Source organism: Methanoculleus formosensis (assembly GCF_025384765.1).
Lineage (GTDB): Archaea > Halobacteriota > Methanomicrobia > Methanomicrobiales > Methanoculleaceae > Methanoculleus > Methanoculleus formosensis.
The window spans coordinates 110,081-165,106 of sequence record NZ_VHLL01000004.1 but is presented as its reverse complement, the minus strand read 5'-3'; the positions used below and the strand labels follow the sequence as shown (position 1 = coordinate 165,106).

At 56.1% G+C, this 55,026-nt stretch carries 63 protein-coding genes, 1 tRNA gene and 1 pseudogene (2 of these 65 only partly in view); 29 read left to right on the top strand and 36 right to left on the bottom strand.

Going from position 1 to position 55,026, the window contains the following annotated elements:
* From FKB36_RS08975 to FKB36_RS08965, 3 genes are all read left to right on the top strand, one after another.
* Positions 1 to 126, top strand: partial view of an AAA family ATPase gene (locus FKB36_RS08975; RefSeq protein WP_261597721.1) — the 3' end only. It extends 1,530 nt beyond the left edge of the window; the window shows 126 of its 1,656 coding nt (coding positions 1,531-1,656); its start codon lies off the left edge, out of view; the stop codon is at positions 124 to 126.
* Between the two features lie 428 nt (positions 127 to 554).
* Positions 555 to 1,718 (top strand): DNA cytosine methyltransferase, encoded by a 1,164-nt coding sequence (locus tag FKB36_RS08970; protein ID WP_261597720.1) that lies wholly within the window; start codon positions 555 to 557, stop codon positions 1,716 to 1,718.
* A 184-nt stretch (positions 1,719 to 1,902) separates the two neighbouring features.
* Entirely contained in the window at positions 1,903 to 6,084 is a 4,182-nt protein-coding gene (locus FKB36_RS08965; RefSeq protein WP_261597719.1) for an AAA domain-containing protein, read from the top strand.
* Between the two features lie 56 nt (positions 6,085 to 6,140).
* On the opposite strand, the gene FKB36_RS08960 is transcribed toward FKB36_RS08965, so the two are convergent.
* The 7 genes from FKB36_RS08960 to FKB36_RS08930 form a co-directional block, all read right to left on the bottom strand.
* Positions 6,141 to 7,994, bottom strand: coding sequence for a DUF2075 domain-containing protein (locus tag FKB36_RS08960; RefSeq protein WP_261597718.1), 1,854 nt, complete (start codon positions 7,992 to 7,994; stop codon positions 6,141 to 6,143).
* Positions 7,995 to 8,067: 73 nt separating this feature from the next.
* A complete protein-coding gene (locus tag FKB36_RS08955) occupies positions 8,068 to 8,952 on the bottom strand; it encodes a phospholipase D-like domain-containing protein (RefSeq protein ID WP_261597717.1) in 885 nt (294 codons plus the stop codon).
* Positions 8,952 to 10,214 (bottom strand): RecX family transcriptional regulator, encoded by a 1,263-nt coding sequence (locus FKB36_RS08950; RefSeq protein WP_261597716.1) that lies wholly within the window; start codon positions 10,212 to 10,214, stop codon positions 8,952 to 8,954. The genes FKB36_RS08955 and FKB36_RS08950 overlap by 1 nt, the downstream gene beginning before the upstream one ends.
* 566 nt (positions 10,215 to 10,780) lie before the next feature.
* Positions 10,781 to 14,209, bottom strand: coding sequence for a helicase C-terminal domain-containing protein (locus FKB36_RS08945; protein ID WP_261597715.1), 3,429 nt, complete (start codon positions 14,207 to 14,209; stop codon positions 10,781 to 10,783).
* 9 nt (positions 14,210 to 14,218) lie between these two features.
* Positions 14,219 to 16,498: a DrmE family protein gene (locus FKB36_RS08940; RefSeq protein ID WP_261597714.1), complete on the bottom strand. Its 2,280-nt coding sequence runs from the start codon at positions 16,496 to 16,498 to the stop codon at positions 14,219 to 14,221.
* A 339-nt stretch (positions 16,499 to 16,837) separates the two neighbouring features.
* A complete protein-coding gene (locus tag FKB36_RS08935) occupies positions 16,838 to 17,254 on the bottom strand; it encodes a very short patch repair endonuclease (RefSeq protein ID WP_261597713.1) in 417 nt (138 codons plus the stop codon).
* A 201-nt stretch (positions 17,255 to 17,455) separates the two neighbouring features.
* Positions 17,456 to 17,578, bottom strand: a complete 123-nt coding sequence (locus FKB36_RS08930) for a hypothetical protein (RefSeq protein ID WP_261597712.1) — start codon at positions 17,576 to 17,578, stop codon at positions 17,456 to 17,458.
* A 34-nt stretch (positions 17,579 to 17,612) separates the two neighbouring features.
* Here FKB36_RS08930 and FKB36_RS08925 point away from each other — a divergent pair, with 34 nt between their 5' ends.
* On the top strand, positions 17,613 to 17,756 hold the full coding sequence (locus FKB36_RS08925) for a type II toxin-antitoxin system HicB family antitoxin (protein WP_390895704.1): 144 nt from the start codon (positions 17,613 to 17,615) through the stop codon (positions 17,754 to 17,756).
* A 71-nt stretch (positions 17,757 to 17,827) separates the two neighbouring features.
* Here the strand turns inward: FKB36_RS08925 and FKB36_RS08920 are convergent, their stop codons facing one another.
* Together FKB36_RS08920 and FKB36_RS08915 are read right to left on the bottom strand one after the other, a co-directional pair.
* Complete coding sequence (locus tag FKB36_RS08920; protein WP_261597711.1) at positions 17,828 to 18,061, bottom strand: type II toxin-antitoxin system HicB family antitoxin; 234 nt, start codon at positions 18,059 to 18,061, stop codon at positions 17,828 to 17,830.
* A 65-nt stretch (positions 18,062 to 18,126) separates the two neighbouring features.
* Complete coding sequence (locus tag FKB36_RS08915) at positions 18,127 to 18,264, bottom strand: hypothetical protein (protein ID WP_261597710.1); 138 nt, start codon at positions 18,262 to 18,264, stop codon at positions 18,127 to 18,129.
* 409 nt (positions 18,265 to 18,673) lie between these two features.
* Here FKB36_RS08915 and FKB36_RS08910 point away from each other — a divergent pair, with 409 nt between their 5' ends.
* Complete coding sequence (locus FKB36_RS08910) at positions 18,674 to 20,032, top strand: ATP-binding protein (protein WP_261597709.1); 1,359 nt, start codon at positions 18,674 to 18,676, stop codon at positions 20,030 to 20,032.
* A gap of 55 nt (positions 20,033 to 20,087) precedes the next feature.
* Here the strand turns inward: FKB36_RS08910 and FKB36_RS08905 are convergent, their stop codons facing one another.
* On the bottom strand, positions 20,088 to 20,318 hold the full coding sequence (locus FKB36_RS08905; RefSeq protein ID WP_261597708.1) for a hypothetical protein: 231 nt from the start codon (positions 20,316 to 20,318) through the stop codon (positions 20,088 to 20,090).
* Positions 20,319 to 20,992: 674 nt separating this feature from the next.
* Positions 20,993 to 21,229, bottom strand: coding sequence for a type II toxin-antitoxin system HicB family antitoxin (locus tag FKB36_RS08900; protein ID WP_261597707.1), 237 nt, complete (start codon positions 21,227 to 21,229; stop codon positions 20,993 to 20,995).
* 404 nt (positions 21,230 to 21,633) lie between these two features.
* On the opposite strand from FKB36_RS08900, the gene FKB36_RS08895 reads away from it, so the two are divergent.
* The 4 genes from FKB36_RS08895 (at position 21,634) to FKB36_RS08880 (ending at position 23,125) form a co-directional block, all read left to right on the top strand.
* Positions 21,634 to 21,975 carry a transcriptional regulator gene (locus FKB36_RS08895; protein WP_261597706.1) on the top strand — a complete coding sequence of 114 codons (342 nt, stop codon included), beginning with the start codon at positions 21,634 to 21,636 and terminating at the stop codon, positions 21,973 to 21,975.
* Positions 21,976 to 22,015: 40 nt separating this feature from the next.
* A complete protein-coding gene (locus FKB36_RS08890) occupies positions 22,016 to 22,495 on the top strand; it encodes a hypothetical protein (RefSeq protein WP_261597705.1) in 480 nt (159 codons plus the stop codon).
* A gap of 1 nt (position 22,496) precedes the next feature.
* Positions 22,497 to 22,832, top strand: a complete 336-nt coding sequence (locus tag FKB36_RS08885; protein WP_261597704.1) for a type II toxin-antitoxin system PemK/MazF family toxin — start codon at positions 22,497 to 22,499, stop codon at positions 22,830 to 22,832.
* Positions 22,833 to 22,906: 74 nt separating this feature from the next.
* Positions 22,907 to 23,125: a type II toxin-antitoxin system HicB family antitoxin gene (locus tag FKB36_RS08880; RefSeq protein ID WP_261597703.1), complete on the top strand. Its 219-nt coding sequence runs from the start codon at positions 22,907 to 22,909 to the stop codon at positions 23,123 to 23,125.
* On the opposite strand, the pseudogene FKB36_RS08875 reads toward FKB36_RS08880, so the two are convergent.
* A pseudogene (locus FKB36_RS08875) lies at positions 23,097 to 23,306 on the bottom strand (ATP-binding protein); the annotation flags it as partial. The gene FKB36_RS08880 and the pseudogene FKB36_RS08875 overlap by 29 nt on opposite strands.
* A 157-nt stretch (positions 23,307 to 23,463) precedes the next feature.
* On the opposite strand from FKB36_RS08875, the gene FKB36_RS08870 reads away from it, so the two are divergent.
* Both FKB36_RS08870 and FKB36_RS08865 read left to right on the top strand, forming a co-directional pair.
* Positions 23,464 to 23,664: a type II toxin-antitoxin system HicB family antitoxin gene (locus tag FKB36_RS08870; RefSeq protein ID WP_449288786.1), complete on the top strand. Its 201-nt coding sequence runs from the start codon at positions 23,464 to 23,466 to the stop codon at positions 23,662 to 23,664.
* Positions 23,661 to 23,885: a type II toxin-antitoxin system HicA family toxin gene (locus tag FKB36_RS08865; protein WP_261597701.1), complete on the top strand. Its 225-nt coding sequence runs from the start codon at positions 23,661 to 23,663 to the stop codon at positions 23,883 to 23,885. Before FKB36_RS08870 ends, FKB36_RS08865 begins: the two co-directional genes overlap by 4 nt.
* A 284-nt stretch (positions 23,886 to 24,169) precedes the next feature.
* Here FKB36_RS08865 and FKB36_RS08860 read toward each other — a convergent pair whose 3' ends face one another.
* The 4 genes from FKB36_RS08860 to FKB36_RS08845 form a co-directional block, all read right to left on the bottom strand.
* Complete coding sequence (locus FKB36_RS08860; RefSeq protein WP_261597700.1) at positions 24,170 to 24,334, bottom strand: hypothetical protein; 165 nt, start codon at positions 24,332 to 24,334, stop codon at positions 24,170 to 24,172.
* 4 nt (positions 24,335 to 24,338) lie between these two features.
* Entirely contained in the window at positions 24,339 to 24,596 is a 258-nt protein-coding gene (locus tag FKB36_RS08855) for a type II toxin-antitoxin system HicB family antitoxin (RefSeq protein WP_261597699.1), read from the bottom strand.
* A 122-nt stretch (positions 24,597 to 24,718) separates the two neighbouring features.
* On the bottom strand, positions 24,719 to 25,147 hold the full coding sequence (locus FKB36_RS08850; RefSeq protein WP_261597698.1) for a type II toxin-antitoxin system VapC family toxin: 429 nt from the start codon (positions 25,145 to 25,147) through the stop codon (positions 24,719 to 24,721).
* Positions 25,137 to 25,379: an antitoxin family protein gene (locus FKB36_RS08845; RefSeq protein ID WP_261597697.1), complete on the bottom strand. Its 243-nt coding sequence runs from the start codon at positions 25,377 to 25,379 to the stop codon at positions 25,137 to 25,139. The genes FKB36_RS08850 and FKB36_RS08845 overlap by 11 nt, the downstream gene beginning before the upstream one ends.
* Positions 25,380 to 25,427: 48 nt before the next feature.
* Here FKB36_RS08845 and FKB36_RS13435 point away from each other — a divergent pair, with 48 nt between their 5' ends.
* Entirely contained in the window at positions 25,428 to 25,649 is a 222-nt protein-coding gene (locus tag FKB36_RS13435) for an ATP-binding protein (RefSeq protein ID WP_390895706.1), read from the top strand.
* 298 nt (positions 25,650 to 25,947) lie between these two features.
* Here FKB36_RS13435 and FKB36_RS08840 read toward each other — a convergent pair whose 3' ends face one another.
* The 5 genes from FKB36_RS08840 to FKB36_RS08820 form a co-directional block, all read right to left on the bottom strand.
* The gene (locus FKB36_RS08840; protein WP_261597696.1) at positions 25,948 to 26,319 is read right to left on the bottom strand and encodes a HepT-like ribonuclease domain-containing protein; all 372 of its coding nucleotides are present in this window, start codon (positions 26,317 to 26,319) and stop codon (positions 25,948 to 25,950) included.
* Positions 26,316 to 26,633, bottom strand: coding sequence for a nucleotidyltransferase family protein (locus tag FKB36_RS08835; RefSeq protein ID WP_261597695.1), 318 nt, complete (start codon positions 26,631 to 26,633; stop codon positions 26,316 to 26,318). The genes FKB36_RS08840 and FKB36_RS08835 overlap by 4 nt, the downstream gene beginning before the upstream one ends.
* 78 nt (positions 26,634 to 26,711) lie before the next feature.
* Positions 26,712 to 26,948, bottom strand: a complete 237-nt coding sequence (locus FKB36_RS08830) for a type II toxin-antitoxin system HicB family antitoxin (RefSeq protein WP_261597694.1) — start codon at positions 26,946 to 26,948, stop codon at positions 26,712 to 26,714.
* Positions 26,949 to 27,046: 98 nt separating this feature from the next.
* Complete coding sequence (locus FKB36_RS08825) at positions 27,047 to 27,436, bottom strand: type II toxin-antitoxin system VapC family toxin (RefSeq protein WP_261597693.1); 390 nt, start codon at positions 27,434 to 27,436, stop codon at positions 27,047 to 27,049.
* On the bottom strand, positions 27,433 to 27,642 hold the full coding sequence (locus tag FKB36_RS08820; protein WP_261597692.1) for a hypothetical protein: 210 nt from the start codon (positions 27,640 to 27,642) through the stop codon (positions 27,433 to 27,435). Before FKB36_RS08820 ends, FKB36_RS08825 begins: the two co-directional genes overlap by 4 nt.
* Before the next feature lie 360 nt (positions 27,643 to 28,002).
* Between FKB36_RS08820 and FKB36_RS08815 the strand changes: the two genes are divergently transcribed.
* The 7 genes from FKB36_RS08815 to FKB36_RS08785 all read left to right on the top strand — a co-directional run bounded on the left by FKB36_RS08815 (position 28,003) and on the right by FKB36_RS08785 (position 33,411).
* Complete coding sequence (locus tag FKB36_RS08815) at positions 28,003 to 28,653, top strand: B3/B4 domain-containing protein (RefSeq protein ID WP_261597691.1); 651 nt, start codon at positions 28,003 to 28,005, stop codon at positions 28,651 to 28,653.
* Between the two features lie 33 nt (positions 28,654 to 28,686).
* On the top strand, positions 28,687 to 29,277 hold the full coding sequence (locus tag FKB36_RS08810) for a hypothetical protein (RefSeq protein ID WP_261597690.1): 591 nt from the start codon (positions 28,687 to 28,689) through the stop codon (positions 29,275 to 29,277).
* 306 nt (positions 29,278 to 29,583) lie between these two features.
* Positions 29,584 to 29,976 carry a VOC family protein gene (locus tag FKB36_RS08805; RefSeq protein ID WP_261597689.1) on the top strand — a complete coding sequence of 131 codons (393 nt, stop codon included), beginning with the start codon at positions 29,584 to 29,586 and terminating at the stop codon, positions 29,974 to 29,976.
* 171 nt (positions 29,977 to 30,147) lie between these two features.
* On the top strand, positions 30,148 to 30,936 hold the full coding sequence (locus tag FKB36_RS08800) for a 4Fe-4S binding protein (protein ID WP_261597688.1): 789 nt from the start codon (positions 30,148 to 30,150) through the stop codon (positions 30,934 to 30,936).
* Positions 30,933 to 31,529, top strand: coding sequence for a class I SAM-dependent methyltransferase (locus tag FKB36_RS08795; protein ID WP_261597687.1), 597 nt, complete (start codon positions 30,933 to 30,935; stop codon positions 31,527 to 31,529). The genes FKB36_RS08800 and FKB36_RS08795 overlap by 4 nt, the downstream gene beginning before the upstream one ends.
* Before the next feature lie 97 nt (positions 31,530 to 31,626).
* Entirely contained in the window at positions 31,627 to 32,997 is a 1,371-nt protein-coding gene (locus tag FKB36_RS08790) for a hypothetical protein (protein ID WP_261597686.1), read from the top strand.
* A gap of 105 nt (positions 32,998 to 33,102) precedes the next feature.
* Entirely contained in the window at positions 33,103 to 33,411 is a 309-nt protein-coding gene (locus tag FKB36_RS08785) for a hypothetical protein (RefSeq protein WP_261597685.1), read from the top strand.
* 378 nt (positions 33,412 to 33,789) lie between these two features.
* On the opposite strand, the gene FKB36_RS08780 is transcribed toward FKB36_RS08785, so the two are convergent.
* Together FKB36_RS08780 and FKB36_RS08775 are read right to left on the bottom strand one after the other, a co-directional pair.
* A complete protein-coding gene (locus tag FKB36_RS08780; protein ID WP_261597684.1) occupies positions 33,790 to 34,395 on the bottom strand; it encodes a hypothetical protein in 606 nt (201 codons plus the stop codon).
* The gene (locus FKB36_RS08775; RefSeq protein WP_261597683.1) at positions 34,392 to 35,024 is read right to left on the bottom strand and encodes a hypothetical protein; all 633 of its coding nucleotides are present in this window, start codon (positions 35,022 to 35,024) and stop codon (positions 34,392 to 34,394) included. The genes FKB36_RS08780 and FKB36_RS08775 overlap by 4 nt, the downstream gene beginning before the upstream one ends.
* A gap of 319 nt (positions 35,025 to 35,343) precedes the next feature.
* Between FKB36_RS08775 and FKB36_RS08770 the strand changes: the two genes are divergently transcribed.
* Both FKB36_RS08770 and FKB36_RS08765 read left to right on the top strand, forming a co-directional pair.
* Positions 35,344 to 36,138: an acetoacetate decarboxylase family protein gene (locus tag FKB36_RS08770; protein ID WP_261597682.1), complete on the top strand. Its 795-nt coding sequence runs from the start codon at positions 35,344 to 35,346 to the stop codon at positions 36,136 to 36,138.
* Positions 36,139 to 36,152: 14 nt separating this feature from the next.
* On the top strand, positions 36,153 to 36,986 hold the full coding sequence (locus FKB36_RS08765; RefSeq protein WP_261597681.1) for an SDR family oxidoreductase: 834 nt from the start codon (positions 36,153 to 36,155) through the stop codon (positions 36,984 to 36,986).
* A 54-nt stretch (positions 36,987 to 37,040) separates the two neighbouring features.
* Here the strand turns inward: FKB36_RS08765 and FKB36_RS08760 are convergent, their stop codons facing one another.
* The 6 genes from FKB36_RS08760 to FKB36_RS08735 form a co-directional block, all read right to left on the bottom strand.
* Entirely contained in the window at positions 37,041 to 37,883 is an 843-nt protein-coding gene (locus FKB36_RS08760) for a CPBP family intramembrane glutamic endopeptidase (RefSeq protein WP_261597680.1), read from the bottom strand.
* 19 nt (positions 37,884 to 37,902) lie between these two features.
* Positions 37,903 to 38,748 (bottom strand): alpha/beta fold hydrolase, encoded by an 846-nt coding sequence (locus FKB36_RS08755; RefSeq protein WP_261597679.1) that lies wholly within the window; start codon positions 38,746 to 38,748, stop codon positions 37,903 to 37,905.
* On the bottom strand, positions 38,739 to 38,873 hold the full coding sequence (locus FKB36_RS08750; RefSeq protein WP_261597678.1) for a hypothetical protein: 135 nt from the start codon (positions 38,871 to 38,873) through the stop codon (positions 38,739 to 38,741). The genes FKB36_RS08755 and FKB36_RS08750 overlap by 10 nt, the downstream gene beginning before the upstream one ends.
* Positions 38,874 to 38,894: 21 nt before the next feature.
* On the bottom strand, positions 38,895 to 39,395 hold the full coding sequence (locus tag FKB36_RS08745) for an SRPBCC family protein (protein WP_261597677.1): 501 nt from the start codon (positions 39,393 to 39,395) through the stop codon (positions 38,895 to 38,897).
* A 165-nt stretch (positions 39,396 to 39,560) separates the two neighbouring features.
* Complete coding sequence (locus FKB36_RS08740) at positions 39,561 to 40,052, bottom strand: SRPBCC family protein (protein ID WP_261597676.1); 492 nt, start codon at positions 40,050 to 40,052, stop codon at positions 39,561 to 39,563.
* Positions 40,053 to 40,207: 155 nt separating this feature from the next.
* Positions 40,208 to 41,167, bottom strand: coding sequence for a nucleoside recognition protein (locus FKB36_RS08735; RefSeq protein ID WP_261597675.1), 960 nt, complete (start codon positions 41,165 to 41,167; stop codon positions 40,208 to 40,210).
* A 404-nt stretch (positions 41,168 to 41,571) separates the two neighbouring features.
* Between FKB36_RS08735 and FKB36_RS13430 the strand changes: the two genes are divergently transcribed.
* The 5 genes from FKB36_RS13430 (at position 41,572) to FKB36_RS08715 (ending at position 45,803) form a co-directional block, all read left to right on the top strand.
* The gene (locus FKB36_RS13430) at positions 41,572 to 41,700 is read left to right on the top strand and encodes a symporter small accessory protein (RefSeq protein ID WP_390895703.1); all 129 of its coding nucleotides are present in this window, start codon (positions 41,572 to 41,574) and stop codon (positions 41,698 to 41,700) included.
* Complete coding sequence (locus FKB36_RS08730) at positions 41,690 to 43,264, top strand: sodium:solute symporter family protein (protein ID WP_261597674.1); 1,575 nt, start codon at positions 41,690 to 41,692, stop codon at positions 43,262 to 43,264. Before FKB36_RS13430 ends, FKB36_RS08730 begins: the two co-directional genes overlap by 11 nt.
* Before the next feature lie 22 nt (positions 43,265 to 43,286).
* Complete coding sequence (locus FKB36_RS08725; RefSeq protein ID WP_315901831.1) at positions 43,287 to 43,835, top strand: PhzF family phenazine biosynthesis protein; 549 nt, start codon at positions 43,287 to 43,289, stop codon at positions 43,833 to 43,835.
* A 134-nt stretch (positions 43,836 to 43,969) separates the two neighbouring features.
* Complete coding sequence (locus FKB36_RS08720) at positions 43,970 to 45,394, top strand: RNA-guided endonuclease InsQ/TnpB family protein (RefSeq protein ID WP_261597673.1); 1,425 nt, start codon at positions 43,970 to 43,972, stop codon at positions 45,392 to 45,394.
* 10 nt (positions 45,395 to 45,404) lie between these two features.
* Complete coding sequence (locus FKB36_RS08715) at positions 45,405 to 45,803, top strand: PhzF family phenazine biosynthesis protein (protein WP_261597672.1); 399 nt, start codon at positions 45,405 to 45,407, stop codon at positions 45,801 to 45,803.
* Here FKB36_RS08715 and FKB36_RS08710 read toward each other — a convergent pair.
* The gene (locus FKB36_RS08710) at positions 45,769 to 46,686 is read right to left on the bottom strand and encodes a PhzF family phenazine biosynthesis protein (protein ID WP_261597671.1); all 918 of its coding nucleotides are present in this window, start codon (positions 46,684 to 46,686) and stop codon (positions 45,769 to 45,771) included. The genes FKB36_RS08715 and FKB36_RS08710 overlap by 35 nt on opposite strands.
* Before the next feature lie 149 nt (positions 46,687 to 46,835).
* Entirely contained in the window at positions 46,836 to 47,513 is a 678-nt protein-coding gene (locus FKB36_RS08705) for a hypothetical protein (protein ID WP_261597670.1), read from the bottom strand.
* Positions 47,514 to 47,530: 17 nt separating this feature from the next.
* Here FKB36_RS08705 and FKB36_RS08700 point away from each other — a divergent pair, with 17 nt between their 5' ends.
* The 3 genes from FKB36_RS08700 to FKB36_RS08690 all read left to right on the top strand — a co-directional run bounded on the left by FKB36_RS08700 (position 47,531) and on the right by FKB36_RS08690 (position 50,795).
* The gene (locus FKB36_RS08700; RefSeq protein WP_315901830.1) at positions 47,531 to 48,307 is read left to right on the top strand and encodes a transglutaminase-like domain-containing protein; all 777 of its coding nucleotides are present in this window, start codon (positions 47,531 to 47,533) and stop codon (positions 48,305 to 48,307) included.
* A gap of 258 nt (positions 48,308 to 48,565) precedes the next feature.
* On the top strand, positions 48,566 to 49,669 hold the full coding sequence (gene ercA, locus FKB36_RS08695) for an alcohol dehydrogenase-like regulatory protein ErcA (protein ID WP_261597668.1): 1,104 nt from the start codon (positions 48,566 to 48,568) through the stop codon (positions 49,667 to 49,669).
* Entirely contained in the window at positions 49,653 to 50,795 is a 1,143-nt protein-coding gene (locus FKB36_RS08690) for a PAS domain S-box protein (RefSeq protein WP_261597667.1), read from the top strand. Before ercA ends, FKB36_RS08690 begins: the two co-directional genes overlap by 17 nt.
* Positions 50,796 to 51,108: 313 nt before the next feature.
* On the opposite strand, the gene FKB36_RS08685 is transcribed toward FKB36_RS08690, so the two are convergent.
* The 5 genes from FKB36_RS08685 to FKB36_RS08665 form a co-directional block, all read right to left on the bottom strand.
* A complete protein-coding gene (locus tag FKB36_RS08685; RefSeq protein ID WP_261597666.1) occupies positions 51,109 to 51,975 on the bottom strand; it encodes a TdeIII family type II restriction endonuclease in 867 nt (288 codons plus the stop codon).
* Between the two features lie 18 nt (positions 51,976 to 51,993).
* The gene (locus FKB36_RS08680; RefSeq protein WP_261597665.1) at positions 51,994 to 53,220 is read right to left on the bottom strand and encodes a DNA methyltransferase; all 1,227 of its coding nucleotides are present in this window, start codon (positions 53,218 to 53,220) and stop codon (positions 51,994 to 51,996) included.
* 344 nt (positions 53,221 to 53,564) lie between these two features.
* Positions 53,565 to 53,636: transfer RNA gene (locus FKB36_RS08675), tRNA-Arg, on the bottom strand.
* A 53-nt stretch (positions 53,637 to 53,689) separates the two neighbouring features.
* Positions 53,690 to 54,721, bottom strand: coding sequence for a hydrogenase formation protein HypD (gene hypD / locus FKB36_RS08670; protein ID WP_261597664.1), 1,032 nt, complete (start codon positions 54,719 to 54,721; stop codon positions 53,690 to 53,692).
* Positions 54,722 to 54,787: 66 nt separating this feature from the next.
* Positions 54,788 to 55,026 carry the 3' portion of a radical SAM protein gene (locus FKB36_RS08665; protein ID WP_261597663.1) on the bottom strand. Its footprint extends 688 nt past the window's final position, so 239 of the gene's 927 nt are visible here — the last part of the coding sequence; its start codon lies off the right edge, out of view; its stop codon occupies positions 54,788 to 54,790.

Genomic DNA, 55,026 nt, shown 5'->3' with positions numbered 1-55,026 from the left:
GTGGCAATCGTCGAGGCGAAGGATACGCGACTGTATTACACGAGGCTGCAGCCGGAAGAGCGGGCGGTCGTTGCCGGCATTGTCCGGGCGATTACGGGGTCGGAGGAGCTGGGGGTGGGGGGTTAGGGGTTGTTTGGGGGCGGAGTTTTCAGTTCCCGCCCGGTCCCTGTTGTTTTTCTGAGTGTTTTGTTGGCTTGGGTTTTTCATTCTGAGTTTAGGGCATAACTCATAGCAGTGGTTACTCCAAATCTGCCGGACATGGTGATATCGGGGACTAAGTCTAACGTTATCTTTGCGACTTAACCTTCCCCTTCACATAAGAAACGACGTTGGCAGCTCAGGAGGAACGCGGAGCTGCCACAGGAGCAGACCGGTCCGGCCTGGCGGGAGCAGGTGTGGCCATACTATGTTGCGAACTGGATATTGCGGTGGCAGTGTGCGGGTGGCTGATAATCATCTTGAGTTGAGCAATCGGCAGAATGTCTACGCAACACAAAGCAAGGCTGATATCTTTTAAATAGTAAATACTAAACTGTACACACTAGTGAACTAGCATGCAAAAAAATGGAGTACTGGATATCTTTTGCGGACCCGGCGGACTTAGCTTGGGCTTTGCACTGGCGGGATTTGATATCGCCTACTCCATGGATGTCAATCCAGATGCTCTAAATACGATAAGATTGAATCACGCGAAAATACACGAGGCCAAGGGCGAAGACAACTATCATTGCGCGGAAGCAAAGGACATTAGAACTGTAGAATCGGATAAGATTTTACAGACTTTTGAAGCGAAAAATTTCCGCATTCAGGGAATTATCGGCGGTCCGCCTTGCCGAGGCTTTTCGTCAGCAAATACCAAAACACGGAATCCTGAAAATCCATATAATAGCCTATATAAGGATTATATTAGGTTAGTTGAAACTCTCCAGCCAGATTTCTTCATGTTTGAGAATGTAGTTGGGCTCCTGTCAATGGGAAAAGGGGGGATCATCGAAGATATTGAGAAGAAACTCCATGATGAGCTCGGATACGTTATGGATAAAGCGATCCTGGATGCCTCTGAGTATGGCGTCCCGCAGACAAGAAAACGAGTCATTATCATTGGAATAAAACCAGAGAAGTTGAAGCCCGAATACGGTGGCAGAATCAAATTTCCAGTGAGGACCGTTGACAAGGCAGTTGCCGTGCAGGATGCCCTGTTCGATCTGCCTGAGGCAGAGCCAGGCTGCCTGCAGGATGTGTATGAGTATCCTGAAGCAGAGCATTTGAGCAGTTACGCGAGGCAGATGCGGGAAACGCCACTTTGGAGTATTTTGTCATCGCAGGTGCTGAATCACAATACGACAAAGAGCAGCGATATCGTCCTAGAGCGCTACAAGCACATCAAGCAAGGGGAAAACTGGGAGAGTATTCCCGATCATCTGCTTAAGAACTACGAGGACAAAAGTAGATGTCACTCTGGAATATACCGGCGTCTAAAAGAGGATGAGCCGAGTCCTACTATTAACAACGTCAGGAAAAGCATGTTCATTCACCCACGCCAGAATCGAGGGCTTTCGGTGAGGGAAGCTGCCCGCCTGCAGTCATTCCCCGACTGGTACGAGTTCAAAGGCATCCGTGACTCACAGTATCAGCAGGTTGCTGATGCTGTGCCTCCACTGATGGCAAAGGCCATTGCGGAGCAGATTAAAAGGATGCTCATAGATCGTAGCGAATAATTCATTAGGGTACATTTAGCTTAGCAACTAATGCAGGATTTCTGAGACGCAAAACTCTGTGTAAGGACCAAGCCGAACCTATTTACAAGTTCTCGCGTAATATCACTTGCTCAAACATAGAGGGTATTTTAACCAGCAGAGATGCATCTATGATTAGTATCCAACTGTCACCGAGGGTCTAGGGATGGGTGAAAACGACAGCGAATATACAACAGATATTAAAGTAACTGATGTTGGAGAATTTATTCGGTGTGATTCCTGCGAACGTCGTTTCTTTCTAGTAACTCACGATGCAGAAATAAGGAAAGATGTACCGTTCTTTACTCGAAGGCTGAATCCTCTTGATTTAATTTTACAGAAAAGAGGAAGAATGTTTGAGGATGAGTGGGAAAAAACACTCAAAAAAAGCGGCTATAACGACGTAACAAATATCCAGGGCAAAATAGAAACTGAAAGAGCAACCCATTGGGATGATTTTTACCACGAAATCCAAAATTTAACTCCTGATAAGAAAGCATATGGACGCGAAATCCATGTCGACACATCCCTCGGAGCATTCCATCTGAAAGGTAATATCGACTTCGTTCTTGTCAGGTGGGAAAACGGGAGCCCGATTGTGTTGCTGGTTGAATGCAAAGCCAGCAGGAGCGACCAGACTTATCATCGGATGCAGGTCTCCCTCTATCGGCTCATACTCCTCAAGATGATTCAGGATGAGGGCGTGTGGATCAACGGAACTCGTGTGCGCGATGAGAATATAAAATGCATTGTGGCGAGAATAGACGAGACAACTAACAGCATACAGGGCATTCAGGATCTTGAACCAATTCCCAATCTTGAACGGGAAGAAGAGGATCTTCGGCGGATGCTCGCATCCGATGGAAAACTCGATCGAATTGTCCGTTCAAATCTGCAGGATTTGAGTTACCAACTGGAGAAGAAGTGTGATGGGTGCATCTATAACATCCAGTGCTTCCCAGAAAGCGCACGCTTCCGAAGAATTGAGTTGATCTCAGCAAATGCTTCAATCGTCCGAGTTCTGCGCAGAAATGGCATAAACAGTATTGATGATTTAGCTCAACTCGACGCTGACAGCCCAGTCGCACAGTGCATTAGAGCGGATCCTGGGTTTAATGAGAATCTTGATCATCTTATCAACAAAGCAAGGGTCCGGAGAAAGACTCTGCCTGGAGGGGAGGAAGATCCAGAAACATTTCCTGTATGGTCTTATGGCTATCATATTCAAAGTCAACTCCCTGAGCACGACCAAAATGGAACTCGTCTAATCCGAGTCTACTTGGCGGTTGAGTATGATTATGCCGAAAACCGGCTCCTTGCCCTTGCTGCACATGTAACCAGAAGTGATGGCCAAGTCCATACCCCAATTATATTTGACGAACAGAAGAAACCCCTGTTCATACCCCACTTGCAGGAACGAAGATATCAAGGCAAATGGCCAGATGGCAAACGTCAGTACGAATATTCTGAATTTAATGAGAACTTCAGCAAGGTTGTTCTTAAGACAATCCGACGCGAGTGGACTGGAGAGATGTTGCATGATAACGGCGTTGAAGAATCCCTGATTCATGACTTCTTTTACGAGCTGGTAAGGGCAATTTCATCCCTTGTCGCATCAAAACCAAAAATGGCGCCGATTCATTTCTATGTTTGGTCACCCATCGAAATGAAGAGGCTTGTTGATGCATGCGCCAGAGTCAATACAAATCTTCTAAGCCATCTAAATGAATTGCTCGGTTGCCGAGCAGGATTAGAACAACTGATATACTCCTGTGTTCAGCAAGAGGTTGATAGGAGATTTGCCCTTGGCTGGACAGGGCGCGGCCTTTCTGTCGTTGCATCGCTCCCTTGGTTTGGAAGGCACTATCATTGGCGCAGGGAAGTGGATGGTGAAACTGTTTTTCTAGACCGTTTATTCACTCAGGATATATTTGACTTTAAAACGAAGTTGAACTACTGGCCAGAAACCAGTGAATGGGCTAAGAAGAAAGATGAGGGATGCAAGCATTTATTCGAAATGCGTAGCCGATTTGAAGATAATTTAACGCTCCCATATTGGCATGCCTATTGGCAATCCCCAATGCTTCCAGACCTTGATGACCCGGACCTGGACGAATTTGGAAGAGAGCATCTTTCGAGATACCTAAGAGCAGGCAGTGCAACAGGTATGATAGAGGCTTACTTAGAGGCCAGGGCAACAGCACTCCGCTGGATCGAGGAGAACATCGAGAATAAAAATCCTGATCTCGAAAAGCCTCACTTAAATATTGACAAACTGAAAGTATTCAATCTGGACGTGTCGCATGCTATCGATTCTGCAATCGATTTTCTGCAGTTGGATCATTACATTAAGTGTGCCAACTGGATCTCAGAGAATCTATTGCCGTCTATTAATAGGGTTCCTTCAGGAAAAACCATTCCATTAAGAAATGTGTTTTCCACTAGTTCAACTGATCTTGAGGCAGAAATAATACTGGATGGTTACGATATCGATCTCGCGTCATTGCGAAAGCGTTGCGCATTTGGGGAGGGTTCCTTCGTCAGACTGAGTCCATGCTTAGGGGATCCAAACCGGGGGCAAACGATAGGTCAGCTCCGTCGTGGAGGAAGCACCTGCACCATTACATCGATAGACTGGAGCACCGGGGAAGTTGTTCTCCATGTTATATACTCTGGAGAGTCAAGGTATCTGTTATCTAGCCGAGGATACCCGTCAAATGAGGTTGTTTTTCCTTTTGCCACTATCGATGAAAATGTGTCGGACTATGTAGCAGGCAGAGTTGAGGAGAAACTTCTCTCGCCTCGGTCAAACCATGTGGGAGAATGGTTTGACCCCAAAAGCCCAAATATCGCTGAAAAGGAGCCGATTGAAGCCCACGTGATGGAAACATACTCTTCCTTAGTTAATGGATTTAGCTTCCATAATAGATATCCGCTTTCAGATGACCAGAAGAAGGGAATATTAGACGGCCTCAACACACGAATTCAATTGCTGCAAGGCCCCCCCGGCACGGGTAAATCTGCAACCACCTCCGTAGCAGTTCTCATGCGGATACTAAATCGTTGCGATGTTGGAGACGTAGTTCTGGTTGCGGCGCATACACATACCGCGGTTAATAATCTACTAAATAAAATGGCACAAAACAGAGAAGAATTTCTTCAATGTTCTTCCAAGGACGGCTTGAAATGCCCCTATATTACCATAGCCAAAGTGCACTCAAACCGGGAAAAGATGGGGGAGCATCCAGCTCCCGCTCCAATTGAAAATATCAATGCAGATTCTTGCAAGAGAAAAGTTGATAATCTGACTAAAAATTCAGTGGTAATAATTGGAGGAACAACGAGCACTATCCTGAAAATGGCTAATAAACTCGATGGAGGCAAACAATACAAAAACCTAGGCGGCTTCAGTGTATCAATCCTCATTGTGGATGAAGCCAGTATGATGGTGTTTCCCCATTTCCTTGCGCTTGCTAAACTTGTGAGGCAGAACGGTGAGATTATGCTCGTTGGAGATCACCGTCAGCTTGCTCCAATTGTTGCACACGATTGGGAGGACGAAGACCGACCTCCCGTTGTGTACTATCAGCCGCATTTAAGCGCGTTCCAGTCAATATTAAATCTCAGTGAAGCAAGTGAAGCGCCTTCGCAGAGTTCACTTTGTGTATCAAGATTAAACCGCACGTTCAGACTCCCCCCTCAGATTGTCGAGTTAATTTCTCGCATATATAAAATGGATGGCATTGCTCTAGAAGGGGTTAAAAAGTCTGTTTCAAACGTCCAAGCGGACGATTTGGGTTCATGGGAATGTATTTGGCGTGGCGGTAGCGGCATTTATCTTGTGCTTCACTCAGAACAGGAATCCCGGCGATACAACACCGTTGAAATAAAGATAATCCAGGAGATCATACAAGCAGGAGATAATCTGCCAGTCAGCTCCGTTGCTATCATTACTCCATATAAAGCTCAAAGGAGCCAACTGACCGATCTGTTTATAGACAATAATTCTATCGATATTATTGACACTGTTGAGCGCCTGCAAGGTGGCGAGCGCCCAACGGTTATTGTATCAGCAACAGTCAGCGATCCCTCTGCCATCAGCAGCAATGTTGAGTTCATTCTCAATCTAAACAGAACAAATGTTGCTTTCACTCGATCAGAGGAGCGCCTGATTGTAATTTGCTCAGAAGAGTTGATCAATTATGTTCCATCTGATCTTGATTACTATAATTCAGCGCTGCTCTGGAAAGTCCTGAGAGATCTCTGCAGAACTCAAATCGGGGCTGCTAGTATAGATGGACATGAAGTCAAAATCCTCACCTATATTCCCGAAAGGGGCGAGGAATAGAACATCTAAATGCAGTTATAGGTGTGAAAACTGACCTGCGAAAGATCTGCCTGCCGTCAGATCTTCTGCAGTTCTCTCATACCTGACTGGTGGAGAATGGTATAAGTCTGCTTAAGCGGTTTGGCAAACTTGCTGTTATTAATTGGAATATAAACACACAGTCCATCCCGTCCTCGCGTCATCAGCACACGATATGCATTCATTCGGATTGTCCGCACATCCTTGATCCGTGCGGTAGTCCGCATTTTAGCGTCCCAGTGCTCCCCATCAAAGGTGTAATCGTCCCCCCATACCAAAACAGGGAAATCAACCTCTAAACCCTGACATTCAAATTCTGTAGCTGGCCTGGAGAGAGAGCAGCAGGATTCAGGTTCACGAGGATTTGCATTGAACCATCGAATGTAGTTCAGGTTTTTATGGCGGTTTTCTCGTCCCCAGTATTGTGTATTATCGATGCCAATCTGCTGGAGACCACCTGCATACCGTGACGCGAGCAGCCCAAACCGCTTATCACTGTTGGCATAACGCTCACGGACATATGCCTTTGCGGCATCAAGGCTGTCGGTGATATATAGGGGGTAACCAGATGCAGTGATCTCACTAGCCATTCGCTGAAGCGCATTCAGGTTGTCAAGCGGGTTGTTTAGGAGAAGAGCGACCCATGTATGGAGCGTTTCGGCCTGGTGGGTCCGCAAAGAGACATTCAAATGCAAGAAGGGGTCGCTGTTGCAGGAAGTTGTTGTGGCTGCAAAAGCATCTTTCAAATGCGGTGGACAGTGGACCTGCCATGCTGCGGTATCACATTTGCTTAAGGCATCCGCCCATTGCTGAATTCCACCCTCCTCCCCTTGATAAATCTCCTGCCCTTCACCAATTAGCGCAAGAATGACGCTCCATTCTGGGATCTTCTCTGCAATGCTCAGCAGGAGGTCCGGTTCAGATACTTCTGCCTTATGATTTTTGTAAACAAGGTCAGAGCTCCAAGCACGCTGGGCTTCGTCAAATATTAGAATATGTTCTGGGGGTATCGACTGCGGCCTTTCGAAGCAATGGTACTTTAGATATGCTCTTATTCCCTTCACAAGAGGGGCTCTGTCTCCAGATTTCTGTTTAAGAGCATCTTGAAGCACGTTCACCAAAGGGCCATTGCCAGATAGAAAGACTGCAGGAGCCCCTTTCCTTCGTGTGTCGCATTCGACTGTAAGCTCTTTGAGATCTGGAGTATGTGCAATCTGCAGCCCTACCAGCGTCTTCCCTGCTCCTGGCGCTCCCGTCAGCAAAACTAGGTGACGAGTACCCGTCTGCGACGCTTCATAGCATATATCGACAATACGTTTGACCGTTTCAGGAATGTTAGCACTTTTTGCACTCCTGATCTGTGATAGGGGCTGACTGTTGAATAACCGGTATGCAGCCTCAATTAACGTCGGCAAAGGCTCGTACTCTCCTTGAACCCATGTTTCAGCATTAATTTGGGGCCCATTATGCGCTCTGCTGATGACATTTATCTCGTCAGCAAGAAAATGCGGCGATATTATTAGGGCAGACGGCTTAATGACAGGGGCCGCACTGTTTTTTGTTGGAACAAGTATCGAGTAAAATGCTGCTGTATGGGACTCCGAATGATAGTTCTTCAAGTCCCGGGCATATGCAACAGCCTGATCAATGTCTGAAGATTTAGGGTCCCTCTTATCCTTAAATTCAAGAACTGCTATGAACCCTGTTCCGAGCAGGACAGCATCTGGTCGCCTCCCGCCCTCTCTTGGGAGTTCATATTCCAGGATAACAGAATAACCAGCTGTATCTGCATTAAGATCAAGCAGCCGGCGAAACTGTTGTTGCATTACTGCAATGCTGTTGCTCCATGCGATCTCCTGTGAGGGATTTCTCTCGCCGATAAAGTTTTTCAATGACTCAAGAATTTCCTCCGCAGGTGCGTCCAGAAATTCAGGCAGGGTTGATATCCATCCACATCCCATTTTCTCACAAATCCACTAGTTCTTTTAGATCGATAGATTCTGCTTCACACCAAAGGCTTCTTGTCAAATCAGTAAGAGGGCGGACACCTTCGCCTCTCAGGATGACACCCAGTTCAAAATTATTGCGGAGGCAGTGCCTCGTTAGGTTCGCGCTTCCGATATAGGCTATCGATTCGTCAGCGATCATCATCTTAGTGTGGAGTGCATAAAGTTGATGGCCTTGTTCATCCTGGCGATAAAAATCCCTGATCTCAAGCCTGGGCGCCAGTTCCTCTTGAATAAACACTGATGCAACATCCCGGACAGCTGCATTCGGTCCCGGTCCAGATGCTCTCCCCAGCTGCCTCCCAAGTATCCATATCTTTACGCCGCTTCTCGCTGCTCCGATCATTGAAGGGAGGAGGCGCTGTGCGCCGTATTCATCAAAGAAGGGATTTACAATCCACAAGTCTCTCTCAGCTTCAGTGACAAGGCGTATTAAAGCGGGCTCTATCTCCTCAAAGCCTTCAGCGGCATTCGGAAACTCAATCGGGACCGTCGCTGCATATGAGATCCCAAGCGGCTTCGTGCTGGACCTGCGCATTTCATACTGTTGCACAACTTCCGCTGCAAAAGATTCTCTCTGGAAAAATTCTCCTGCAACATCGAGATTCAATTCAAACAAATAATCTTCAATATTCCTAGAAGGATGCCGGCTAACAATAACGCCGCCTGAGATCAGATCATACAGCAGGCCGGAGTTGACGGGCAGGGATATCTCCCTCTCAACTCCAGTTAGTATATCCGCTCCTCTAATGAGGAGCCCTCCCTCTGCCAGAGACAGTACGGCTTTTTCGGTCTTCCGGACAGCATTGGGATCTTTCAATCTGAATGCTGTTTCAAACGTCATTATTCAACCTTTTTGATAAATTCATGCTCCCAAAATCCCAGCAAGCGGCCGCATTCATTCTCCCGCCCAACCAGATAGTGCCTGCCGAGATCACGGTTGAAGTGTACGCATGATATCTCGCTTATGTGCAGGCAGGCGTGGCAGGATGCATCAGATGAGATGCAGACGGGATCATACAGGCAGGTTTCAGCGCTCTCAAAGGCCATATCGATCCAAGGGATAATGCCCGTCTCAAAGAGAGTGTGCATGCCGCCGATTTGGAAATCATGGGCATTGTTTGTGTAGATTGCAACTGCAGGGACTTCTGGGAAGATTATCTCTGCAAGTGAGTCCTTATCCATGCCCACAAGGCCGGCGCCTTTTCTCAGCAGAGTGTGAGATATTGTATGGATGAGGGTGTAAACCAATTTTGTCTCTGCAAAAGCACTTGAGATCTCATCATAAACTGGGATATCGCTTGTTTTAATGTTTCTGAGGAACCATTGTTTGAGTTCTCTCTCGTCGTTTCTGTTTGGGACCTCCGAAATAAATTCATTCTCCTGAAGCCAGCGAAGAATTCTCCACCGATCGAAAACAATCACAATTCCCTCAGTCTCTGTTGGGTTGACGTATACGGGTGTTTTATCGGGATACTTAGTATCTGGGGCAAATCCGCGGAGTACGCATTCTCCAGGATCTGTGGTGGATCGTGAGTAGCCAAAGACTGCAGAGATGACAGGAAGATCGTTTACAACGTATGCTTCGCTGATGCCGGCCCGCTTGAGAGCATCTGGGAACCGTGCAATCCTTGAAAGATTCGGATCGTTTCTTGCTTGCGCTTCACTCAGAACTTTATTCACTTCTTTTGAGCCTGGAAGGGCAATCGTATCCTGGAAACTTTGCAATGACGAGACAATAGCAGTTAAAGCATCATTATCAAGTGAAAGACCCCTTTCTGCCTCCTGAAGAGCTTCTTGCCTCCTCTGGTGCCGATCCGAACCGGAGGGAGTGCCGATAACCTGCCGGATAATCTCTTCAGGTATACCTTTCTGTATCATATTCTGTCTGATCCGCTCTGCCTCTTCTTGCTTTGAATCGGCTCTAGCAGTGTCCTGATAGTCGGCGTAATCTTCAGGAGAAATTACTCCAAGGTATTGCGCAATGTATAGTCTAAGAGTGTCTGGGTTGTCGTAACTCTCTGAACTGCTGATGCCTTTTGTATTGATTAATGAAATTGAGTGCGGATAGAACACTTGGCTTTTTCTGAACGGAGCGGTTTCCATTGGTTGATTGCATTCGTCACACCACCCCATCACCTTGCCCGTTTCGACCCCGCATATTTTACACCTCCACCGCCAATTGGAAATGCGGCTGCTGTTGCCGGTTTGAAGCACGATATGACTGAATCCATGAGTGGGGCATCCTCGCACCCGCAAGCTCGACACTTTGCCGCAGATGTGATAGTTGATCAAGTCCAACTGCCTCAGTCCGCCGCCGCATGTGCAACGGTACCCACTGCGCGTGAATTGATTCCTAAATCTCTCAATGCTGTCAAATGAGTAGGCTTTGCCGCACTCGTTGCAGATAAACGTCAGTGGAAAGAGATCGGCTTCAATTGCACTCGGCTCCAAAAATACAAACGAACTTGCGCGAGGGCTTTGAGGGTATCCACGCTTTCTTCCAAAGCGCTCAAGGCGGTGCAGGATCTCTGATGCTAGGCGGGATTCATTGGTTGACTCAGATCTGATCGAATTCCATGCCGAAATCTTCGCAATTGCCTGCGTATCAGAATGATCAATGACACATTCAGGCAGATAGCGGAAGAGAACCTGGCTTTTTCCCCTCTGCATTACTCCACACTCCTAGAATACTGAACACTCACCATTCTCATCGGGTCAAAGCTTTCACGGGTTGGTGCAATTTCTATAGGGATATCCATATCTCTGAGGCTGTTCATAGGGGTGTCAGACAATACGAATGGAATGAATCGATTACCATCGGTGCTGAGTATTTGATCCACATAGTCCTGCACTCGCTCTCTGATGTATTTTTCAAAATACGGTCCCATATCCTGGCCGTTGCAGTTATAGCATGAGAGCACGAATTCGGTAATCTGGGCGATAGAAATCCGCCTTGATTCAAACGCTTTTCGGAAATCCCCGGACATGTATGGGCTTACTTCGGGAGATTTCTCAAGGAAGTTGATTACGCAGGCAGAGAATATTCCTGGCAGTGTCCGATTTACGGCGAATTTTGCCCATCGATTCAGAGGAACTGGTTCAACGAGAACGTCTTTGTACTCGTGATATTTCTCGAAATATTTGTAGTAACTCTGATCCCGCTCTCGAGCCGGGTTGAAAACAACAAATATAACTCCAGGATACTTTCGCCCGACACGGCTGTAGGCTTGGATATACTCCGCCATATTCCTCGGCATCCCGCGAAAGACCATGAAATTCATTTTGTCGATATCTACCCCATGTGATATCATGCTCGTTGCAACGATGAGATCAAGTTTGGCTCCGGGTGTCTCACTTTCTACGGTTGAGAGCACTCCTTTCACATCGCTAAACGTGACATCGCCTGTCATTGGAGCAGTTGCCATTTCACGGATGCCTTTCTTTCTGAGATCTACATTGACCATAGTTCTGATCGACTGAATAACGGCGTCTCCCTCGAGTTTGACGAGGTTGTAACTCAGCCCTAAATCGTAATCTCTGAGAGTTGCACGCACTTCCTCCTCTGAAGAAAAACCGACATTCATCTCAAGCGCTCTGCGAGGATTATTCTTCAGTTCATAAATTTCCTCATAGTACAGTTTTAGAATATCCAGCACCGCGTAAATTACGGTTTTATTGTGAGGCATGACACCAGCAATGAGCCGTGCTGTTTCCTCCTCATCCTCCCAGGCATAGAATGACCGATTTGAAGGGAATTGATGGCCTTTTTTCATGTAAAGATGCCGGATTTGCTCCCCGTAATCTGTCACCGTTGCAGAAGACCCTATTATTTTGACCGGCTTTCCCTTTGCCAACTCCTGGATATAGTGCTCTAAGAACGTTTCATAATGCGAATCGTATGTTCCAAGAGATTCCCTTATTAAGTGCATTTCATCCTGAATGATTAACGATGGAACCGGATCATACAGGTTTACGGGCAGGTAATGCTCAACGGTGCAGAGGTTCGGATCCTCATTGTGGTAATGCTTCTTTTTATATAGGCAGTGTTCCCCTATGACAAATCCGTGTTGGGGGCACTTTCCAGAAACTTTACCGAATATCGACTTGAATTCCTTGCTCCAAGCGGCAGTTGCCATCTTGTCAAGTGTTGCGATAATAAATGTCGGGAGATATCGGTATACTTCTTGATCCGAAATATACACTGGAATCTCTTCACCGCACTCTGGATTGGTGCATTTATGGATAATTCGAAGCGAAGCGGTTTCTCCGCGAAGTTCTATAGACTCTTTACCGCAGAATGGGCAGCAGGAGATAATTTTATACTTTTCCCGCAGGCTTGAATCCGTATTGATAGGAGTAATCTCATCTTTCACTCCGTTGAATCGCGAACCGCCCTCATAGACCTTATTGGGGGTGTTCCCTTGGCCAACATAATATCCTGTGCTGAAAGGCGCATAGCACTGGCCTCCAATAACCGAGTGAGTTCTCCGGATCTTCTCGGCTTGGGCGAAGATATCCGCAATTCTTTGAAGCTGCTGCAGCGAGAGGAGACGAAGCGGGAATCTTGTAATAGCGGAAACCCCCTCCTTTTTGCCTCTCAGCCGATCAAAGAAGATAGTAAACACCACAAGGCCGAGGTACGCCTCTGTCTTTCCTCCCCCAGTCGGGAAATATATCAAGTCAACATCAGCTGCTGTGTCCGAACTGCCGCGTCCTGATGCTGCTAAGATATCGGGTATTTCCATGACAATAAAAACAATCTGGAAGAGGTGCCATGAATCAAAGCCTTTGCTTGACTGTGCAAACGCCCTGTTCATCAGGGAAAACGCTTCCATCGCCTCATCGTCAGTCTGAAGCCGCTCTACCCCGCATTTGAAGCGCCTTGTCTCTGCAATGAACTGATCTAAATCATCCCGCAAGCAGTGGCGTCCCCTAGCGGTCAGATCTGTGCGGCTCTGGAATGCAGTTTCAAGTCTCATAACCTCTTCTTCCATCAATTGATGGAGAGTCATCAGAACTGGGATTGGATCTTTCGCAAGGCTGGAGAAGTTCAGATTTATCGGTTCCTGTGATTTGTATTTTTTCTGAACAAATACAGGCATATGCTCGATGCGGATAACCCCATCCTCTTTTACAATGGAGCAATTAACTCCGGCTGCATGGATGTTTCCCTCATGCTTATAGTCATCCCGGAGATACTCAAGGATATAATCTTGGAATGCAAAGTTGATCGGCTTAGCAGACATCTCAGTCTCAAATATTGAGTTTTCCACGTCGTTTTGTTCTTTTTTCTCCTCTACAACGTTTTCCAAAAGCAGGGTCAGTTTGATGCAGTCATCGCTGTAATCTGTGGCCCGATATGACAACTGGACACTCCAACTCGGCTCGGGGATGCTTGTTCCCCAATCGTTCAAGAAGCCGCTCCACGATTCTTCGTCCTTAAGAACGCATCTGGGGACGAGCTCCTCCTGCTCCCTATCCCTCCTATCAGATGATGAATGCGCCCGCCTTCGAAACCTGTTGGGATCATCTGCAAAAATCTCTCTCGCCTGCGTAGCAAGACGCTCTGCTTCTGGGAATGTGCCCGCTCCATGCCAATCAGCACTTATCAAATCCAATAGGAAAACTTCAATTTCGACAGGGTTGGGCTTTATTTTCCTGTATGCAGTCCTCAGGCGGTACCCCGACTCTGAAGAATCACTCTCTTCACCCTCAAATTCTTCGTCTTGACCTCCCGCATCTCGACTGTAAACCCCTGTATCTTCCTGCTCGTAGATCTCCTGTTGCTCTTCCCGTTTAGGGAATACTTTGTAGTAAAACACCCCGGAGATCCGAATCCGAATCCTAGCGGTTTCTAGATCATCTTTATTTATCAAAATCTCAAGGCCGGCGGATGAGGGGGCGATTTTGGAGTAGATGGATGACACCGCTGGAAGAGGTTTTTTTGGACTCAAATTTCCAATGAAGAGTTTTCTCGAAGGCTTCTCATCGAGAATTCTATCAGAAACTGATCCATCAACACTTCGGCGAATTTTCGCCAAAACCGCCCTTGCAAATCTGCCTCGGACGAGGTTGTCTGCTCCTTGTGAACCTGGCATGTGGTTACCTCAATTATACGTGACTTTGTCCAAATCTCCCGATGAGACGTTCTCTAAAATCTCTACTGCCTCAATACGCTCAATTGAAACAATGTTTGCGAAATCCTCAAGATAGAGTTCGAGTTCTTTGTCTATCACCGTGTTCTCCTTATCCTTCAGATCTGCCTCGATCCCCGCCTGTGGAATCAATTTATTTAGTCTTCGGGCGAGGCTGCGATGTATGTTCCGAAGTCTCTGAATCGCCCGTGCAATGTCACCGAATTTCGCTACGAGAAATGGCTTTTCATAAATAATACCGATTCTGCGAATGTTTTCTAGATCTTGAGGGCCAATAATCGCCCCGTTAACCCACTGGAAGATGGCACCTGGAGTAGACGGGCCTTTGGCGCCATGTTCCTGCAGTTTACGAATTATCTCGATGAAGGTGTCTCCACTCTCCTCAAGGGCTTGCCTCAAATAATGCACCCACGTCTTTTGATACACCACAGCCTCCATCATCGCAGGGTGCGCCTCAACTTTGCTGATGACCGATTCTGCAAGAGATTTTCGGGTAGAGTTCTCAATAAGGATGAGAAAATCACCCTTTTTAAGATTTTTTGCCTCACGATCTTTGACTTTATCTGTAGAGTTATCATATATCTGGACTGTTTTTTCTGCGTGCAGTATAATGCAACGATCTCCAGTGAGGGATATCTTTGCAGCGGTTATCTCATCAGAGAGACCTTTCCCTAGCCGCTGATCCGCTGATTTGGCCTCTGCTTCATTGGCATATTCAAAGTCAATGCGCCAATCGAGGGAGAGAAAATCTGAAAAAATTTCTTTGGGAGCGAATTCTCCCATCTCTGCATCCTGAGGATCGATGAAGATGAGGGCAGTGTTCTTTTTTTCTTCCCTTGGTCTCTTTTTAGGAGTTCTCCCGTCGGGTTTCGCACCCAAAAGCCTCTCAATTGTTTTTGCCTTGCAGGCATCGGAGAAAAAGCTCAGGCTATTATCTGTCTCATTTTGAATGTATTTTATTGCGGGAATTTCAGACTCATACGCAATGATTCCAATGCTCCTTGCTCTTGCGTAGGAGAGTATGTCTTTCTGGTAATAGCGAGGGCAGCCGTACAGGATACAAGTGTCAACGATATTTACATCGGCTACATTTCTGTAAATTTGACTGACTGGAATGAAGTCAATCCTTTGATTCTTGAGGTTTGAGATGCTCAACTCTTTTTCAACTTCGAGATATGTCTTCAGCCCTTCATTAAGGGCTTCATTCTTAGACACAAAAAGAACTGATTTTTCATTGGCAACTGCCTCCTTGATGATCTGAATAATGATTGGATGTTTTCCAGTTTTTGTGTCCGCCATGTATCCATAAGCTTCGAGCACCTTATCTGCGGAGCGAAGCGCAAAGGAGACAAAGAAGGGCTGTTCAGTCCGTATCGCTTCACAATGAGTCTTAAGAGCAGCAATTCGCCGGTTCACTGGGATTGTGCCCCATCGTCTGTTCAGCTCAATTTCCGCGTATGCAAGCGGCGATGTTATCTCTTCAAGAGCGTAGATGCATCCAAGAAGTCTTTTTGTAACATCTGCTGCGCGTGGAGAGTTGGTTGACTCTGCAGCTCGTGCGAGCTCCCAGTAGTCTTTCCGCAACTCTAGGAGCATTTTGTTGAGCCTCTGCTCTTTAACCGGTATGATGATTTTTTTAACACCAATGGCCTTGTTGCGGATCTCTTTGTAGTTTCTGCAGAATGGGTGATCTAAGCTGAAAATACCTTTTTTGAGGTTTGCCTCATCAGCCCGACAGTCTTCCACAAGTGACTCGGGTTCCCATCCCCAGTAGATAATGCCCTTTCCAATCAATGTTCGGGCTAATTCAGTGGGCGGATCAGGAGATACAACAAATAAGCAAGGTATTTTATTCAGTTGGGCCCATCTAAATATCTGTTGCGCCTGCTCTTCTTTTATATCTGGTGTTGCCTCAATAATTGCACCGAATATGCTCCTTGCGACATCACTGTTGGGCAGAGCCGCAACACCTGGAGAGATTATTAGTTTTGGCTCGCCGTTCTTCGGCGTTACGTTGACAACCTCGCCTTTGGAGGTAACCCTGCCTAAGAGAAAGGCATCGAGATATATGGGCATCGTTCCTGCTCTCAACGAAGTAAAATGATATTTGATGTCCTGCCGGAGTTCGACTCGGCTGCTGAAAATCACCAACCGATTGCGCCCAGATGGCAGTTTTTTTTCATGCAGGCGGTAATAGAGGGCTTCAAGTGCCAGAAGAGGCGTTATCGTCATCTTATTCGAGGGATAAACAAGCAACGCCCTTCTATTCTTTACAATAACTGACTTAAAAAATAGCAAAGATTGTCTATTTACTGAATGAAGATAGATAGACTTCTTATTGAAGTTGAGATAGCCATTGTCCAGACTCCAGAGTACCGAACTCCTACAATGCCTTAATAGTATATTCTCCCAATATGCGTCTGCCGAATCCTCAGATCTAGGCAGAGATTTATGTGAACCTATGTCCGTTCTGTTCCCTCGTATTGGGAATTGGAGCCCTGTCAGAAATAGGTTTCGGAATTGGGATTGCCATTATGCACATATGATTCAAAGCGTAGATTGGTGGGAACATCACATTTTAGAGGAAATCTGCTTAATTATTTTCTCAGCACATTTCTCCACATCTTCTTTTATCTCATGCTCCCATATGCGAATGACTTTCCATCCCATCTTTTGCAGTTGCTCACCGGCAACTTGGTCGCGCGCAATATTCTTTCCTATTTTCGGGAGCCAATAATCTCTATTGGATTTAGGTTCAACAAAACATATCGGGCACTTGTGCCAAAAGCATCCATCAACGAAAATGACAACCTTCTGGGATCGGAACACAATATCCGGCTTGCCGGGAAGGTTCTTAACATTTATCCGGTATCCCCTCCAGCCTCTTCGCCATAGTGATTTCCGCAGCAAAATCTCTGGCCGTGTCTGTTTTGATCGGATTTTGGACATCACGCGGCTTCTTGTTTCTTTGGGATAACAGTCGACCATAGCAGCAGGTACAACTTCAGTGTTCTGGAGTCACCTTATCACTTTGCCTCGTGCAAACTTACTAACCCCCATGCAGATCGATATGTGAATCATGTTTTGTGCAAGCACCTCTGCGCATTTGCCTTGTCAGGGCAAGCCTGTCCAACCGCAATCGTTTATGCGGACTTCTGTGAAGAGAAATCTCACTGAAATTAGAGCCCCTCACCGCACCCCCTCTCCCTTATTCCACTCCCGCACCAGCCTCGCATAACACCCCTCGCAGACCTTCGCCTGCGCCTCCCGCGAGCGGTAGACCGCCTTCCCCGTCCCGCAGACCGACGGCAACTACTCGGCATCCTCCCCGGATCTTCCGGGGTGTGTGGCGACCGGAGCGACCCGCGAGGAAGTGGAAGAGCGGGTGCATGAAGCGATCGAATTCCACATCGAGGGACTCAGGGAGGACGGACTCCCGATTCCGCCGCCGCGATCTTCAGCAATTTACATAGCGGTCGGCAGAGGGTGAGTCACTCCCGATCACCAGACTCCTTCTTCTCCAGAATCCTGATGACTTTCTGGGCCGTAAGTGCCGGAAGTTTAGGCATGGGCTTCGACGGTGAGGGTGTACTCCAGGAGCCCTTCCTCGGTGGGAATTTCCTCGCCCTTATCCTGGAGATCTTCAATGTAGAGTTCAATGGCCTCCCGTGCCATCGCTATCGCTTCATCGACGGTCTCCCCGAAGGTGACGCAGCCGGGAAGGGTCGGTACGGTGACGGTATACCCGCCTTCCGGCTCCTTCCGGAGGAGGATACGGTATTGCAGGCTTCTCATCGGATTGCACCCCTGCTCGTGATAATACATCACCCGATGATGCATAAAGGGTATCCGTGCGGGTGTTACTCCGCTGTTAGCATCTTATACCGGGAATATAACTTGAGGATTATCGTCCGGAACCCGTCCCTGACGGCAAACTCCGGCTCCGGCAGTCCGGCCTCAGTACAGTGCCGGATCATGCCCCGCGTCCTCGTGCCCATACACTCGCCCGGGCTCAGAGATTGTGGAAGTGTGTTGCGGAGGGAATGCGGCCACGGTTGAGATCGAGGGGGTGGTTTCCCCGGAGATCCACACTCCTGATTACATACCGGTTACATACCCCGCAAAGCGATATCCGAAGAGATAGGACGATGCAGTGCTCGATCCAGAGTTTTACGAAGAGGGGAGACCCGGCCCTGTGAACCGTGATGTACATATGGGGGCAGTGTGTAGTTCTCATGCCCGGTGCGGGACATATCTCTGGTCCTTTTTTTTCGAGCGTCCAGGCTCGAACATGAAGAGGGCAGACAGTATCAGCAACTAGAACCCCCTAAGTGCCTCGTCCCGGTCGGCGGGAAGCCTATAAGAGAATGACCGTCGATGTAGTATCAGTAGTCAACTGCATCCACCATGATCGAGAGCCAGAACATTGAATTCAAGGAGTCCTGGAAGGACGAATATCTCAAGACCCTCTGTGCATTTGCAAATACGAACGGTGGGGTGCTTAAGATCGGCGTCGATGATGCCGGGAGACCGGTCGGCGTCCGTCAAGTGAAACGGCTCTTACGAGAACTGCCCAACAAGATCCGAAACAAACTTGGCATAACCCCCTCCGTTGTTGCCGAGACGGTCGCAGAAAACGACATTATCAGCATCACGGTCTCCCCCTCTCCTGTCCCCGTCTCGTGCGACGGCCGGTATTATCAGCGTAGCGGAAGCAACACGTTCGACCTTGCCGGACAGGAACTTGTTCATTTTCTGATCCGTAAATCCAGGATAACCTGGGATACGCTCACCGGTGACTACTCCATCGACGATGTCGATCCCGATACCGTCAGAACATTCGTTCATCTGGCAAAGCGGTCGAACCGACTCGATACCGCAGATGAAGAAGAGCCCGTGGACGCGATTCTGCGCCGTCTGGAACTTACTGTCAACGGCAAATTGACCAATGCCGCTATCATGCTCTTTGGCAAAGAACCACAACGATTCTTCATCAACACCACTACCCGGGTCGGCCGATTCAAAGGGAGGGATATCATCATCGGGGATGAGGAGTTCTCCGGGAACCTCATCCAGCAGTTCACACGAGCAGAAGAGCGGGTGAAAAGCCTCATCGATGTCCGATATGAGATCTCGGCGGACGCAATGCAGGAGTCCTTTCAGCGCAGGGAGATCTGGGACTATCCACTACTGGCAATTCGTGAAGCGCTCCTCAACGCGCTTATCCACCGGGACTACTTCAATACCGACATCCAGACGCAGATCCGTGTCTACGACGACGCCATACGGTTCCACAATCCCGGATCGCTGCCGCAAGGAATCACGATCGAGATGCTCAAGACCGAACACTACTCGTTCCTGCGCAACCCGCTCATAGCAAAGATATTCTACCTCGCAGGGTTTGTCGAGCGGTATGGCTCCGGCATCGGTCGAATCGTGGATGCACTCGCAGAGGCTGGGCTCCCGGAGCCTGAATTTCAAAGCGATTCGTTCGGATTCATCGTGCGCATGAGAAAGGATCTGCGGTTTACCGAAGATTCACTGCGAGGTGCCGGTCTGAACGAGCGGCAGCTGCAGGCCATGTCCTTTGCCAGAGGAAACGGCGGTATAACTGCTGTGGACTATGCATCGATTGCGCCGCAGGTATCGGAGAAGACCCGGTACCGTGATCTTCTCGATCTCGTCCATCGCGGCTTGCTGGAAGCAGTCGGTGCGAAAAGGGGCAGAAGGTACGTTTTAGCCCGGTCACGTCCCCGGGGAACCTGATGTGTCGAGAGTATACCCTGCAGGATAACAGACATTTATCGGACATTATCGGACATTATCGGACATCTCCTGTTTTGGGGTGTGCCTGATATCTGACGTGTTCACCGCACCCCTCCCCCTTATTCCACTCCCGGACCAGCCTCGCATAACACCCCTCGCAGACCTTCGCCTGCGCCTCCCGCGAGCGGTAGACCGCCTTCTTCTCCCTGCAGACGTCGCACCGGCCGATCTCCACCTTCACCCGCTCAAACGTCCGGTGGACCGGGAAATCAGAGATTTTCCTCACTGCGTTCCAGCACCCCCGGGAGCGGCTGCGCCTTCGCCGGCCGCTTTGCCTTCTTCAGGCAGTCGTAACAGAGGTAGAGCCCCCGCCCCGTTTCATCGGCGACGTCGGCCTGCCGGTTGCAGACGCGGGCCCGGGCTCGTCCTCTGCCGCCGGGAGGACGATATAGTCCGCAGGGTTGACCGGAGCGGATGGTTGCACGTTTTCACCTGTTTTCACATCTTTACACCCTGATTTACACCCCGAAAATCCACCAAATGGAGCCAGTTCTCTGATCGGCCGTATCTCCTCCGAAATACCCGGGATGTTTTCACCACTGCGGATTTCACAGACACCAGAAGTCGGGTTACCCGCTCCTGCAGGCAGGCTCTCCGTTCTTGGAAATCGGTGTAAACTACTCCTCTGATCAGTACGTATCTCTGTACATATCTCTCCAATAGAGCAGTCTCCACCATTATGGCCGGCATCTTCGTTTTCACTTTTCCCGGGTTTCTGGTGAAAACCTGGTGAAAATGTGAAAACATAAGAACCATCGTTCTGATCGTCCGGGTCTTCGTCCAGCCAGACCGAGGCTCCCCGCCCCAGGCCCGGTAGACTTCACGGTCAAACGTGAAGTCCTGCTCCGGCAGCGGAACGTGGCCCCGGACACGCCGGTTCACGGGGTGCGGCCCGGGCGTTCACCCCGGGACTTCGACGGTGAGGGTGTATTCCAGGAGTCCTTCTTCGGTGGGAACTTCCTCACCTCTTGCTAGCATGCCCTCGATGTAGAGTTCAATGGCCTCCCGTGCCATCGCTATCGCCTCGTCAACGGTCTCCCCATAGGTGACACAGCCGGGAAGGCTCGGCACAATAACAGTATACCCGCCTTCCGGCTCCTTCCTGAGGAAGATTTGGTAATTCAGGCTTCTCATCATATTATACTCGGCTCGTGAATGGTACAGGCCCCGATGGGGTATAATGGGTATCTGTGCCTGTCCCATAGGGAGACCATCCTTTCTTGGGTCGACGAAAAAGCATATGAAGAATCGAAACAAGCAGGTTGCATGGCAAAAAATCAGCGTGCGGACGTTAAGAACCCCAACAACCCCTCACACAAAGCAGCAGCGGACAACAGGGCGAATCAGCTCAACCCGAACAACACAGCCACGAAGTCCGGCAGATCTAAGAAGTGATTGCCTGAAAAACGTCCTGCCTTTCTCCAGGATGTGCAGCTTGCCCACACCAGGCCGGGCCTTTACTCCATAGCGGAGCAATCCGCAGATCTCCGAACCCTTTATCTCCTCCCGCTCCAACATCTACTCAAAGTTGAAAGTCGCTTATGCCTGACGATCTGATAACAATCGTGGAAGAATCCGAGGGCGTGAACAGCGCTCTCATCTCCCGGGTGCGCCTGGAGATACTCTGGGCGCTCTCCGACCTCGGTGAGGACGGGGCCACCGCACGGCAGCTCAAGGCCGGGCTGAACCTGAGTGACGGCGTGCTCTACGCAAACCTCAAGAAACTTGTCGAGATGGGGTACCTCCGCTCCGAGAAGGTGACGCTCGAAGGGAAGGAACTGGACCTCTACGCCATCACCCCTGAAGGGCTCGCCGAGTGGCGGCGTGTCCAGGGCTGGCTCTGCAAACTCCTGGGCTGCGAGGGTGATACCTGTGAACGATAGAAGCAAAGTCATTGCCTGCTTCCGGGAGGCGGGATTCCGGATGGATAAAGACCGATTCGAGCACCGGCTCATCGCCCAGAAGTTTGTCTACCTGCTGAGGCTGAAGGGCGTCGAGTTCGTGTATCCGTTCCGCCTCTACGTCCGCGGGCCCTATTCACCGCTCCTTGCGCGGGAGTACTACCAGCATGCCAACGAGTTTTCCCGGTGCGAGACGGAGAGCACGCTCTCTCCCGCCGAGGCGGATGCCGTTGCCGGGCTCACCGGCCTCTTCGATAAAAGCCCGTCGTTGCTTGAGATCGGGGCGACCTACGGGTACCTGGCCTACGAGATGCACCAGTCGCCGGAGCAGGCGTACCGGACAGTCCGGAGAATGAAGTCCTTCTACTCAAACGAGCAGATCGTCAAGGGCGTCAACCGGGCGAAACAGTACCTCTTCGTCCCCACCGACGAAGAGAAGGCGGCGCTCGACGCCGAGCTAGGGGAGTGGCAGCGGGCCGGTATCCAGTCGATGAGGCATTAGGATGGGCCGGAGCAGGGGTGATATCTGGTTCGTCGATCTCACCGATGCACGGGGGCACGAGCAGAGCGGGCTGCGGCCCGCCGTGGTCCTCGCCGTCGCCTACGGGGGTATGACCATCGTGGTCCCGCTCACGACGACCCCGGCGGCCTTCTCGTTCCCGCACACCTACGGCATCGAGAAGAGCTCACAGAACGGGCTCTCCTCCGACAGTGCGGCGCTGGTCTTCCAGATTGTTGCCCTCTCAGAGGACCGTTTCGTCCGGAAGATCGGAGAGTGTTCGGTCGAAGATATGGAAGCGATCAGCGTTCTGCTGAAGGAGCTGTTATTGCTGGAATAACTGGCAGACAACCTTGCTCCGGGAACGCTGAACAGCGTTCTCAAACAGGCAGGACTTAAAATGAGGGATGAATAATGTATCGATTTCTTGTCATCGTCGAGAAGACCGACGGCAACTACTCGGCATACTCCCCGGATCTTCCGGGGTGCGTGGCGACCGGAGCGACCCGCGAGGAAGCGGAAGAGCGGATGCACGAGGCGATTGAGTTCCACATCGAGGGGCTCCGGGAGGATGGGCTCCCGATTCCCCCGTCACGGTCTTCAGCTATCTACGTAGCGGTCGGTAGAGGGTGAGCCCCCCGACCGCAAACTCCGGCTCCGGCAGACCTGCTTCGGAGCAGTGCCGGATCATATCCCGCGTTCCCGTGCCCATCCGCTCGATGTAGCCGGGGAGAGATATCGGTTCGGCGAGGAGGGGGTTCGCCGGCACCGACCCGTGGGCCTGCCGGAGTTTTTCGAGCGTCAGGGACGGCGGGAGGGTGTCGGGTGCGGAGTGAAAGCGAAGGCTACAACCGCGAAGTCTGCGGCCGCACCGGCTGCAGAATCACCGCCATAACCCCTATATAGTCTCGTGGACAATCCTCCACTAGAGGGATTGCGTGTCGGAAACTCGTCTCCGTTATACGGTTCTTATGGAACAAAATGAGGATGGAGGGTATACCGTAACGGTGCCGTCCCTTCCGGGATGTGTCAGCGAGGGGCCTACCTGGGAAGAGGCGCTGGCGCATATCGAGGAGGCGATCGCAGGATACGTCGAGGTGGCCCGGAAACTCGGCAAACCAATCCCGGTTGAGGTCTCTGTCCCCTTGAACACGAGCAACGCCGGGACATGAAACTTCCGAGAACCACCGGTGCAAAGGTGGTCGGTGCTCTCAGGAAAGTCGGGTTCGAGGTGGTCGGCAGCCGGGGGAGCCACCATTACCTCTATCACGCGCAGCGTGATGTCATCGTCACAGTTCCCGTGCATTCCAAAAAGACCCTTGCGCCCAAGACCCTCCAGACGATTCATTTCCAGGCCGGGATCACCGTCGACGAGTTCCGGGCGCTCCTGTAGTCTGTTGCCCGGTCGTTCTCCTGCCGGTTCCCGGAAGAGATCAAGGCGGTCTCGCCTCCGGATATACTGATCCTCCGGCGCTTTAATCTATACATTGCTGTCCCGGGAGGGGTTTTACCAGGGCGATCTCTGCCCCGGTACCGAGAAAAATTGAGTGGGGGTTTCTATCCCCCTCCAGCGTGCCGACTGTGTTCTTGATGGCGTCTCCTGGTAGGACGAGATCCGGACGTTCTTTCTGGTGAGGGATCCCCTCCTTCAGAACGCCACAAGTTCTCCCCGTAACATCATCTTCGCGCCGGGGGAGCATCGTCTTCCTCATCGGATTCCAGGATGAACGCCCCCTGGTACCCGCACTGCTTGCAGCGATACAGCGTGGCAAACAGGCCACGGGCGTCCCGGTAGATGTCGGTGCTCCGGCATACCGGGCAGCGGAGAATCTTTTGTGTCATCAGATCATCTCCTGGTTTCGACGGCGAGCCTGTACTCAAGCAGCCTGTCCTCGGTAGGAATGTCCTCGCCCTTCTCCACGAGGTCCTCGATGTAGACCGCGACAGCCTCCCGTGCCATCGCTATCGCCTCGTCGATGGTCTCCCCGAAGGTGACGCAACCAGGAAGGGTCGGCACAATAATGGTATACCCGCCTTCAGGCTCCTTGTGGAGGAGGATACGGTATTGCATGCCTCTCGCTTCATGCTTCTCGACAGGGTTCATGGGGTGTCTCCTCTGGAGCTGTGTTTCGCTGCCGTAGCCCGGCGAACGATCGTCCGGAACCCATACGCTCCCGGCGAACTTCGGCTCCGACACTCTATCGGGTGGCGCCCGGATTGTTGCGGCTACCTCCGGTCTTCAGCGAGCAGGGCATGATACCCGGCCTGGACAAAATGGTGGTCTGCGGTCAGGGCATCGGAGATCTCCCGCTCCTTCATGACCGCAAGAGAGATGCAATCCGTGAGGCTCCACGCTTTATCGAGCCTCTGCTCGTAGATATTCCATCCCCTCGACCACAGGACGGGATCGACAAAGACGATCTCCACCCGGGGCGACGACTCAAGGCGGCGACGGAACGCGATAACGGACGGTTTGAATGCGGGGTTGGCGAGAGCGTTGAATGTCTCGGTGAGCACGGATGAGGTGGTGACAAGAGAGGATCCGGATTCCATCCGGCGCTTATAGATCGTATCGGCGGTTTTGTGGAGGTTGTCACGCTTGTTCAGCAGCGCAATCCAGCAGCCCGTATCAACGAAACACCGATCATTGCCCATGGGTATCCCGCTTCGGCGTTCCGTACAGGTAGTGATCGTGCTCCGCTGCGAGGTCGCTGACATGGGTGTCTACGGCAAGTGCCGCTATATCGAAGGCCGGATCGGTGGTTGCGTCGGAGTTCTCCGGGGTGAGTTGTACGGTAATTGTATACTTCTTCCCTGCCTCAAGGTCGACAGGCCCGGAAGGTCGGAAGACCGTTCCATCAAAGAGAACTTTCAGCGTCTTTGTCATCCCTAAAACCACCCATGAACTCGATGACCATCATGGTCTTCGTGAAATATTAATGGTTGCGGGTGCCCCTCCAGGGCTCGACGGCGGCATGAGCGAGAAGGCCCGCTGCCGCAAGGGATCACGATCGAGATGCTCAAGACCGAGCACTACTCGTTCCTGCGCAACCCTCTCATAGCAAAGATATTCTACTTTGCAGGGTTTGTCGAACGGTATGGTTCCGGAATCGGACGAATCGTGTCGGTCTTCCTTCCTTCTGCATCGCAGATGTAGTGCACTCCCATGCCGGACACTCCAGAATATGCGTATGTGGGCGCTCCGGACGGATTATAGTTGTCCTGCTCTAACCCCTTCATTGAGGGGGTCATCCACCTCCTGGGACCGCTCCTGCTCCTTCGTGACAGGCAGTTGTACCGGGGCAGATTCGTTATACAGCAAAGGGGCGGGGACCTTGATTACCTTCCAGACAACGTGATTCAACCCACATCCATTTCTCTCACCTCACGCTCCAGGATAAACGCTCCCTGATGCCCGCGCTGCCGTAGGGGTCCCGACCGGGAGGGCGAGCGGCTCAAGGACCCAACGGAGACCCGTCCGCGGTCAGGTCATCGCGGAGGGCCTGCATCGCGGATCTGAGGGGTGGAAGATCATCATGGATTGTCCTCCAGATGATCGCCCTGTTGATCCCGAAGTAGGCATGGATCAGTTTGTCGCGCATACCGGCCATCTCGGTCCAGGGGTTTCCGGGATAGTTCTCCCTGACCGATCGGGGGATGCACTTCGTCGCCTCCCCGATCACTTCCAGTGCCCGCGTGACCGCGTAGACGGTCTTGTCGTCCTCGGAGAACTCCTCATACGACATGCCCAGGGTGAAGATCTCGATCTTCTCGACGGCATCAAGGATATCGTCCAGGTAGTCGAGCGTGCTACGCGGGGCCGTCATATGTAGATAACCTCTTTCAAGATGCGGTGGCCGATACGGGGCTTGAGCGCGCTCTTTTCGACAAGATCCACCGATCTACCGAGGATCTCGGACAGGTGCCGCTCAAGCCTGAGAAACCCGAAGATCCCCGGCACCTCGGAGAACTCGACCAGGATGTCCACGTCGCTTCCCTCGTGCTCCTCACCACGCCGGCACGAACCGAAGATGCCGATGGACCCAACGTGGTAAGTCTCCTCCAGGTACGCCTTGTTCCTTCGGAGAATGCCGATGATCCTCGCGCACTCCCCGCCGGCCTCGCGGGTGACGGTATCCATTCCTGATCGGCATATGCGTCTTCCTCTCTAGTATAGGTATCCCGGGGTACGCCGGTTCACGGGGTGCAGCCCGGGCGTTCACCCCGGGACCTCGACGGTGAGCCTGCATTCCAGGTGCCCTTCTTCGGTCGGAACCTCTTCCCCCCTTTCCTGCAGGCTCTCGATATAGACCTCGACAGCCTCCTGTGCCATCGCTATCGCCTCGTCGACAGTCTCCCCGAAGGTGACGCAAGCACAGGTGAGCGTCGGCACGGTGACGGTATATCCGCCTTCTGGTTCCTTGCGGAGGGCGATACGGAACCGCAAATTCCTCATCGCAACGCCCCTACAGGTCATGCTGGGCCTGGGCCTGTTCACCATGGTATATTCCCGAATGATGTATCCGGATCCGTGCGGGCGCCACTTTGCCCGTCTTACTCGCCGCCGAACGGGTTGACGATTTCAAGTGCGCAAATCCCGGAAAAATCACTCCTGTTCCGGGTGGCGAGTGCGCACCCATGCGTGAGGGCAGTGGCTGCAATGACCGCATCGGGGAGTTTCATCCCGCACGTTCGGCGCAGGTGAACGGCACGGTCGGCAATCGTATCGGTCAGAGGATATACTTCCGCCGAGCGGATGAAGTCCTGGGCCAGCGCATACCCCTCTGGAGTATGCTTCTTCCAACCGAGAAACTCGATCTTCGTGATGATCGAGATCCGAAACGAGGAGGTGAGCATATCTTCGATCTCCTCCACTCTTTCCGGCAGAATGGCATCTGCGAGGTAGTAGATGAGAATGTTCGTATCGAGCAGGTACCGTTTCATATCCGGTTCCACTCGTTCCGCAGGTTTCGGGCCTCGGTTTCCAGGTCGAGATCCCGGTCCCGGTATATGCCCCGGTATCTCGCGGGCTCGGCAACCCCGATCGGTTCGTCTGCAGGTTTTCCGGCGGTCAGGCTCTCCCAGAGATCGATGGGCACGATAACGTCGGTCTTCCTACCGTCTGCATCGCAGATGTATTGAACTCCCATGCCACAACCCCCGGAATATGCGTATGTGGGTGCTCCAGGCAGATTATAGTTGCCCTGCCCCGGCGCCCTTCATCAAGAGGGGCCACGCTTCTGCTCCCTTCGTGACAGACGGTCTGGAGCCGGAGAGATCGTTATCCTCGCGGGGATGCGCCGATCTGGCAGGACGACGCTCTCTTCCCGGATCGCCGACCCTATCCGCAATCGGCCGACCCCGCGTTCGAATCAGCCGGAGCGGAACAAAGGTCAATATGCTTGAAGGCAGAAAGAGACGTTGGCATGAGTGCCTCCATCGCCGGAACGGTTCGTTTCCCCGGGACGGCATGGAGGCGTCCTCTCGATCCCGCAGGAACGGTACGAGCCATGGAGATTCATAAGGAGATTCTTGCCACATTCCCCGGCCTCTCGGTTGCAGAGGGCATTCTCGGGCCGCTCTCGATCCAGGAGACGACCCCGCCCTTAAAAGCCCTGAACGACGAGATCGTCCGCTCGATACGGGAACGGTATACGCTGGAGAGGATCAAGGACGAACCCCTCTTCAGGGCTTATCGGGACTTCTTCTGGAGGGTGGGCGTCGACCCGACCAAAACACGGCCCGCTTCAGAAGCGCTGGTGAGAAGGATCCTGTCCGGGAAGGTGCTCCCGACGATCAACACCGCGGTGGATGCCTACAACCTGGCCTCGGTCCGGACAGGCATCCCCATCGCCGCCTTCGATGCCGATACCCTGAGCGGGGCGCTCGCCATGCGGTTTGCGGAGGAGGGCGAGGAGTTCCTCGGCATCGGAATGGCAACGCCCATCACGCTCCGTAGGAACCAGGTTATCCTGACGGATGAAGACGCGATCGTCGCCGTCTACCCCTATCGTGACTCCGATACGACAAAGATAACCCTCGCCACGACGAGGGTGCATATCGTGGCGTGCGGCGTGCCGGGGGTTGAACGAGAGAAGGTGCGTTCGGCATACGAACTGGCCGCCGCATACCTGCGGGAATACGCTTCGGGGAGACGGTGATATTTTAAACGATCGAGTGCTAGTGGGTCTTTTATGAAGGCCCGAATTCCTATATTGATATTTATCATCGCCACGATTCTCGCTACAGGATGCGTCGAAGAACCGACCGGTGCGGCAGAGATGAACGAGTCCGCTATGGAGTTGCAGGTGATTGCCGCGGACATGCAGAGCGGGATTTATGAACTGTCTCTCGCGCTCGAAAATCAGTCGATGGCACTGGAGAATGTATCGGATGCCACAATTGAGCTCGATGACCATACCGGGAACTACAGAATGAACGAATCGTCCATTATTCTGCCCCGGATAGAGTATGCGTCAGGCCAATTCGAGGAATCTGCCCGCCACTCCCAAAAAGCGGAGGAGTTTTTTGCCTCTGCACAGGGAAAGGTCAACAACAGATCCGTATCTAAAATAGTGTATAACTATACGTCTGTAACCCATTTCGTGAAGAATCTCGCCGACGCCGGGGTGAACTTTACTGCAGAGTTGCAAAAATCGGAGCCAGATCCCTGGTGGAGTGTCGTGTATCATGGAGGGGTGTATACATGGCTCGGGCACCAGGACGCGGCATTCGAGAGGACCGGGATAAATAGGACGGATCTCTCTGCATATTCCCTGTTGTAAACCTGGAGAGAGCAGAACTCTCTCCTTATAATATCCCTGATCACCTTCCTCCCGGCATTCCGGGGTGAACGCTCCCGGATAGCCGCATCACCGACAACGATACGGCGTCGCATGCAGCCCGCGCGAGTCCCCGTGGATATTGATACTCCGACATACCGGGCAGCGGAGGGTCTTACGTATCATCAGTTCAGCCTCGGATCTCGACGGCGAGGATGTAGTCCAATCGCGATGTACCCTGCTCAAAATATTCGCTCCATCGTTATCTGTTGCCGAAACATATATCCAGCCATCCCGGTATCGACAACCATGAAGATCATACTGACCAGCATATTTGTAAACGATCAGGAGAGGGCTCTGGAGTTCTATACCAAAACGCTCGGTTTTGTGAAGAAGAGCGACGTCTCTGCCGAAGGGTACCGGTGGCTCACCGTCGTCTCCCCCGACGATCTGGGCGGAACCGAACTTCTGCTTGAACCAAGCGACAATCCGGTGGCACAGGCATACCAGAAAGGAATATTCGAACAGGATATCCCCGCCACGTCCTTTGGTGTCGAGGACACCCGTGCGGAGTATGAACGGCTCAAAGCACAGGGCGTGAAGTTCACGCTGGAGCCGACCGAAGTCGTTGCCGGGGTGACCATAGCGGTCCTCGACGACACCTGCGGCAACCTCATCCAGATCCAGACAACGCCTGCATGATCTACTTCGTCGGAGGCAGTCATCCCCGGGACCGGCGAAGCTCTGGATACCGCTCGCGAGCACGCCGATCCGCAGGCGGTATGAACCGGAGCCTGATTGACGGCGTTCAAACTTTTCCGCTCACAAGGTAGATACCCCTGCAGGCATCCATATACTCCAGGAAGTGCCGGCATGGATCTTGCAGCGTTCTTTGAGGATGAGGGAGTCGCCGTCTACTGCTCAGTCGGCATCGAGGCTCTCGCCGACGCGGACAGGGCAGCGGTACTGCAGTTCTTCCCGGCCGCCCTGTCCGTGATCGTCTTCGGGAAGGAAGTCCCGGTCCCGGTGTACCGGATGCCGCAAAAAGAGAAGACCCGGGAGATGCTCCGGATTGCAGAGAGCCTGGACAGCAGTGCCGTACGGCTCACCCGTCTCCTGAACGCGGAGCATATTCCGGCCCGCCCGGTCCCGCTCTACCTGCCCGTGCGGCTTGTCGACGGGAGGGTGCAGGGCGTCGTCCGTTTGAAGCAGATCGCAGCGGCCGGGGGGCTCGGGAAGATCGGGAAGAATACTGTTCTCCTCACTCCCCGCTTCGGCCCGCGGCTGCTGCTCGGCGGTGTCGTGGCCGCGTTTCCGATCCGGGGGCGAGAGAAGAGGGCCGGAACGAGCGGCACTCCGCTCTGCACCGGGTGCGGGGCCTGCATCCGGGTGTGCCCGAATGGAGCGATCGGGCCGGACGGCGTCGATGCGTTCCGGTGCCGGACCGTGCGTGTGTGGGTCCCTTCCCCGGTTGTCCCGGTTGTGAAGTGGCTGCTCCGACGGCAACTCCTGCTCAGGGGTATAGCACCGCTTGCGCCGCTCGTCGCCCGGACGGCAACGATCCGGTGCAGCCTCTGCGTCACCGGATGCCCGGCGTTTCAAGGGGCGGCGGGGAAAGGATGGGGCGCAGAACCGGTTAAATCGTCTCAAGATCCAGTATGAGCATGAGTATCTTCGATACGGTCTACCAGAACACCCCTCCCTGGGAGATCGGCCGGCCGCAGAAGGCGTTCGTCGACCTCGCCGCGGCGGGAGAAGTCACGGGCTCCGTCCTGGACGTGGGGTGCGGAACCGGGGATCATGCCCTCTATTTTGCCGAAGAAGGGCATGAGGTGCTCGGGATCGACACCGCCGCCCTTGCGATCCAGAAGGCTGAAGAGAAGGCTGCGGCACGGGGGCTCCGGGCGCAGTTCCTCGTCTGGAACGCGCTGGACCTCGCCGGGCTTGAGAGGACGTTTGATACCGTCATCGACTCCGGGTTCTTCCACGTCCTCTCCGACGAAGATCGGTCGGTCTTCAGAGAGAGCCTTGCCGCCGCTCTTGCGCCCGGCGGGAAGTATCTCATGCTCTGCTTCAGCGACCAAAACCCCGGCGACTACCCGCTCCCGAGGAGGATCAGAGAGCGGGAGATACGGGAGACCTTCCTTGACGGGTGGCGGATCAACTCCATCCGGCCGGCGGTCTTCGAGAACGCCATCCAGCCCGAAGGACATCACGCCTGGCTCGCGTCGATATCGAGGGCCGGGCGAGGGTGACGGCGAAATCCCCCGTAACGCCACAGATCGCCGGGAAGATTTACGAGCGTTTAAGTACCCTCTTCTGCAATAAAATGCAGAAAGAGGAGTATCTGGAATGACCGTCAAGAACATCCTGATAGTCGCTATCGTTGCGCTGATCGTCGTTGCCGCAGGGACCATGGTCTTATTTGCTCCCGGCGAGACCGAACCGACCCCCGGCACGATCATGCCGGTGCAGAAGGTGCTCACGCCGGACGAGGCAAAGAGCCTCGCGGCGGAGCTCGCAGGGCAGATCGACGGCGACGCGTTTGCCGCGCTCAAGCCCGGCGACGAGAATACCCCGGCGTTCACCGCCATCCACGACCGGCTCAACGCCTTTCGGTCTGAACACCCCGATATCGTCTACATCATGACGATGAGGAGGACGGGAGACGCCATCGAGCAGGTCGTCGATGCCGACTACGGCAGCTTCGGCGCATACGCGATCGGCGATGGGCACTTCGTCCCGAACCCGGAGGCCCCCTACCTCGCCGGGTTCGATGAACCCTACGCCGAGATCTACTCCACCGTCTACGGGTATGCTCCGGTGAGGAACGCCGCCGGCGCCGGCGTCGGGGTGGTCTGCATCCAGCCGGACAGCCCGATCGGGCAGGAGCAGCTCGAAGCCCTCGCGGTGGAGATTGCAGGGCAGATCGACGGCGACGCGTTTGCCGCCCTCAAGCCCGGCGACGAGAATACCACGGCGTTCAACGCCATCCGCGACCAACTCGTCTCCTTCCGGACCGAAAACCCCGGGATCTACTACATCTACACGATGCGTAAGACCGAAAACGCCACCGAGTACGTCGTTGACGCCGACTACGGTAGCGACGGCGGGGTCGCGATAGGCGAAGGCTTCACCCTGACGTCTCTCGACACCGTCCTCCTTCGCGGCTTTGAAGGGCCAACGGCCGAGATCTACAGCGTCGTCTGCGGGTATGCGCCCGTGAAGAACGCGACCGGCGCCGGTCTCGGGATGGTCGCGATCGAGGCAGCGAACCCGGTCACCGGGGAACGGCTGAAAGCCCTCGCGGTGGAGGCTGCACGAGAGATCGACGGCGCCGCGATGGCGGCGCTCAAACCCGGCGATGAGACCGCACCGGCCTACACCGCCATCCAGGACCGGCTCAGCGCCTTCCGGGACGCCAACCCCGGTGTCCTCTACGTCTATACCATGCGTATGACCGGGAACGCCACCGAGTATGTCGTTGATGCGGACTACGGCAACGGCTACGCGCCCGCGATAGGCTACACCTACGTGCCCACGGAGGAGGACGCCGCGTTCCTCGCCGGATTTGAGGGGCCCTCAGCTGAGCCCTGGTTCTACGTCGACGAATGGGGCAACGAGACCGCCACCGTCCTCTCCGGGTATGCCCCGGTCAGGGACGCATCCGGTGCCGTCGTCGGGCTTGTCGGCGTCGATGTGGGGTTCGTTCACGAATCGTAGAAGACGCGAACTGCCGGGATGAGCGCACTCCCCGTCCCGGTCGCACAACCTTTTTTTGCCCGCCCGTTCCGGAAAGGATAACTCTTCCGGCGGCAAGGACGTATCATGGACCGCACAACTACCAGGGCGGACCGGTGCAGCACGGGGTCACCGGCGCCGAAGGGGGACAGGATGGCCCTCCTCGCGGAGATCGCCGCGTTCGTCCGCGAGCACGCCGAGATCCTCGCCCGGTATCACCTCCATACCATGGCCGACCTCAACCGTATCGAACAGGAGTGCTGGAGGCTGCACGACGAGGCATGCAGCAGAGGCGCCTGCGGGAGCGCCGGAGAACTCGTGGAACTGGAGTACCTCATCGGCCGGGCGAAGGAGATGAGGGCGCGGATGGGGGACGAGGAGCTACCCCCTGGTTGATCGAAGGAACGCTGCAGTGCCGTGACGGCTAGTGCATCGTGCCCCTTAATTTTATGAATTTTGATGCGCAGGAGTGCATCAGTCACTTCCGATTGATTGCACTCCGGGGGCACGGCTTTCCCCGGCTATCGCCACGCACTGCCCCCGCCCCCCCGGGGCGGGGGAGGAGCGCGAAGCGCGGGTGGGGTGGGGGGGAGGGGGCATGACCGGGGTGAAACCTCATCCAGAATCTGTTCTTCATCGAGCCTGCTCCCCACATTCATATCCGATTCAGCAAAACGAAATCTGGCATCTTCGTGTCAGGCAACCCGGGGCGAAGTATGGTTCCACACAGAATGGTCGTGCCAGGGAATTCATAGTATTAAATGACAATGAGCACTAGTTGATCCTCAATAGGATCGATACCAGGGCAAAGAGAAGCAGGCCGTTGATCACGACGATCCCCGCGATGACCATCCCCGGAACGAGGCCCGGCAGCAGCATGCTGATACCGAACGCGATCGCCACGACGTTCAAGACCGTCAGGGTGCCGAGGAGCCGTTTGAGGATGGGCGGGAGAGGAGCCGGTTCGGCGGCACCCTGCAGCATCGGGAGGAACCGCTTCGTAAGGAGTATCGCGCCCCCGGCGATGTTCAGGACCGCAAGAAGCTGCCGGATCACGTCGGTCAGGATGCCCGGAACGATGCAGGAGAAGACTCCCATCGCGGCGAAGGCGATCCCGATGACGATCAGCAGCCACGAGCGCCTGTACTGGCCCATCGGGGTCTCGCCCAGGGCCAGCATCTGGATGGCCATGATGACGAGCAGCAGGCCGAGCTGGCCGTCCGGGGAGAACGGGATCAATCCGAGGTTCACCGGGAAGAGCAGCAGCCCGAGGAGGACCAGGAGGGCGCCGACCGGGATGACCAGGGCGATCGAGAGGGGGAGGGATGCCTCCCCCGATAGGCCGGTGCCGGCGGTTGTCCGGGGATCGTGCGAGATCACGCCGATCCCTCCGGGGGGTAGAGCCGGCCGACCTTCTGGATGCACCAGGCGAGGTAGAAGAAGCCGATGCCGTAGATGATGAGGATGACCGCGGTCACGGAGTCGGTCGTGATGCCGGGAAGGAGCGTGACGAGGCCGAGAACGATCGAGAGCACGTACACGATGATGCAGGCGATCGTCAGGTGCCGGAGGATCCCGGGGATCTTCAGCCACAGCCGGGCCTTATCTTCGGAGATGAACAACTGCGCGAGAAGAGCGGCCCCTCCGAGAGAGAGGAGCAATCCGACAAGGATGCGGACCTGGTCAGCGAGCAGCCCGGGGATGAAGCAGGCGGTCATCCCGACGGCCGCCGTGCATACCCCGAGCGCTACGACCGCCCACGAACGCCGGAGATCGCCGAACGGGGTCTTCCCCATCGTGATGATCTGGAACGATACAATCACGAGAAAGAGCCCGTAGGTGCTGTCAGGGGCATAGGGGAGTTCGCCCGTATGGATCCTGAAGAGGAGCAGGCCGAAGAGGAGCATGAAGATCCCGAAGACGAGCAGGATGGCGACCTCGAGGGAGAGATCGGACTCCGTTCTCGCGACCGGATCGCTCTTCTCTCCCGGATGGCTGGCATATCCCATAATGGCATCTCCCCGGTTCTATCCAGAGACCGATGGATAATTACCGTCGATAGAGTAAATACTCTGATCTGAATTATCGATTTATTTATACGTTTGTATTCCGACGCCGGCTGGCTCTGTCGCACCATGATCGGAGCCCGTTCTTGATATCGTTGCCGGATTACGGCGCTGATCTGACGACGTTGTCGCGGATCGCGGAAATTGCCTCTGGTTGGAAAAAAGGGGTTTAAAATGAGGATTTTTGAAATACGGTGCAGGAGAGATGATATTCAAAAGGTATATGCCTTATGGGATGATATGAAGCAGATTGGAGAACAGTATGTTCCGACCACAGGACGATTTTACCTACTTGATGCCGGTTCACTTTGGAGGGGGAAAGTTCGACCCGGAGACACTGGTCACGCAGAGGGCGACCGGACTCTCTATCACGTACGAGACCGAGAGAGACCTTCTTGAGAATTACATCCCGGAAGGGTTTGAGCTCCTGGCCCCCGAGGTGCAGGTCGCGTTCAACAAGTTCACCGAGATCAACTGGATGCACGGCGGCCAGTACAACCTGATCAACGTGGCGGCGCCGGTCCGGTTCCACGGGAAGAAGGACGAACTCGACGGCGCCTATACGCTGGTGGTCTGGGAGAACAAGACCGCTCCCATCCTCGGGGGACGGGAACAGACCGGCATCCCGAAGATATATGCGGATATCGAGGACCTGCATATCGTCCGGCCCAACTTCGCCACGACCGTCAGCTACGAGGGGAACACCTTCCTCAACATGAACTTCGAGGCAGCAGGACCGGTGACCGGGCGGGACCTGGATGCCCTGAAGTCGCAGTTCCTCTCCATGAACACCCTTGGGTGGCGGTACATCCCGAAGGTCGGGGCTCCGGGAGCGGACCTCTCCCAGTTCGTCCTCTATCCCCAGGGGATGGAGGTGGAGACGGCAGAGCTCGGAAAGGGCAGCCTGAAATGGACCGAGATGACTCCGATGCAGAACCCGGCCCAGTACTACATCGTCAACAGCCTCGCGGCCCTGCCCATAAAACGGGTGACGCAGGCGGTAATGGTCGAGGGAAGAGCCATCCTCCGCGCGATGGGCGCAAGGGTGATTGAGTAAGCGAGGCGAGGATTATGGATTCTGATTATTATACGGGCAAGGTCTGCATCGTCACCGGTGCGAACTCCGGGATCGGGTACGCGATCAGCGAAGAACTCCTGAAGCGGGGGGCAATCGTCTACATGGCCGGCCGGAGCCGGGAGAAGGTTGCCGCGGCCGCGGGGCAGCTCTCCGCCTACGGCGACCGGGCACGCCCGCTTGTCATGGACGTGACGAAGCAGGAAGAGGTGCAGAAGGGCATCGAAGGTACGGCGGCAGAGGCGGGCAGGCTGGATCTCCTCTTCAACAACGCGGGCGTCGGGGGAACCATCCCGTTCGAGATGGCCACCCTCGAGGACTGGAAGGCGATCATCGATACCAACATCTGGAGCGTCGTTTACGGCGTCCATGCCGCCGTCCCGATCATGCTCAAACAGGGATTCGGGCACGTCGTGAACACCAGCTCGATAGCGGGCATCGTTCCGCCCCCGTTCCAGGCTCTCTACTCCCTGACGAAGTACGGCGTCACCGGCCTCACCGAGTGCCTGAAGTACGAGTATGCGGATAAAGGGCTCTACTTCTCGACGATCTGCCCGGCGAACATCGCCACCCCGATCTTCAACAAGGGCATCGACGGACAGGCCCGGGGCGAACTGCGGATCCCCGACGACGCGTATCCCGCCGATAAAGCGGCGGCGCTCATCCTCGACCGGGTCGCGGAGCATAAGGGGATCATCGTCGTGCCCGAGGAGCCCTACACCGACCTCTGGAAGGGCTACATCCTCGGCGTCCCGGAGGTGGAGGAGCGGCTGGCGCAGATGGCACGCGATCGACGGGAAGCGTTCGAGAAGGGCGGTTCATACTTCTGAACTCTCTTTTTTAGTCCGGGATCCGGGTACCTTTGAGTGCTGGCGCTCGATCCCTCACCCCCGGAGCCTGCGCCTCGTTTCGCCTATCCTCCGGCGGCCATGCCTCCACCGGGCAAGCGTCTCCGCTCCCCAGAGATACGTCACGACGACCGCGACCGCCAGCGTGATCACCCCGGTTACGACCGGGTCGTAGTGGGAACCGTAGTTCGGGAACGAGAACTCACTAACGTTCACCATGCCGTGGAAGAGGCTTGCCGCAAAGACGCTTCCCCTGGTGTTGTTGTAGAGCCAGACGATCAGGACCCGGAGCGCGACCGTCGAGAGGGCCTGCCCCGCCGCCCAGACCGGGCTGTTCTGCTGGATCCAGGGGATGGAGTGCCAGGCCGCCCAGACTGCCCCGATGATGAGTGCGGTTAGAAGAGCGCTCCACCGCTCTTGCAGGGGGTCGGTGGCGTATCCTGTCCAGCCAACCTCCTCGAATGCGCCGGCGACGAAGAAGAGGAGGACGAAGACCGGGATCGTGAGATACGGGACGAAAGGGTCGGCGGGGAGCGGCCGGCCGGAAAAGAGCGCGGCACCGTAGGAGATGAGCATGATCGCGGGCATCAGGAAGAGGATCGGAAGGTACCAGGCGGCTCCGATCTTCCGAAAGTCGGCGACCCGTCCGACCAGCCTCCTGACACCGCCGCCCCCTTCCTCCCGAAAGACAAGGATGGCGCCCGCGAGACCCGGGCAGACGAGCATGAGCGCGCTCACGGGGAGGTTTGCCGGCCCCGGGAGCGGTGTTCCGGCGAAGAGGAGGAACGGGACGGAGAGGAGAACGGTGAGGAGGAAGAACGCCGGGGGCGACCGCCGGTTGCTCACGCATTCTCCGGTTTCCAGCACGTTCTCTGCCATGTCCAATTTTCCTTTTGTTTTAGCGGGGCTGCGGCGGCGAGGCCACGGTCCTCCGCAGGAACTCCGCGATCCCCCGCCGGACCTCTTCATGGTGCCCGAGAAGCATATGGCCGCCGCCGGATACGGCCTGGAGGCGGGCGTTCGGGATCTTCTCCGCAAGGGCGCGGGCGTTCTCGTGGAGAGCCAGCGGATCGTCCACGGCGCTGACCACCAGCGCCGGCGTCCTGATGCTGCCGAACGGATAATCGCTCTCCGGGGCGTTGAGCAGTCCGGGGGTTGAGACGTAGATGTCAAAAGAACTCCCGTCGACCCGGGCGCTGACGGGAAGGAGGCTTGAGAGCAGCGTCCTGACTTCGGCCTTCTCTTTCGGGCTAAGCCGCTTTCCCGGGGGCACACCGGCCCATGGTCCTCCGATGATCGGCCAGAAGCCGGTGACCGTCGCCCAGTAGATGAAGTCGCTCTTGAAGAAGACGGTGAATATGGGTTTCGGCATGACCGGCCCCTTCCCCGGTGCGACGGGCTCGACGAGGACGAGCGCCGAGACGCGGTCCGGGTGGCGAACGGCGAACTGGAGCGCCGATGCCGATCCCGCCGAGTAGCCGACGACGACCGCCTGCTCGATCGAGAGGGCGTCCAGCAGGGAGGCGTAGGCATCCGCCTGCATGGCAACGCTCGCCTCAGGCGGCATCGGCGAGCCGGGGTAGCCGAACCTCGAGGGCGCGATGACCTGGAACCCCGGGCCGATGGTCCACCCGGCGAGCAGCAAGCCCTGATCGAACCCGCCCGCGTTGCCGTGGATGGCCAGCATCGGGTAGCCGTCCCCCACCCGGGCGTATGCGATCCTCCCGTAGTCCGTCAGGGCCACCCGGCTCCCTGCCCTCTCGATACGCGCCCGGGCGGCACGCGCATATCACGCCGGTAGCGCACCGCGACCGCCGCCCCCGCCACGGTGATACCAGAGAGGACGAGAACGATCGGGAGGTCAGCCATGCCGGGTCTTCAGGCTCCCGGTTATCCCCGCGAGAGTTCCTTCAATACTTCTGCGAGTTTGTCGAGGGAGTCGTTCCAACCCATTACGGCCATATCGCGGTCCTCGTCCACCGGGACGCCTTCATGCCGCAGGGTCATCTTCGTCCCGCCGTCGTGCTCCTCGAATGTCACCGTCACCAGGAGTTCCAGCGGCCAGTCCCCGGTCATCCCGTAGTACGAGGCCGGGACGACGTTGCCTTCCGCGTCCGAGAACGAGTCGGTGAAGACGAGCCGTTCCGCGGGGGCGATCTCGCGGTACTCGCCCGTGCTCCAGAAATCCTGGCCTTCGGGCGATCGCATGCCAAACAGGTACCTGCCCCCCTCGCGGAGGTCGATCCTGACGACCGGCTCAGTGAAGCCCTTCGCCCCCCACCAGCGTTTGACATACCCGGGCTCTGTCCACGCCTTCCAGACGAGTTCGCGCGGTGCGTCAAAGACGCGTTCGACGAGGATCTCCGACCTGATCTGCTGTGCCTCTTCCATGGCGTATTCACCTCAGGAATGCCCCTATGACGGTCGGGGGGTTATTAACCCATCGGTGATGCCCGGGATGAGGTGGCCGTGGGTATCCTCCCCGGGCGGCCGCCCGGAATTGGAGTCCTGCGGTAGGACTGGAAATCCGTCTGGTTGAGGCCGGCTGCTCCGCACTTATCGCGCCGGCGCCTTCTGTTTCAGCGACTGCAGGAGTCCGGCGAGGCGCTCCATGGGGCCGGTCATCTCTTCCTCCATCCCCGACTGGAGCATCCCGTCGCGGTCATCGACCGACTGGAAGACCAGATGGTCCGTCACCTTTGTCCTGCCGCCGCCGAGGTCTTCGATCGTCTCCGTCTCGAGCAGGACGTGGCCCGGCATGGTCTCGTACTCGATGGTATCGACGATCCGCTCCGGCGTAACCTCGTGGTAGACGCCGTGGAACGCGTACTTGTTGCCTTCGGCATCGCGCTGGGTGACGCGCCACGTGCCGCCGGGCTTCGCGTCCATCTCCTCGACCGTGGTCGTGATGCCCTCCGGCGCCCACCACTGCGATACCAGCCCCGGATCCGTGCATGCCCTGAACACGAGGTCGGGCGGCGCGTCGAACTCCCGTGAGATGACGATCTCCTGCTTTCCCGACTCAGCGACGATACGTGTTTCTGCCATTATATCTCCCTCCGATTTTTTCCGGGCTTCATCCCTTCTCCATGAAATAATTTTCCCATCGCGGGTACACCGGTGAGAATAGTCACGAAGACGGCAAAATCGGAATACTCTCCGGGTGCGGGCGGAGGCTCCCATCCGGGGCCGTGCTCTCTCTCTTACCAGAACCAGGCCAGCAGGAAGATCGCCACCAGGAGGAGGCCGTCCTGGAGCGTGACCGAGAGGAGCATGATCTCGGTGCCCCGCCTCGGCCCGAAGATCGCGATGTAGAACGACCCGAGCCACCGCAGGTAGGTGACGACGCTGGTGAGCAGGTTCGCCACAAGGAGCGTGATGACGATATCCTTCCCGGTCATATCCCCCGCGGCGAGGAGTGCGGATGCGACGCTTGCCGCGGCGATGTATGACCCGAACTTCGCGGCGATGATCGCGAGCCCCTCGGGCGGGATGGGGAAGAGCCGGCTCGCCCCCTCCAGGTACGCCGCGACGGCGTCGAAGACGCCCGCCTCGACCAGGAACGCCACGATGACGAGCGTCGGGACCATGATCCCGAGGATACGGCGGAGGGTTCTCGCGGTCGGTCCGAGCGAGGCCCGCAGGGCCTCTCTCAGGGAGAGGGTCGGCCCGGAAGACTTCTCCGGCGGCCCTGACGCGGGCGGCGGATGGAGGAGCACCCTCCCGGCCACCATGACGATCCCGGTCTTGAGGAACCCGATCCCCATCAGGACGGCGAAGTAGATCAGGCCAAAGACCCCGAGCAGCGGCAGATAGACCGGGACGAGGTAGCGCCAGTGCATCACGACGGACGGGAAGGAGTTGATGAGCGCCGCGATAATGAGTTCGCTCCTCCCTATCGTCCCCTTGTGGTAGTAGTCGACGAGCATCGCGTCCGCCGCCTGCGGCGATATGAACGCCAGGAGGAAACTCGCCCCGCACTCGTGGGGGAGGTGGGAGAAGGTCGTGACCGGGTAGGCGACGCTCGCTATCCTGTCGGTGATCTTGAGGGCGATCAGGATCTCGGCGATCAGCACCCCGGCGACGACGATCGGGACCGTCCGAACCAGGAGTTCGAGCGAGAGGCCCAGCGCCGCCGAAACGATCCCTGCCGTACCGTCCATGATCCACCGCCGTGCGACCCGACGAGCCCTTCAGGGGTGGCTCATCCGGAAACAACATCCGGTACGCCGTCCGTGCATATCACCGTTCTGGGAAGTCGCGGGAGTGCGGCCTGCCGCCATCACACGAGCCCGTAACCCGACGGAACGCCGATCGGAGACGAATCGAAAGTACCGCACCTCTTCTCTGCCCGGAACGGCGTTTCTCATCGTATAGTATATATACAATGAATCGAGATGCTATTCAGGCACTCATGATTGGCAACGATTTAGAGTCCTGCAACCGCGCTCTTGCGCAGAACCGCACGTCGGTGCGGTGCGCATTCTTCTTTAGGTAGGGAACCGGCCCTTTTGCTGCGTTCCCGTGTAATGTAACGGTCTTTTCCGTTACCGTCAGGTGGTCTCTCATGTTCGGCATTCCTGATCCCGCAATCTGGATTGGATATCTGCTTGCGCTCGGCTTCACGATCGCATGCTTAGTGTACGGCCTGTTGAACTGGAATAACGGCGCAGAGGAGCAGCGGGATGGCAGTTGATACGGGCATCTTCGTCGCCATAACGCTGGTCTACCTCGCCGCCACCATCGCCCTCGGCTATCTCGGCTACCGGCAGACGAAAGAGAGCGATGATTACATGGTCGCCGGCAGGAAGGTCAACCCCGTCGTCCTCGCCCTCTCCTACGGCGCGACCTTCATCAGCACCTCCGCCATCGTCGGGTTCGGCGGGGTTGCGGCGCAGCTCGGCATGGGGATGATCTGGCTGACCGTCCTCAACATCGGGCTCGGCATCTTCATCGCGTTCGTCGTCTTCGGGAAGAAGACGCGCAGCATCGGGAGCAGACTTCAGGCCGTCACCTTCCCCGACCTGATGGGGAAGTGCTATGGGTCGTCGTTCATGCGCTACGCCGCAGGGATCGTCATCGTCGTCAGCATGCCGCTCTACACGGCGGCGATCCTGATCGGCGGCGCCCAGTTCATCACGAGCACGCTCCAGATCCCCTATACCACCGCGCTCATCGCGTTTGCCGCGGTCGTCGCCCTCTACGTGGTGCTGGGCGGGCTGATCGCCGTCATGTACACGGATGCCCTGCAGGGCGGGATCATGCTCGTCGGGATGACCATCCTCCTCGCGCTCACCTACGTCCAGCTCGGGGGGGTCATCGAGGCGCACACCGCCCTTGCCGCGATGTCGGACCTCGTCCCGGAGGCGCTCGCCGCCGGGGGGATGACCGGGTGGGCGTCCATGCCGGCGCTCGGGTCGCCGATCTGGCTCACGCTGGTGACGACGCTCGTCCTCGGGGTCGGGATCGGGGTGCTGGCTCAGCCCCAGCTCGTCGTCCGGTTCATGACCGTCAAAGACGACCGGTCGCTGAACCGGGCGGTCCTGGTCGGGGGGCCGTTTATCCTGATGATGACCGGGGTCGCCTTCACGGTCGGCGCGCTCACGAACGTCTACTTCTACCGGACAGACGGCGTGATCGCCCTTGCGGCGGCTACCGGCGGCAACATCGACACGATCATACCGAACTTCATCAACGCGTCGATGCCGGAGATCTTCATCGTCATCTTCATGCTGACGCTCCTCGCCGCCGCGATGTCCACGCTCAGTTCCCTCCTCCACGCCATGGGAACGTCGCTCGGGTTCGATATGATGCGAAGCGGTTCCCGGGGGGCGTCGATGAAGAGGATCCAGGTCGCGACCGTCGTCATGATCGTCGTGAGCGTCATCCTGGCTTTCATCATGCCCGGCAGCATCATCGCGCGGGCGACCGCGATGTTCATGGGCCTCTGCGCCTCGGCGTTCCTGCCGGCCTACGCTCACGCCGTCTACAGCAGCCGGCCGTCGCTCCTCGCGGCAAAGTTGAGCCTGGTCGCCGGAGCGGCCGCCTGGTTCGTATGGACGGCCTTCGTCCACGTCAAGGAGTCGGAGGCGCTCGGGCTCTCGAACCTCCTCTTCGGTGTGCCGGCGATCCTTCCGATGCCGTGGCAGGCCGTGGATCCGCTCGTCGTCGCTCTCCCCCTCTCGATAGCCGCACTGGCGGTCGGGTTGGTGCTCGACCGCCACGAGGTGGCCGTGGAGGAGTCGGCCGGGGCCGCCTGACGGCGACTCCGCCCTTTTTTAGATCCGGCGATCCCCGGAGACGCAAGCGTTATCCTCCGGCAGAACGGACGATCTGCAGATAGGCAGCAGTTACTACATCGTCGATGTCTTCGCGGAGCGGAGGTATGCCGGCAACCCGCTCGCCGTGGTGCTGGACGCGGGAGACCTCTCCGATACGGCCATGCAGGCGATTGCCCGGGAGATGCACCTCTCCGAGACCGCGTTCGTCCGCTCAGGCGAGGGAGAAGACCGTGCCTATGACGTCCGTATCTTCACGCCGGAGCATGAAGTCCCCTTCGCCGGGCACCCGACGCTCGGCACGGCCCATGTGATCCGGGAGGAACTCCTGAAAAGACCCGTCCCCGAGGTCCGGCTGAACCTCGCGGCAGGGCAGATCCCGGTCTCGTTTGCCCCCGAAGGTATCGCCTGGATGCGGCAGAACCCGCCGGTCTTCATGGATGAGATCCCTGCCGATACCCTCGCGGGCGTCCTCTCTCTCCCGGAAACCACGATCGATCCCCGCTTCCCGGTCGAGGAGGTCTCTACCGGCCTCCCGTTCATCTTCATATAGGCAGGAGACCCCGGCCAACAGGTGCGGGGAGGAATGCCGTCTGCCTATCCCCGGCTTGTCCGTCTACAATCCCCGTCCACTTTCGCGGTGCGCGGCTATTCTTCATGACGGATGAACAACAATGACAGGAGATAATGGCACTGCGCGTGGTCAGCAACTATCTTCGTCTTCCCCAGAAGACGTTCTGGATCCTCGACACGCTCGCGTACCATTCCAAGAGCATGTACAACGTGGGTCTGTACAACGTCCGGCAACACTATGCCGAGCATCAGGAGAACAATCAGGTTCTTCGAGGAATCCGTCCCGATCTCGCCTCCCGGGTCGATATCCTGGTTGGTTCTTATCTTCCCTACACTCGAAAGAAAGACTTTCCGTACAAAGCGTGCAGCAATTACGTACAGTCAAAAAACAACGAGAACTACGGGTTGCTGCACAGTGACAATGCCCAGCAGACCCTCAGGTCCGTTGAAGAAGCCTACAAGAGTTATTTCGGGTTGCTGGCGTTATACCGTAAGGGTCAGCTCGAGTCCTGTCCTCGTCCTCCCCACTATCTTCCCAAAGACGGTCGGTTCAAGTTGGCGTTCCCTCGCGCTCACCTTACGATCCGCAACGGGTCTGTGACACTCGGGATGTCCGTTGCGTTCCGGAAGCAGCATGGGCTGACGGGGAAGGAACTTACGTTCCCGATTCCGCCGTGCATCAAGCCGCACCAGATCCGGGAAGTCACGATCCTGCCGGTTCACGGGGGGAAGGCATACAAGATCGAGTTCTGCTACAAGGTACCCACACAACCCCAGGATCTTGACCCGACTCAGTATCTTGCGATCGATCTCGGGCTCAACAACGTTGCGACGCTGGTTGACACCGCCACCGGGGCTGCCGTCATTCTCGACGGTAAGCGTATCAAATCACTTAACCGGTGGTACAACAAAGAGAACGCACGGTTGCAGAGCATCAAGGATAAGCAGGGAATTCAGGGCATCACACGGCGGCAGGCCCGGTTGCTGAAGAAACGGGACTGTCGGATCACCGAAGCGATGAACCGGTATGCGAACTGGATCGTGGACTATGCTCTCCAGCACCGGATCGGCACCGTGATCCTGCCTCGCTGGGACGGGATCAAAGACAACATCAACCACGGCAGGCGGGGGAACCAGAACTTCGTGCAGGTGCCCTACCACAAGTTCCGGCAGAAACTGAAGAGCAAGTGCGAGATGTATGGGATCCGGTTCGACGATACCCATTCTGAGGCATACACCTCGCAGGTTGATGCTCTCGCTCTCGATCCGATCCAGAAACCGCCCTACGGGAGATCCCGACGGGTCAAGCGGGGGCTCTATCAGAGTGCTCTGGGTACCCTGATCAACGCCGACGTGAACGGTGCGCTGAACCATTTGCGAAAAGTAGCTGGTGATTCCGTGATTCCATGGATAATCGGTAGGGGCCGCGTCAACCGGCCCGTGCGAATAAGGACGACCTTTGAACCGTCAACCTTCGCACACATCAAATTGCTGCCCGGTGCCCCGCAAGAGGCTACGGCCGCAAGCCCCACCCTTTAGGGTGGGGTAGTTGACCATCGTCCCGTTAAAGAGCCGGGACGCCGTGCGCCGGGCGACGATCGATCGTGACGCCTACGAGTCGCTCATCTGCACGACGGCGGCAAAAGCCGTCTTCATCTTCTGCCCGGAACCCTACCGGCCGGAGAACACGTTCAACGCCCGGATGTTCGCCGACCACTTCGGCGTCCCGGAGGACCCGGCGACCGGCAGCGCGAACGGGTGCCTTGCCGGCTACCTCCTCCGGCACGGCTACTTCCCGGACGACTCGCTCGATATCCGCGTGGAGCAGGGTTGCGAGATAGGCCGCCCGTCCCTGATCCGTTGCAAGGCGGAGCGGCACGGGGATTCCATCACGGTGCAGGTCGGTGGCAGGGTCATACCGGTTGCCCGGGGCGAACTCCTCCACTGAGGACGTAACTCCCGTCGATCCGCACCTGGCCTCCCCCGCCGAACATGAGCCCCCCGTCGTCGGGGCGGAGCAGGCGGACGATGTTCGGGTTCTCCCGGTCTGGTCCCTGCTCGATGACGAGCGACCGGCCGGTCCAGAGGTTCTGCCGGATGAGGAAGTTTCCAAGGGCGGCGTTCCCCGAGCCGGTCGCCGGGTCTTCCAGGTACCCGAACGTCGGAGCGAAGACCCGGCTATGCAGGTCGTGCCCTAGAAATTCCGTCTCGCGGGTGTATATGACGACCACGTCGACGGAGTGGGCGAGGGCGAAGGTGCGCAGCGTCATGTAGTCGGGAGAGCACCGGATGCAGGCATCGAGCGAGACGAGGGGAACGAGCATGGTGTCGAGACCGGCGTTCACGACGCCGATGGGTATCGCGGGATCGATATCCCGGACGTCGAGTTCGAGCGCGGCGGCGGTCTCTGCAGCACCCGGGCGTGCATCGGAGAACTCCGGCTCGGGGGCCCGGATGTATACCATGCCGTCTTCACGGGTCCGGTTCCAGACGGTGACGACGCCCTTGTTCGTCTTGAGGAGCAGGCTCTCCCGGTTCCTGAACCGGTCGTCGCTTCGCACCACGTCGTCCATGATCGCGATCGTCGCATGCCCGCAGAACTCAACCTCCCGCTCGCAGGAGAAGTAGCGTATCGCAAGATCGCACTCACCCGGCGTCCCCTCGCGGAGGAAACCGGTCTCCGAGACAAACCCCTTCAGTTCACGGCCGATCCGCTGCATATCCTCGTCGCTGATCTCGTCGTCCGGGAGGAGGGATACGTACCCCGCAGGGTTCCCCGACGATCCTCCCGATGCAAAAGCATCGATCTTCTTGAACCGATAACGCTTCATGAATCCATCCGCACTGCCTGTCGGGAGACCGAAGGCCGGCTCCGTCTGTTCATGAGCACCTGTCCTCCTCTGAAGGGGAAAGAACTTGCTGTCTGTTCGGACGGGGTAACGACGAGAGGACGAAGGACCGGAGTTAAAAAGAGTAAAAGTTAGTTCTTTCTCCCCGCAACCAGCAGCAGCCCGGCGAGCAGCAGGGCGCAGCCGGCGAGAGCCGGAGCGAGGGGCGCCTTCTGGGTGGGGGGTGCGGAACTCAGGTCCACGTAGAGGTCGACCGTCTCACCCTTGCCGGGGTACTGGTCGATGGCGGCCGTGTAGGGGAGATACCCTTCCTTCGTCACGGTGTAGGTCTTGTACGGCGTTCCGGTCGTGTAGACCTGCACGGTGAGGACGCCCTGGCTGGTGACGCCCTTGACCTCGTTGTCGAACTGGACGGTTGCGCCGTCAACGTTGACATGGACTGCATACCAGCCGACATCGCCGCCGATCGGTGCAGGGGGCTGGGCCGGGTTCAGGGTCGCGTAGAGATCGAACGTCTCCCCTTTGCCCGGAACCGCGGTTACGTCCCCGTAGTGGGTCGTATAACCGTCCTTCTCGACGCGGAACGTCTGGTAGGGGGTCCCGGTGGTGTAGACCGGCACGTAGAAGACGCCTTCCACGATCGTGCCCTTGTAGTCGTCGCCGAAGTAGACATCCGCTCCGTCCACGTTGCAGTGGACCGCATACCATCCGTTGTCCCCGCCGATGGGCGGCTGAGCGCTCGCGGGCAGGACGACGAGACAGCAGGCAACAAGGGAGAGAATCAGAAGATTACGTAAAACGCTCTGCATATAAGTCTCCGTTTCCAATGAGTAGATATTCTTCTATAATATATATATTTCTCTATTGTATCGGAAAAATCCTGAGATATACGGGATTTTTAGAAAATTTGCGGCCGCACTGTTCGATCGGGCGTCTTCGGAGGGGTGGATCAAACCCTCTGAAGAGAGCACGGCTCTGCGGTTCCCTCACCCTAATTATCGCACCCTATACGATGGAAATAATCTGTAGTTTGCAGAACCGCTTCCGTCGGATGAGAAATATTTTTACCCAATCTGGCACCTTTCCTCCACTATGCGATACCCTGCGCTCACCGCCCTCCTGGTTGTATCCGTCCCGCTCCTCATCGCTGCAGCAGGATGCACCGCCACAACGGGCGAGAAGCGGCACCCAGAGCATGCTCTTTGCTGCATTCTGCCGGTCGCTCGGGATCCCCGCCCGGGCCCTCGGCGGCTACCAGATGGTCATGGCCGGGGCGCCCGGCGGCCACTTCTGGGCGGAGTACTACCTCCCCGGCTACGGCTGGGTCCCGAACGACGTGACGATTGCCGAGGCGGCCGACTGGGTCGTCATCCCCGAGGAGAAGCGAACCGCGTTCAAGGACTATTATGCCGCGAACCTCGACCCGGCACGCCTCGTCATCCAGACGAACGTCGACATCCCGATGGACCCGGCCCTGCCCGACGACGATGCCATCTTCAGGGTCGTCAGGCAGTCCCCGGCGATCGTCTCCGATACGGTAGACTACGACATCGAGCTCACCTGCATGGAGTGTTTCGGGATCAGCCTTGAGACCGTGGCGTGATCCCGGTCACCTTTTTTCTGCAAGATGCGGGACAGTGTGAAACATTTCCCGCTTGCCGCCATATTTTGTTCAAAATCCTCTGATCGGCAGAAAAAAGACCGGCCGCAATACCGTAATGTATATCTGTAGGCCGCATCGTTCATCAAAATATATATGGCAGTGATTCCGTAGTATTAACTTGAAACTCTCTCGTCGATTGCCAGTTAGCCGTCGTGTCGAACCATGATTCCGAGAAACCAGCTTGACCTGCGAAAATTCGTGGCGCCCGAGTTTATCTGCGGGCGGGGGGCACTTGAGCTTGCAGGGCGGTATGCCCGCAACTTCGGGATGAAGCAGGTGCTCCTCGTCACCGACCGGGGCGTCCGGGCCGCCGGCTGGGCGGGAGCCGTCGCGGATAGCCTGACCGAAGCGGGGGTCTCGTTCACCGTCTTCGACGCCATCTCGCCAAACCCCCGTTCGCGGCAGGTGATGGTGGGTGCGGAGGTATACGTCGCTGAGGAGTGCAACGGCATCATCACCGTCGGTGGGGGAAGCCCGATGGACTGCGCCAAGGGAATCGGTATAGCCGGCTCCAGCAGGAGGGATATCCTCGGGTTCGAAGGCATTGACCGGGTCTCGGTCCCGACGCCGCCGCTCATCTGCATCCCGACGACCGCCGGAAGTTCCGCCGACGTCTCCCAGTTCGCCATCATCACAGATGAGACGAGGAAGCGGAAGGTCGCTATCGTCAGCAAGATGATCGTCCCCGACATCTCACTCCTCGATCCCGAACCCCTGACGACGATGCCGCGAGAACTGACCGTGGATACCGGCATGGACACCCTCAGCCATGCGGTCGAGGCCTACGTCTCGAACGCCAGTTCCCCGATGACCGACGTGCATGCTCTGGAGGCGATACGGCTCCTCACGAGCGCACTGCCCGCCGCTATCGCCGAGCCGGAGAACCTGGACCTGCGGTTCTCGACCCTCCTTGCCAGCCTTCACGCCGGACTTGCATTCTCGAACGCCAGTCTCGGGGCCGTCCACGCGATGGCGCACTCTCTCGGCGGGGCCTACGACCTTTCTCACGGGCGGTGCAATGCGCTGCTCCTCGAGCACGTGATGGCGGCCAACTACGGGGCGGCATCCGATCGCTACGACCGGATTGGAGCGATCATCGGCGGGGGAGAAACAACCCCGGCGGAGAGGGTGGCGGCGTTTCGGAGAACGCTTGGCATCACGGAGACCCTTGCGGCAGCAGGCGTCCGGGAGGATGCGATCCCCGCCCTCGCGGCGGCGGCGTACGCCGATCCCTGTATGGTAACGAACCCCCACAACCTCACCTGCGAGGAGATCGAACGGATCTATGACGATGCACTCTGACCCTCCCGACGACCGCGATGCGCTCCGGGAGAAGATCATCGGCCTCGGGGAGACCTCCCTGCACAAGAGTTACTACCCGGAGCTGCAGAACCGGCTCGCGGAGCTGGAGCGGTTCCGGGCGCTGCTCGACCAGACCTACGATGCGATATTCCTGATCCACGCAGAAACCGGGATGCTTGCAGACGTCAACGCCACCGTGAGTGCGTTTCTCGGCTACTCGAAGAAGGAGTTGCTCAAGAAATCGTTCATCGATCTGGTCGCAGAGCAGCGGAAGGCCCGGTTTATCGAGTATGTCCGGAAGAGGAGCGATCTGGTCTCCGGATCCCGGCAGACCTGCACCACGGTGCTCGTATCGCGGGACGGGACGGAGATCCCGATGGAGATCACCGTCCGGGAGGTCACTTTTAGCGGGAAGCGGTACGTCACCGCGATCGCACAGGACATCACCGAACGGCTCCTTGCCGAGCGGGAGCTCAGGATCAAGGAGAGCGCTCTCGAATCCTCGACGAACGGCATCCTCATCGCCGATCCCACCGGGGCGGTCATGTACGCCAACCGGAGTTTTGCCGCGATGTTCGGCTGCGAGGAGGCGAGCGCGCTCACGGGGAGGAACCTGGAGGCGTTCTTCGCGGACCCCGCCGTTGGGGGGGAGATCACCGCCCATCTCCTCGATGATCACGCGATCGTGCGGGAGGCGGTCGGGCTGCGAGAAGGCGGCTCCCCGTTCCACATTCAGGTATCGGGCAGCACCGTCCTGAACGATGCCGGGCAGCCGCTCTGCATCATGCTGATCGTGATGGACATCACCGAGCGCATCCTCGCCGAGCAGTTGAGGCGGGAGACCTACGCACAGCTCGGGAAGAACATCGAGCAGTTTGCCATCCTAGGAGACCATATCAGGAATCCCCTGCAGGTGATCGTCGGTTACGCGGAGATGATCGACGACCCGTTTGCAGAGAAGATCCTCGACGAATCGCGCAGGATTGACGGTTTCATCACCGAGCTCGACCGGGGATGGCTCAGGTCGGCGAACGTCAGGCAGTTCCTGCTGAAGCACGGCGACGGTTCCAGTTCCGCCCGGAAGATCCGTTTCCGCTTCTTGAACGTGAAAGAAGAAGATTCCTGATACGCCCTTCCCACTCTGACAGGTACAAACTGTTCAGAGAGTGGTATGCATCCAGACCGGGGAATGGGTGCCCATAGCGTTCAAGCCGTGGGTAGAACGCCTCGATCCGGGAGGTTATACTGACTGATCTTCTGTGTATCATACGGATAGTGCAGCATCGGAAGGCAGGTGGAAAGGAAACGCTAAGCCACCCCTGCAATGAAGTGCATGACCACGTCCGGCATTCTATGTTCCTACGACGACTTGCCAGGGCCCCGCTCCACGTCTGGACTCTCACAATCGCTTTCGGTAACAGGAAACGCGCCGTCAGAGATTATACGTGATACATCTTTTCAGGCTCCTGCAGCGCTGTCAGTGCCTCATCAGAGTGTTCCGGAGGTTCAATCCCCAGATAATCTCGGTATATTCTCTCTTTATAATCCGCCCCGATCTCGTTGATAGCGGAAATAAATGCGTTATACGTTCCAGCCCCCCCGATTGTATCCCAGAACTCATTGCCGATGAGAACAACCTCGTCGCGTTTCATATCAAACCAGCGGGCCGGGAAACTCCAGGCGTAGTTCTCACGTGAACCATATGGGTTATACGGTAGTGCAAAATAGGCATTATCGACCAGGGGAGGATCCATGCAGTGCAGTTTCAGGATCTTCTCTTTGCTCACCTTGGTCTGGTCGCTGTTAGGTAGCGGTGCTTTTAATTCAAATGCATACCGCCTATTGCTGGCTATATCTTCGACGTAGAGATCGCATATGACGGAGACTGGAATCAGCTCCCCTTTCCCTGCTTTTATGTATTCCAGTTCGGCCCCCCAGTCAGGCTTGATTCTGTCCTCGCTTTTTGGAGAGTGTTCCAGTCTGTTCAGGGTTTCTGCAATTCTGTGAAGACGTTCCTCCCGGATGCATCCGTCAATGCGATGGCCCATCGTACCGTATCCGAGCCCTTCTGTTGCTGCAACGACCGCCAGTTTCTCCCAGACTTTGCCGAAGGGCGTGACGAATCGTCGCTCAAAATGCGATCCCTTGAAAATTTCATCAGGGACGAGTGCTGCGTAGAGAGGCTTTTTTGAGCGGTGTGCTTCCTTTACAAATGGGTCTGAGACGAGGACTCTCTCCATGACGCCGTCCATCATGTCCTGAACTACCTGCTGGATGGCAGCTTTCATTCGTTCTGGGTCAGACATACTCTCCACACCTGTGTATTACAGTTTCCGCCATATGAAGATCGATTCATAGAATTCGGTCGAACGCCTACCAGTTCTCCGGTTCACGTGGCGCTGGATGATATTTTCAACCTCGACATCCAGAGATTCTGCAATCTCGTCGTAGAGGTTCTCCTGGTCGTTTGCAACGACGATCAGGCGACCGTCAGGATGCATCGTTTCGAGAATTCGCCGGAAGACCTCTCCAATGTCTTTCTGGTAGGTTTCTTTCGCGTTTTTGCTCTTTCCATTCGCAGCAGGCCCTATCTCCTTTGCCCGCTTGTCTTCAAGTCCGAGGAGGTGGTACGCGTAGGCGTGCTGCTCGTGATAGTCGATCAGCCCGACATAGGGAGGGCTGGTAATGACGCCGTGAGCCTCAGGAAAATCAACGGTACGGCAGTCTTCGTGATAGACCTCCACACATGCTTTGCTTCGGATGTCTGCAAACGCGGCGACCCGTTTGATCGTATCGGTGCTGTAGCGTTTGAGAAATTTGAACGCTTCCTGGGTCGGCTGGCAGATCTTCCTATGCTTATAGCAGTGATACGGCTCGGTCACGGGTTCTTTGGGAAAGTCTAGATCAAAATGTGTCGTTAACCGTGCGGACCGTGCAGATCGGCAGAGGATGATCTTTAAGAGATCTGCATATTCATACTCACCGGCCTCGATGTAGTAGCGGTAGGTGAGCAGTTCCTCAAGCGCCTGTGGTGCGAACCACCGCTCCAAGTATTCGCTATCGTCAGCGGAGAGGTACGGCTTTTTCGTGCATTCCATCCAGAGCCTCCGCTGCCCCGAGTCGATCTGCGTCGCCGCTTTCACCTTCGCAAGGATGTCCAGGATCTCTCTGCGCACCACGGGAGCGTCGTACTCGGCGGTCTTTGCCTGCGAGAGAAGGACGTTAAAGGCAGAGATGTCATAGCCGATAGCGTTGATACCGAGCTCGTTGGCCTGAACCAGCGTAGTCCCGGAGCCGCAGAACGGGTCGATGACCGTCTGGCCTCTGGAGAAGTATTTTCGGAGGAAGACCTCGACGAGTTGCGGAATATATTTGCCGAGGTATGGGTGAAGACGGTGGACGTGTTTTGTACGCTCCCGTTCAGGGAGGTCTTTCTCGGTCCAGTTGAGATTGAGTTCCTCCAGCGGGGTGGAAGGCGTCACCTCATGCGATCGTGTTGGGACATCTCCTATCGAGTAAATCTTCACCCGTTCTTCTTCTTTCGTGAGCATGTGCTGTCCTGCAATATGGTTTTGTGTTTGATACTATTGGCGGCGACTTCACAAATACATAGTGATCCGGGACACAGCGAGTGCGCTCTTAAGTATCAGCGAAGTTCTTCTCCCCGCAGGGTTCAGAGAGATATTCTTCCCGATCCGAACCGCCAGATTCTTAATCTGATCGACTGGCTCCCCGGGTGCGTGGATCTCGCTCCCGATGGAGGTTGCGGTCGGGCCGATCTTCCTCACCTGACTGGATATGAGGTATACTATTATCAGCGGCTGGGTATATGCGTATTCCCTGAGAACAAGCCGTTTTTCAAATAATCGTTTAAAAGTTGAACAAAAACAAGAAACGTCCCGGCCGGGACTCGAACCCGGGTCGAAAGCTCCGGAGGCTTTCAGGATATCCACTACCCTACCGAGACTGCCATATTATGTTGTGGTGTAAGGTATAAAAGGCCAGCGGAGGGGGCGGGGTTCAGGCCCTCCGCGATTCGTAGAGATGCCAGATCTTGCAGGCTCCTTCGTGGCTGACCATGCAGGGGCCGACAGGGGTGCGCGGGGTGCAGACCTTCCCGAAGAGTTTGCAGTCGGAGGGCCGGGCGACGCCGCGCAGCACTCTGTCGCAGATACAGGCCGAATGCTTCTCCACGTGCCGGATCTCGATATCGAACTTCTTCTGGGCGTCGTAGCCCTCGAACTCCGGCTTCAGGCGGAGGCCGGATGCCGGGATCACCGGGAATCCGCGCCACTCGACGTCATACGGCTCGAAGACCTCGTACATCAGGCGCTTTGCCTTGACGTTCCCCTCCCGGGTGACCACGCGCGGGTAGGCGTTATCGACCCGGTGCACCCCCTCGCGGACCTGCTGCACCGCCATCAGGAGGCCGAGGAGGATGTCTTCGGGTTCGAACCCCGCGACGATCTGCGGGGCGGGGAACCGTTCGTACTCCTCGTAGCCCATCACCGCGCAGACGTGCCCGGGAAGGATGAACCCGTCGAGCGCCGCTTCCCCCTGGGCGAGGAGCCACGCCATCGCCGGCGGGACGAGCCGGTGGCACGAGAGGATCGAGAAGTTCTCCGGCGGGCGGGAGAGGATCGTGGCGGCGACGGTCGGCGCGGTGGTCTCGAACCCGACCGAGACGAAGACGACCTCCCGGTCGGGCTCCTTTCGCGCGATCTCGACCGCTTTATGGACGCCCTGCACCACCCGGATGTCCCCTCCGCTCGACTCAAGCGACCCCTTCGCCCCGGGAACCCGCAACAGGTCGCCGTAGGTGGCGATGGTGCAGCGCCGGTCCACCAGGTCGAGCGCGGCATCGATCTCCCCCTGCGGCGTGATGCAGACCGGGCAGCCCGGCCCCATCACGATCTTGAGACCGTCGGGGAGGACGCTCCGGAGCCCGGCGCGGGCGATCGCCGCCTCGTGGGTGCCGCAGATGTGCATGAGGGTGATATCCCGGTCGACGAGCTCGTGCAGGGTCTTGAGTATATCCTTACCAACCGCCATGAAGAATCCTCATACATATCTCTTGCCGCTCCGGCATAGTTATGTCGGTAACGATACCGGGCGATCTCAGACCGGCCGGTAGAATACGCCTCTCTCCTCGCGCACGGACTCGATCAGCCCGCGGGACTCGAGAACCCGGAGATGTTTCGCGACCTCGGCCGATCTGATGCCGAGGAGTGCGGCGAGATCCGCGGGCGTGCAGGGCCGGCGCCGGATGAGCGCGAGGATGGCCCCAACGGCATCATCGCAGACCGGCGGCAGCGCCCGGTCGGTGCAGCCCACCCCGATCACCTCCCCGCCGAGCA

Coding starts and splice junctions, on each gene's coding strand:
- FKB36_RS08705 (WP_261597670.1), bottom strand. CDS start 47,513: ATGCAGAGCGTTTTACGTAATCTTCTGATTCTCTCCCTTGTTGCCTGC.
- FKB36_RS08855 (WP_261597699.1), bottom strand. CDS start 24,596: ATGAACCCTGTCGAGAAGCATGAAGCGAGAGGCATGCAATACCGTATC.
- FKB36_RS08735 (WP_261597675.1), bottom strand. CDS start 41,167: ATGGACGGTACGGCAGGGATCGTTTCGGCGGCGCTGGGCCTCTCGCTC.
- FKB36_RS08750 (WP_261597678.1), bottom strand. CDS start 38,873: ATGGCTGACCTCCCGATCGTTCTCGTCCTCTCTGGTATCACCGTGGCG.
- FKB36_RS08900 (WP_261597707.1), bottom strand. CDS start 21,229: ATGATGAGAAGCCTGAATTACCAAATCTTCCTCAGGAAGGAGCCGGAA.
- FKB36_RS08830 (WP_261597694.1), bottom strand. CDS start 26,948: ATGAGGAATTTGCGGTTCCGTATCGCCCTCCGCAAGGAACCAGAAGGC.
- FKB36_RS08815 (WP_261597691.1), top strand. CDS start 28,003: ATGGAGATTCATAAGGAGATTCTTGCCACATTCCCCGGCCTCTCGGTT.
- FKB36_RS08810 (WP_261597690.1), top strand. CDS start 28,687: ATGAAGGCCCGAATTCCTATATTGATATTTATCATCGCCACGATTCTC.
- FKB36_RS08970 (WP_261597720.1), top strand. CDS start 555: ATGCAAAAAAATGGAGTACTGGATATCTTTTGCGGACCCGGCGGACTT.
- FKB36_RS08790 (WP_261597686.1), top strand. CDS start 31,627: ATGACCGTCAAGAACATCCTGATAGTCGCTATCGTTGCGCTGATCGTC.
- hypD (WP_261597664.1), bottom strand. CDS start 54,721: ATGGCGGTTGGTAAGGATATACTCAAGACCCTGCACGAGCTCGTCGAC.
- FKB36_RS08775 (WP_261597683.1), bottom strand. CDS start 35,024: ATGGGATATGCCAGCCATCCGGGAGAGAAGAGCGATCCGGTCGCGAGA.
- FKB36_RS13430 (WP_390895703.1), top strand. CDS start 41,572: ATGTTCGGCATTCCTGATCCCGCAATCTGGATTGGATATCTGCTTGCG.
- FKB36_RS08965 (WP_261597719.1), top strand. CDS start 1,903: ATGGGTGAAAACGACAGCGAATATACAACAGATATTAAAGTAACTGAT.
- FKB36_RS08955 (WP_261597717.1), bottom strand. CDS start 8,952: ATGACGTTTGAAACAGCATTCAGATTGAAAGATCCCAATGCTGTCCGG.
- FKB36_RS08945 (WP_261597715.1), bottom strand. CDS start 14,209: ATGCCAGGTTCACAAGGAGCAGACAACCTCGTCCGAGGCAGATTTGCA.
- FKB36_RS08840 (WP_261597696.1), bottom strand. CDS start 26,319: ATGACGGCCCCGCGTAGCACGCTCGACTACCTGGACGATATCCTTGAT.
- FKB36_RS08935 (WP_261597713.1), bottom strand. CDS start 17,254: ATGGTCGACTGTTATCCCAAAGAAACAAGAAGCCGCGTGATGTCCAAA.
- FKB36_RS08745 (WP_261597677.1), bottom strand. CDS start 39,395: ATGGAAGAGGCACAGCAGATCAGGTCGGAGATCCTCGTCGAACGCGTC.
- FKB36_RS08895 (WP_261597706.1), top strand. CDS start 21,634: ATGCCTGACGATCTGATAACAATCGTGGAAGAATCCGAGGGCGTGAAC.
- FKB36_RS08740 (WP_261597676.1), bottom strand. CDS start 40,052: ATGGCAGAAACACGTATCGTCGCTGAGTCGGGAAAGCAGGAGATCGTC.
- FKB36_RS08765 (WP_261597681.1), top strand. CDS start 36,153: ATGGATTCTGATTATTATACGGGCAAGGTCTGCATCGTCACCGGTGCG.
- FKB36_RS08680 (WP_261597665.1), bottom strand. CDS start 53,220: ATGCTCACGAAAGAAGAAGAACGGGTGAAGATTTACTCGATAGGAGAT.
- FKB36_RS08885 (WP_261597704.1), top strand. CDS start 22,497: ATGGGCCGGAGCAGGGGTGATATCTGGTTCGTCGATCTCACCGATGCA.
- FKB36_RS08720 (WP_261597673.1), top strand. CDS start 43,970: ATGGCACTGCGCGTGGTCAGCAACTATCTTCGTCTTCCCCAGAAGACG.
- FKB36_RS08770 (WP_261597682.1), top strand. CDS start 35,344: ATGTTCCGACCACAGGACGATTTTACCTACTTGATGCCGGTTCACTTT.
- FKB36_RS08760 (WP_261597680.1), bottom strand. CDS start 37,883: ATGGCAGAGAACGTGCTGGAAACCGGAGAATGCGTGAGCAACCGGCGG.
- FKB36_RS08820 (WP_261597692.1), bottom strand. CDS start 27,642: ATGGGAGTTCAATACATCTGCGATGCAGACGGTAGGAAGACCGACGTT.
- FKB36_RS08700 (WP_315901830.1), top strand. CDS start 47,531: ATGAGTAGATATTCTTCTATAATATATATATTTCTCTATTGTATCGGA.
- FKB36_RS08890 (WP_261597705.1), top strand. CDS start 22,016: ATGGATAAAGACCGATTCGAGCACCGGCTCATCGCCCAGAAGTTTGTC.
- FKB36_RS08950 (WP_261597716.1), bottom strand. CDS start 10,214: ATGGAAACCGCTCCGTTCAGAAAAAGCCAAGTGTTCTATCCGCACTCA.
- FKB36_RS08805 (WP_261597689.1), top strand. CDS start 29,584: ATGAAGATCATACTGACCAGCATATTTGTAAACGATCAGGAGAGGGCT.
- FKB36_RS08825 (WP_261597693.1), bottom strand. CDS start 27,436: ATGAAACGGTACCTGCTCGATACGAACATTCTCATCTACTACCTCGCA.
- FKB36_RS08800 (WP_261597688.1), top strand. CDS start 30,148: ATGGATCTTGCAGCGTTCTTTGAGGATGAGGGAGTCGCCGTCTACTGC.
- FKB36_RS08865 (WP_261597701.1), top strand. CDS start 23,661: ATGAAACTTCCGAGAACCACCGGTGCAAAGGTGGTCGGTGCTCTCAGG.
- FKB36_RS08870 (WP_449288786.1), top strand. CDS start 23,464: ATGGAACAAAATGAGGATGGAGGGTATACCGTAACGGTGCCGTCCCTT.
- FKB36_RS08795 (WP_261597687.1), top strand. CDS start 30,933: ATGAGCATGAGTATCTTCGATACGGTCTACCAGAACACCCCTCCCTGG.
- FKB36_RS08730 (WP_261597674.1), top strand. CDS start 41,690: ATGGCAGTTGATACGGGCATCTTCGTCGCCATAACGCTGGTCTACCTC.
- FKB36_RS08940 (WP_261597714.1), bottom strand. CDS start 16,498: ATGACGATAACGCCTCTTCTGGCACTTGAAGCCCTCTATTACCGCCTG.
- FKB36_RS08785 (WP_261597685.1), top strand. CDS start 33,103: ATGGACCGCACAACTACCAGGGCGGACCGGTGCAGCACGGGGTCACCG.
- FKB36_RS08685 (WP_261597666.1), bottom strand. CDS start 51,975: ATGTCTGACCCAGAACGAATGAAAGCTGCCATCCAGCAGGTAGTTCAG.
- FKB36_RS08860 (WP_261597700.1), bottom strand. CDS start 24,334: ATGACACAAAAGATTCTCCGCTGCCCGGTATGCCGGAGCACCGACATC.
- FKB36_RS08910 (WP_261597709.1), top strand. CDS start 18,674: ATGATCGAGAGCCAGAACATTGAATTCAAGGAGTCCTGGAAGGACGAA.
- FKB36_RS08850 (WP_261597698.1), bottom strand. CDS start 25,147: ATGGGCAATGATCGGTGTTTCGTTGATACGGGCTGCTGGATTGCGCTG.
- FKB36_RS08915 (WP_261597710.1), bottom strand. CDS start 18,264: ATGGGCACGAGGACGCGGGGCATGATCCGGCACTGTACTGAGGCCGGA.
- FKB36_RS08710 (WP_261597671.1), bottom strand. CDS start 46,686: ATGAAGCGTTATCGGTTCAAGAAGATCGATGCTTTTGCATCGGGAGGA.
- FKB36_RS08835 (WP_261597695.1), bottom strand. CDS start 26,633: ATGGATACCGTCACCCGCGAGGCCGGCGGGGAGTGCGCGAGGATCATC.
- FKB36_RS08845 (WP_261597697.1), bottom strand. CDS start 25,379: ATGACAAAGACGCTGAAAGTTCTCTTTGATGGAACGGTCTTCCGACCT.
- FKB36_RS08880 (WP_261597703.1), top strand. CDS start 22,907: ATGTATCGATTTCTTGTCATCGTCGAGAAGACCGACGGCAACTACTCG.
- FKB36_RS08920 (WP_261597711.1), bottom strand. CDS start 18,061: ATGAGAAGCCTGCAATACCGTATCCTCCTCCGGAAGGAGCCGGAAGGC.
- FKB36_RS08690 (WP_261597667.1), top strand. CDS start 49,653: ATGACGATGCACTCTGACCCTCCCGACGACCGCGATGCGCTCCGGGAG.